The sequence below is a fragment of the Necropsobacter massiliensis genome, assembly GCF_000827595.2.
In the GTDB taxonomy this organism is placed as follows: domain Bacteria; phylum Pseudomonadota; class Gammaproteobacteria; order Enterobacterales; family Pasteurellaceae; genus Necropsobacter; species Necropsobacter massiliensis.
The window spans coordinates 57,672-115,342 of record NZ_LN776183.1 but is presented as its reverse complement, the minus strand read 5'-3'; the positions used below and the strand labels follow the sequence as shown (position 1 = coordinate 115,342).

Genomic DNA, 57,671 nt, shown 5'->3' with positions numbered 1-57,671 from the left:
GATTTTCCGCGCTGACAAAGGCGCGCGCGGCACCTTAATCATCGAAGGAGAGGACAATCCGACGATTTTCAGCGGAAAAATCAAAGACGAAATTTATGAAAAACGCAATCCTGACGCCGATACCGACAGCGGATTCCAACATTAAAAAATAACGAAAAAAACGACCGCACTTTTTCGGTCATCACACTACACAGAAACAAATTTTATGCCAGAAATGAATTATGAAGGCGTCGAGCAAATGCCGATCCGCCATTTTACCGAAAGCGCTTATCTCAATTATTCCATGTATGTAATTATGGATCGTGCGCTGCCGTTTATCGGCGACGGGCTAAAACCCGTTCAGCGTCGCATTATTTATGCCATGTCCGAACTCGGTCTGAACGCCACGGCAAAATATAAAAAATCGGCGCGTACCGTCGGCGATGTATTGGGTAAATTTCATCCGCACGGCGACAGCGCCTGTTATGAAGCCATGGTGTTAATGGCGCAACCTTTTTCCTATCGCTACCCGTTAGTGGACGGGCAAGGCAACTGGGGCGCGCCGGATGATCCGAAATCCTTTGCTGCAATGCGTTATACGGAATCTCGTCTGGCCGGCATTGCCGACCTGCTGCTTGCCGAACTGGGACAAGGCACAGTTAATTATCAGCCGAATTTCGACGGTACGCTGGAAGAACCGCAATATCTGCCGGCACGCCTGCCACACATTCTATTAAACGGTACGACCGGCATTGCCGTCGGTATGGCGACAGATATTCCGCCGCACAATATTAATGAAGTTGCCGCCGCCGCCGTGATGCTACTGGATAATCCGCAAGCCGATCTTGACCAGCTGATGACTGTTCTGCAAGGTCCCGATTATCCGACCGACGCGGAGATTATCTCGTCGAAAGATGAAATTCGGAAAATTTATCAGCAGGGGCGCGGTTCGATCAAAATGCGTGCGGTGTGGAAAAAAGAAGACGGTGAAATTATTATCAGCGCATTGCCGCATCAATCTTCGCCGTCCAAAGTCATCACCCAGATTGCCGATCAAATGACAGCCAAAAAACTGCCAATGGTAGAAGATATTCGCGATGAGGCGGATCACGAAAATCCGGTGCGCATCGTGATTGTACCGCGTTCCAATCGCGTGGACAGCGAAGCGCTGATGGCGCATTTATTCGCGACGACGGATCTGGAAAAAAGTTATCGCGTCAATATGAATATGATCGGTCTAGATAACAAACCGGCGGTAAAAAATCTGCAACAGATTCTAAGCGAATGGCTGAGTTTCCGCCGCACCACCGTGACCCGTCGCCTGCGCCATCGTTTGGATAAAGTGCTGGCGCGACTGCATATTCTACAAGGGTTAATGATTGCATTTCTGAATATTGATGAAGTGATTGCGATTATCCGCAATGAAGACAAACCGAAGCCGGTGCTGATGCAGCGTTTTAATTTGAGCGATGAGCAGGCGGAAGCGATTTTAAACCTGCGTCTGCGCCAGCTGGCAAAACTGGAAGAACATGCACTACAGGCAGAACAGGATAAACTGGAGCAGGAACGCCAAAATCTACAGGCGATTCTGGATTCCGCGCGTCGTTTGAACACATTAATTAAAAAAGAAATCCAACAGGATGCGCAAACCTTTGCCAGCCCGCGCCGCTCACCGTTGGTCGAACGTGGCGAAGCCAAAGCCATTGCCGAAAACGAAATGCTGCCGACCGAACCGGTCACGGTGATTCTGTCGGAAATGGGTTGGGTGCGTTGTGCCAAAGGACATGACATTGATGTGCGCGGACTGAACTATAAAGCGGGCGACAGCTATCTGGCACACGCTTACGGCAAAACTAACCAACCGGCGGTCTTTATCGACAGCAGCGGGCGTAGCTACGCTCTCGACCCACTTTCGCTGCCCTCTGCCCGCTCACAGGGCGAACCGTTGACCGGTAAACTGTCGTTGCCGGTCGGTGCGACGGTAGAACAGGTATTAATGGAAAATGACGCACAGCCTTTGCTCATGGCATCCGATGCAGGTTACGGTTTTATCTGTAAATTTGAAGATTTAATCGCGCGCAACAAAGCGGGCAAAGCCTTAATCTCACTGCCGACCAACGCCAAGGTGCTCGCGCCATTAACCCTGACAAATCCGACCGCACTTTTAGTGGCGCTGACATCGGCGGGGCGTATGCTGATTTTCCCGGTGGCGGATTTGCCGGAATTATCAAAAGGAAAAGGAAACAAAATCATCTCCATTCCGGCGGCAAATGCGAAAAACCGAACCGAATTGCTGGTTCGATTGCTCCTTATCAGTGAAAACGCCAATCTGGTATTCCACGCTGGCAAACGCAAAATCACCTTAAAACCGGCAGACTGGCAGAAATTCCGAGCCGAACGCGGGCGCAAAGGTTCCGCCCTGCCACGCGGTCTGCACAGTGATGCCAGAATTGAGGTGATCGAACCGGAAAATCCACAGTGACAATCAGGCGGACTGTGATTGTCCGCCTGATTATCTTTCCCGTTTTTATTTGTTGTCCATATTGGTCGGATTAATATCGTGAGATTTCAACGCATTCAGGCGTTGTTGTGCCTGTTCAGCGAATTGATCGGGATGTTTTAAGGTTTCGCGATACCAATAAATCGCTTTTTGTTCATTCTTTTTAATGCCTTTGCCTTCTTCATACATGGTAGCGAGGCGAAATTTGGATTCATTATGATCGGTGTTGGCGGCTTTTTCAAACCAGATAAACGCGTTTTTAAAATCCTGTAAATCACGGTAATACAATACGCCGAGAATAAACATTGCAGTCTGATTGCCCGCCTGTGCGGTTTTCTTTAACAGTTTAATGCCATGCGCAATATTCTTTTGTATGCCAAATCCGTCCAGATACAAAAACGCCAGATAATTAATGCCTTTAATATTGCCCTGCTCCGCCGCTTCACTAAACCACCAATAGGCTTTTTCCGCATCCTGCGCCACACCTTTGCCCTGCACATATAAAATGCCCAAATTGGCCTGTGCGTTGGCATCGCCTCTTTCTGCCAGCGGATAAATCAGTTCAAACACTTTCGGCCAGTCGCCGCAGTTCGCCGCCAGCTGCGCCATACTCCGCCGCTGCTGATCGGTAAAACTTTCCGTTGACGACATATCAGCCGTCTCGGCAAGAGCTTCCTGATAATCCGCCGACTGCTGTGCGTGCGCATAAACGCCGATCACGGCAAGCAGCAATAATAACCATCGATATAACTTCATAATTTCTCTACATTAAGTTGCAAACAGTAATATCACTAAAAACCACAAGGATATCACCATTTCAATTAACCCAATCTGCTTCACCGACAATTTGACTTTCGGCAGCGCAACCGCACGCATAAACGGCGGTACAAACGCCAGCGCCAAAGCATATTGCCCTACCACGATAAACCCGAGCACACACAGCAAATGAAACAGAATCGATACTTGCAGATAGCGCGGATTCTTACGTTCGCGCATAACGGACTTGACATACAACGTGGTGCCGAAAAACAACAGCGTCGGATACAGCGCCACCAGCCAGATAGTTGCGTCAAATGCACGTTCCGAAAAATAATACGCGCCCATTCCAGCCAGCGCAAAAATAATAATGCCCGCCACATCATTAACAAATGCGCGCTCGTTTTTTTGTTTAACAAAATAAATATTAATCAGGACGAAAGGCAACATTGCGCCCAGAAAATACAGAATACGCCAATTATAATATAAAGCGGGCAGCGCCAAAATCAGCGCGGCGCCCGCATAAATACCGCTCCATTTGGCATAAAAGGCTAAATTACGTCCCTTAAATAAATTCAGGAACGGATATGTCATCAGATATAACGCAAACCAGCCCGCCAGCAAAAAAATATGCTGCCAAATCGGATGCGATGAAAACATACCGTATAAAAACGGCAACAGTGCCATGACAATGGCGCCATGCTGATTGGAAATTAATAACTTCATCTTGTATAAGTGCGGTTAAAAATAAAAGAATTTTAGTCGTTTTTAATGAAAACGGCTATAATCTTTCCGTGTTAATTTACCCTTTATTATTAAGAGAAACAAAAATGTCAAAAGTTCAACGTTTTTATGCCAACCGGCGCTTATCAGAAATCAGCGTGCATAACGGTGTGGCTTATTTAGCGGGGCAAGTGCCCGAGCATACTGATACCGATGCTTATGCGCAAACGCAGGAAGTGCTGGCGTTAATCGATACGCTATTATCTTCGCTCGGTTCTCATAAAAGCAATATTTTGAATGCGCAGATTTTTCTGGCGGATATGGCGGATTATGCGCAAATGAACCGCGCATGGGACGAATGGGTCGATGCAGACAATCCGCCGAGCCGCGCCACTGTCGAGGCACGGCTTGCCGATCCGAATTGGAAAGTGGAAATCGTTATTCAGGCTGCGGTTTAAGCAATTCCAGCTCAAGCAGCAACGGATGATGATCGGAACTTGAGGTTTGCAATGTTGTCGCTTGAAGGATGTTAAATCCGCGCACAAACACCCAATCCAGCGGATTACCGAAAAAGCGCAGGCGATGATCTGGTGTAAAATTGACCTGCTGTAATTGATACTGCGCCGCCAGTCGGCGAATCAACGCCAAACGCCGATCGTTCCACGAATTAAAATCTCCGGCTAATATAATCGGTCCTTGGTGCTGCGCAATCAGCGCCATCATGTCGGTTAGCTGTCGGTAATAATAGGTCGGATTTAACTCAAAATTCACCAAATGCAGATTTACTGTTAATAAATGCCGCCCGTCCGCCAGCGGAAAACGCATCGCATTGCCGACTTTAGGAATCCGAATCCAAGGTTCGACGGAAGCGCCAGCGCAATAGATCTGCGGAGTAAACCGACTCAGCGAGTTTACGCCCGATTGTTGTCCCAAATAAGCAAATGCAGTGACATAAAGTGCGGTGGAAAATTGCCCAGAAAATAAGCCCGTAATATTCTGCCGCTCAGTCACTTCCTGTAACAAAACGAAATCTTTACCCTGTGCAAACTGCCGCACCGCACGCTGCCAGCCTTGATCCTGTCCTTTATGAATATTCCAAACCAATACCCCGAAAGTATTTTGCTCAATTGGGGCGACTGCGCCTGTAGCTGCGGCACACTGCACATTGTCCTGTAAAGCGATCGGACGATAATTCATTGCAGCGGCGCTGGAAAAGTTGATCTTCGGGGTCGGATAAATCTCAATACTGTAAAACCAATAGGCAACACCTGCCACTATCAGCAGCAACAAGGCAAGAAAAACGGTTTTTATTCTACTCATTTCAATGTATTTTCAGGAATTATGCTTTCTAAATCATAACAGTTTACTTATACTACGCCAATTAATTGCTTGCTGTATTTTTCTATTCACTTCTTTCATCAAGCTTTTTTGACTCGGTTTATTTTTTATTAAGGCTTAGCTATGAGTATCTATACCTATATTTGCTTTCTCTCGGCAATTTCCATTCTTATCGGTTTTATCACCCAAAAAATCAACGATCAAATTCAATATACTATCGCCGTCACCGCCTCCGCCATGGTGGGTTCTTTAGTGCTGCTGATTATGGGCTATTTAAACTGGTTCAATTTGGATGATATCGCCAGAACTGTCATGGAGCGAATTAATTTTAAAAGTTTTCTGTTAGACGGAATTCTCGGCTTTTTGCTGTTTGCCGGTGCATTGGGAATCAAACTGCCGGTGATGAAAAGCCAAAAATGGGAAATCACTATTCTCGCGCTATTTTCCACGTTGGCATCGACTTTTTTGGTCGGCTTCGTGCTGTACGGTATTACCGGGCTAATCGGCTGGCATATTGAATTTATCTATTGTTTGCTGTTCGGCGCGTTAATTTCGCCGACCGACCCGATTGCCGTCCTTGCGATCATTAAAAATCTTAAGGCGCCGAAAAAACTGTCAATGAAAGTGGAAGGCGAGTCCCTATTCAATGACGGCGTAGGGCTGGTGATCTTCACCACAGTTTTTGCGGTGGCTTTCGGCGGGCGAGAACCCAGCGTGGAAGGCATTAGCGAATTATTTCTGATTGAAGCGGTAGGTGGCATTGTATTCGGTTTGGTGCTGGGGCTGGTCGCACATTTTTTGATTTCCGCCACCGATGACGGCAGTCTGGAAATTCTGCTGACGCTCACCATTCCCACCGCCGGCTTTATGCTGGCAAATCTGCTACAGGTTTCAGGCGCACTGGCAATGGTGGTTGCCGGCATTATGATCGGAAACTGGACAAGACACACCGGCTTTTCTACGCAAAGCCAACATTATCTGGATCACTTCTGGGAAATGATCGACCATTTTCTTAACTCGTTACTGTTTCTGCTGATAGGCTCCGCCATGTTGCTGGTCAGCTTTACTACGCAAGGGATTGCGCTAAGCCTTATCGCCATTCCAGTATGTCTGCTCTGCCGCTATCTTAGTGTCTGGATGCCGTTTAAACTGCTGAGTCTGAAAACCACTTACAATCCTTATACGCTGCGCATTCTGACTTGGGGCGGACTGCGCGGTGGACTATCGTTGGCAATGGCGCTGTCGATTCCCGCCGAAAGCCTGTTTATGCCGGAAATCGGTATGAATGTGCGCGATCTGCTGCTGGTGATGACCTATGCGGTGGTGATGTTTTCTATTTTAGTGCAAGGCACTACCATTGAAACCATGGTGAAAAAATCCAAGGAAGTCACCTTGCAGCAACGGGGTTATGTGGATTTACATCATAAAAATCAATAGCGAGTTTCAAATCGACGAAAAAACCTTCCCGTTGCGGAAGGTTTTTTTAGATGACTTTTTAATCGAAAATTGATAGTCGCATCGCGCGGGGCGAGAAAAGCGCTTAAATTCAGACGAAAATGACACCGCACTTTTTACCTTAGCTACTACCTTTTACCTTACGACCAGCTTGGCGTAGCTATCTTAACGGCTGTCTGAGCGACAATGAGACCCGCCTATTACACCGGGCGGATACTGCCGAGATCCAATTGTGCGTCAAATTCTTGCTGTAATAAGCCGAGTTTTGCATCCGCCTGCAAATCCTGTTTCGCCTGCTCACTGAATTCATGATAAACTCGATTGCGGTAATCCTGTGGCGTCAACTTGGTCGAATCATTGTTTTCTTCAATCGTCAAATCAATCTCCGCACCATAAAACTCACTGAGCGCCTTACCCAACATTTGCCGAGTTTTATCTTTATTTAAATGAAAATGCGCAGAAGATAAGCCTAATTTGATTTGCCGGTCCGATTGCTGCACCAGAAAACAGTGCATCGCCATTTCTTTTACCAGCCCACTGACAGCGATATTTTCCACGGTATCCGTCCAACTGTCCTGCTTGCGCGCGGCGGTAACAATCCGATTTTGCAGTTCCGGTGTGCTGTGTTGCAACATGGCACGCTTAATCTCGGAAAGGCGCACCGATTGCTGCTCTTTCGCCATTTCCGGATTAATCCATTCCCAGCGGTAATTCTCGGCAAGATGGGTTATTTCGCTGTCGTTTTCTACTTCATTTTCTACCGTATTTTCCACCGCACTTTGCGCTTGAGGGGTTGGCGATAGGGAAGAATCCGACGCCGAATCGGCATTCTCGCGTTGGGATGTCGTAGGAGGCGCTTTTCTGCCGGTTGGTTCAACCACCGGCAACACCATTGACTGCGCCGGCGGCAACTCGGAGGCTACATTACGGTTTTTTTTTTCGCTTACGCTGTCCGGTGCGCTTGTCGCAGGTTTCGACAGTTGTTCTAATGCCTCTAGCGCATCCGATGTAGCACTGCTGAAAACCTGCGTTGTTCGGCGCGCGGCGGTTTGCGGCTGATATTTGGCTTTAATGTTTTGCGAAAGTACCGGCACATCCAGCAACTGCTGCATTTTCGGTGCGTCTGCCGCTGGGGCAGGCGTTGTTGTATCGGCAGAAGGCGTTTCATTTAACAATTTCGGGTGAAATGCCAGCGCGCGCATTAAAATCATTTCCGCACCGGCACGACGGTTCGGCGCAAACGGCAGCTCTTTGCGTCCGGAAACAATAATCTGATAAAAAAACTGCACATCTTCCGGCGCAATATGTTTAGCTAAAAAACCAAGCGGGCTTTCATCGCGAATCTGCCCTTGCGGTAATAATTGCTGCATCGCGATATGATGCAGCATTTCGGCGACCGCACTGAGTAATTCATCCCAATCGCCGCCTTTATCAGCGACCGACTGAATGCCTTTCATCAAGGCTTCCGCATTGCCTTGTTGCAGCGCGTATAAAATCTCAATCGGTTGATCGTCGCTAAGTAGCCCCAGCATGGTATTGACGATCTCAAGGGTAATATTGCCGTTACTCATGGCAATCGCCTGATCGGTTAAACTCAGACTGTCGCGAATGCTGCCCTGCGCGGCTTTCGCCAGTTTATCCAGCGCTAGTGCCTCAAAAGGAATATTTTCCGCGTGCAAAATGCGCGCCAGATGATGCGCGATTTGCTCCCGCTCTAATGCTTTCAAATGAAACTGAATACAACGGGATAAAATAGTCACCGGCAATTTTTGCGGATCGGTGGTAGCAAGCAGGAATTTGACATACTCCGGTGGCTCTTCCAGCGTTTTCAGCAACGCATTAAAAGAATGGCGGGATAACATATGTACTTCATCGATCAGATACACTTTATAGCGTCCCTGCACCGGTTTATACTGTACATTATCCAGCAGCTCGCGGGTGTCTTCTACTTTGGTGCGCGAGGCGGCGTCAATTTCGATCAAATCGATAAACCGCCCTTCTTCAATCGCTTTACAATGCTCGCACACACCGCAAGGTTCGGCGCTCACGCCGTTGACACAGTTCAGTCCTTTGGCAAACAGGCGCGCAATGGAGGTTTTGCCCACACCACGCGTACCAGAAAATAAATAAGCATGGTGCAGACGGTTTTCTTTCAGACCATTGGACAGTGCGGTCAGAATATGCGCCTGCCCGACAACATCAGCGAAATTTTTCGGTCGCCATTTTCTTGCCAATACCTGATAACTCATTGCCCGTCCTTCCTGTGCAAATTAATGTCCCGGAAAATCCACCAGCGTAAAAGGTTCAACACCCAACTCATGCAGACGTTGCTCGCCGCCGAGATCCGCCAAATTAATCACAAATGCGGCGTGTTTTACTTCACCGTGCAAACGACGAACCAGTTTCACCGTCGCCTCTACCGTGCCACCGGTTGCCAGCAAATCGTCGATAATCAATACGTTATCGCCCGCGACAATGGAATCCGTATGAATTTCCAGCGTATCTTCGCCATATTCCAACTGGTAAGATTGAGAAAGAGTTTCGCGCGGCAATTTGCCCGGTTTGCGAACCAACACAAAAGGCACGTTCAGCGCCAGCGCCACCGGCGCACCAAAAATAAAACCGCGACTTTCGGTGCCGATAACTTTGCTAATACCTTTATCGCGATATTGTGCGACAAGTAAATCAATTGAGGCTTTAAATGCGGCGGGTACTGCCGTCAGTCCGGTAATATCCCGGAAAATAATTCCCTTTTTCGGATAATCGGGAATGGATTTGATCGATGATTTAATCAGTTCTAATGGGTTGTTCATCATATTACCTAAAAAGTGCGGTCGAAAATTTTCGACTTTTTATCTAAAAGAAACCGGCGCAAATAGTATCACAGATTATGTGATTTAACGATAAATATCCTCGCCGTTTTTTCGCGTTTTCAGCAGGCGTAAAATCCACACATATTGTTCCGGCGTCGGCGTAACAAAGCGTTCAATTTCATGGTTCATCGCCCGTGCCGATTGTGCCGGATCATCGCTTAAATTCATCACCGGATGAATTTCCATTTCATATTTTCCGCATGCCGCGTTATAACGTGGAAACATCGGGATGACCACCGCTTTAGCTAATTTCGCCATTTTATTCAGCCCCGGCAATGTGGCTTTATAAGTGGCAAAAAAATCCACATATTCGCTCAGTTCGGCGCCATAATCTTCATCGGGTAAATAGTAGCCCATTTCGCCTTTTTTCACCGTATTGAGAAAGGGTTTAATGCCGTTTTGGCGGGCGTGCATCTTGCCGCCGAAACGCTGGCGGGTGATGGTCCACAGCCAGTCCACCAGCGGATTACGGTGCGGATTATACATAGACGTCATCGGCATGCCATGCGTGTGCAAAATAATGCCGGAGGCATCAATCGCCCAGCTGTGCGGCACCATTAAAATGATATTATGCCCTTCGGCTTTCGCCCGTTTAATATGTTCAAGACCGATAAATTCGCTGCGCGCCTGTAAATGTTTTTTCGAGCGTACGGCAATTTCACCGATTCCCAGCATCACTTGGGCGACAGTCACAAACATGGCGTCAATGACTTGTTCGCGTTTTTCCGCCTGCCAGTGCGGAAAACAATAACGCAGGTTAACCGCGGCACGGTGACGCTGCTTTTTGGCTTTGCGCCCAACAATCCCCCCTAATTTCGCCGCCAATTTATCACGCAGACGATAAGGCACAAACGCCAATACCAGCAGCAGCAATATACCGCACCAAATTCCCCAATATTGCGGCGATAAATAAGACCACGACCAATGCGGTTGGTAGCCTGCGCGCGCGGTTAAGCGTAAATCTTCTTGTTGTTCAGCCATGTTATTTCACTCAAATTACCCGAACCAGCCCTGATCATAGGCCATTTTCGCCGTCATAATAAACGACATAATGACGACCATCGGGCGGATTAATGCTTTGCCTTTGCTTAATACCATTTTGGCGCCGAAATTCGCACCGATGATCTGCCCCAGCATCATAGCCAGCCCTACCTTCCACATAATCTGTCCGCCGAGCAGGAAAAAGATCAATGAAGCCAGATTCGAGGTAAAATTCAGTACCTTAGCATGTGCGGTAGCCTTTGCCAGATTAAAACCTAGCAAGGTAACGAACGCCAGACTCAGTAGCGAACCGGTACCCGGTCCGAAAAAACCGTCGTAAAACCCGATGCCAAGCCCGGCGCTCAAGGCAAACGCGGAATAAGAAATGCGTTTTTGCCGATCTTCGTCGCCAAGTTTCGGTGTAAATAAAAAATACAGCCCGATTGCCAGCACCAAAAACGGAATGACTTTTTTGATCAATGTACTGTCAACCGCCTGAATTAGAATCGTACCAATCACCGCGCCAATGAAGGTCATCAGTAATAAAAACCAGACTTCCTTGAGATTTACGGTCTTTCTGCGCAAAAAATACAAACTGGCGGAAAAAGAACCGCCACAAGCCTGTAATTTATTAGTACCCAATGCCATGGCGGGCGGCATACCGGTCATCAATAAAGCCGGAATGGTAATCAGTCCGCCACCACCGGCGATAGCGTCAATAAAACCGGCGATAAATGCCACGCCGAATAAAAGCATAATGATGTCAATACTGAGTTCCGGCATAACTATTTTCCTGCCAACCATTTATGACTTAATGTTCCCGCCACCATGGCGCCATTCACATTCAGTGCGGTTCGTCCCATATCGATAAGCGGTTCAATGGAAATCAACAATCCCACCAATGCCAACGGCAGATTTAAGGTTGACAACACCACAATCGCCGCGAAAGTCGCACCACCGCCCACACCGGCAATACCGGCGGAAGAAATCGCCACCACCAAAATCAATGTGGCGATATACTGCACACTGAACGGGTCGATGCCGACTGTCGGCGCCACCATCACCGCCAACATTGCCGGATAAATGCCGCCGCAACCGTTTTGTCCAATAGTCGCGCCGAAGGTCGCGGCAAAATTTGCAATCACATTATTGTTACCGAGTTTATTGATTTGAGTTTCAATATTTAACGGGATCGTTGCCGCACTTGAACGGGACGAAAAAGCAAAGCTTAACGTCGGCAACACTTGTTGGTAGTAATGTATCGGGTTGATGCCAGCCAACGCCAGTAAAACGCCATGTACCACAAACATCAATAAAATCGCTGCATAAGACGCAACAATAAAATTACCCAAGCTTAAAATATCCGCCCATTTTGACGTAGCCGCCATTTTAATCATCAACGCAAACACCCCATATGGCGTTAACCGGATGACAAAACGCACCAGACGCATAATCAACTGATTCAAGGTATCAATGCCCTGCCCGATACGTTCGCCCAATGGCGGGTTTTCTTTACGCAAACTGATTGCCGCCACCCCTAAAAAAGCGGCAAAAATCACCGTGCTGATGATGGATGTCGGACTGGCGCCGGTCAGTTCCGCAAAGGGATTTTTCGGAATAAACGAAAGCAACATGGCAGGAATAGTCATCCCGCTGATTTGCTCGACTTTACCGTCCACCCTTGCCTGTGCGGCAAGTTCGCGTTCACCGGCAATCAGCCCTTGTGCGGACACATCAAACCAATACACCATAGCAATCCCGATGGCTGCTGCAATGGCGGTGGTTACTAATAACACGGAAATTACGCTAAAGCTGATTTTGCCGAGCGAACCGGCCTGATTTAAGCGCGTGATGGCGGATAAAATAGAAATAAACACCAACGGCATGACAATCATCTGCAACAAACGCACATAGCCGCCACCGACCAAATTAATCCATTCCAAACTGTCTTTAATGCTCTGCGCCGTGGCAAAAAGCTGCAATAACGCGCCGCCCAGCAAACCTAACACTAAACCTAAAAAAACCGTTTGTCCCAGTTTTTGTGTTTTGTTGTACACCACGCCCAACAAAAACAGGCAGGCAACAAAAATCATCAAATTCAAAATAACCATCCTTCTCCCCCTTCCATGTTAACTCACGGCAATGTTGCCAACTACACAACACTTTTTTAGCCTCAATGCCATGCCGAAATGTTAATGTTACTCCAACCACTCGCTGCGATTCGGTGCGTTCAGCACCTGCTGACATAAAATCGGTTCCGGTGGCAGCACTTTCGGTTTACTCGGCACAACCGAAGGCTTCGGTTCAAACCAAGAATACAACTCATCACCGCAACCGTCACCGGCCGGCACCGGCGCCTGATTTTCACAATAGGCGGCACCTTGCGGACAGCTTAGGCGCACATGAAAATGGGAGTCGTGTCCGAACCACGGGCGGATTTTGCGCAACCAGCCGCGATCGCCGGTCACGGTTTGGCACAATTTCAGTTTAATTGCCGGGTTGACAAAAATTCGACTCACTTGTTTATCTTGCGCTGCCAGTCGAATCAGATTGGTGTGATTCTCATTCCATAAACGCTCATCCACGCGTTGTGCCTTGCGATTAACCACCAGCAATCCCATACCGGCAGGATTCTGTGCGTCTTTTGCGGATAAACTTCCCATACGCAACCAAATATCCGCATCCAGCCCCATTTGATGACTGGCATGCCCGGTCAGAAAACGACCGCCGCCTGGCATTGCAATATCGCCGATTAACATGGTCGGCATGCCCGCCGCTTTGACTTTCTGCCCCAGCCGTTGCAAATAGGCAATCATATCGGGATGACCGTAATAACGGTTTTTCGCCGTACGAATCACCTGATAACCGTCGCCGTTAAACGGCAATGCCTGCGCGCCGATAATGCAGCCGTTGCTATAAGAGCCGACCGGTGTCGCCTCACCAGGAATCGGGCGTTTAACCTGCTGCCAATCCTGCGGCGCCGCTATTGCGGTCGGAAAACAAAAAACTGCGAAAAAAACCACCGCACTTACTACCGCTTTCAAATATGCTTTCATCGACATTGCGCCTTAAATCTGAGTAAATGATCCAGCAATACGATAGCCGTCATTGCCTCGGCAATCGGCACTGCACGAATGCCGACACAGGGGTCATGACGACCTTTCGTCACCACTTCCACCGCCTGATTATCCAGATTCACCGAACGTCCCGGAATGGTAATGCTGGAGGTAGGTTTTAATGCGATAGTAGCGATAATCGGTTGTCCCGAACTGATGCCGCCGAGAATGCCGCCCGCATGATTGGAACAAAATCCCGCCGGCGTCATTTCATCCCGATGCTCCGTACCGCGTTGCTCAACTACGGCGAAACCATCGCCGATTTCAACGGCTTTGACCGCATTGATACCCATTAATGCGTGAGCAAGATCCGCGTCCAAGCGGTCGAATACCGGTTCGCCTAATCCGACCGGCACATTTTCCGCCACCACCGTCAGTTTCGCACCGACGGAATTACCTTGTTTTTTCAGCGCGCGAATCAATTCGTCAAATTTTTCCACCGCACTTGGATCCGGGCAAAAAAACGGATTGGCGTTCACCTGCGCCCAATCAATCGCGGCAATATTTTCTACGGTGCGCGAGTCGATCTTCAGCGAACCAATCTGCGACAAATAACCGCGTACCGCAATACCGAACTGTTCACGCAGATACTTTTTCGCAATCGCTCCGGCAGCCACCCGCATGGCGGTCTCGCGTGCGGACGAACGCCCGCCGCCGCGATAATCGCGCAAGCCGTATTTTTGCTGATAAGTATAATCCGCATGTCCCGGGCGAAAACGATCTTTGATTTCGCCGTAATCCTGCGAGCGCTGATCCGCATTGCGGATCAGCATACCGATACTGGTGCCGGTGGTTTTGCCCTCAAACACACCAGATAAAATCTGTACGGTATCATCCTCACGCCGCGCAGTAGTGTAACGGGAGGTACCCGGCTTACGACGATCCAAATCCGGCTGAATATCCTGTTCCGATAACGCCAATCCCGGCGGAACGCCGTCAACGATACAGCCTAACGCAATACCGTGCGACTCACCGAAAGTCGTGACGCGAAACACTTGTCCTATACTGTTGCCTGCCATGTTTGCTTCCTTAATTTTTTATTACACCCGGTTTTTCCGATGCCACCTGAACTTCCTCGCTAGTTGACGGATTTTTAATAAATACATCCAGCTGGTTAAAGGCGATATCAATATTATTTTCTGCAAATAACTGATCGATACGGCGGTTCAGATAATCTATTGTGCGAGTTCTGTCACCGATTTTACCCACATAAACGCGCAACTCGTGATCCAGCGTGCTGGCGCCGAAAGATAAGAAGTATGCCATCGGTTCAGGATCTTTCAACACACGATCACATTCATTTGCCGCCTGTAGCAATAATTTTCTGACCAGTTCCAGATCGGAGCCGTAAGCCACCCCGACATTAACCAGTACGCGGGTCATGGAGTCGGTCAACGCCCAGTTGACGATGCGCTCGGTGACAAAGGCTTTATTCGGTACAATCACTTCTTTTTTATCAAAGTCAATCAAGGTGGTGGAACGAATACGGATTTTCGACACAGTACCGGAATAGCTGCCGATGGTCACCACATCACCGATACGCACCGGACGTTCAAACAAAATAATGATACCGGACACGAAATTGGCGAAAATTTCCTGTAAACCGAAACCGAGACCGACGGACAAGGCGGCAAACAGCCATTGCAGCTTCGACCACGATATTCCCAGCGTCGCAAAGGCGCTGCCGGCACCAATCGCAATAATAAAATAGATCAGCAATGTAGTGATTGTATAAGGCGTGCCCTGCGAAAAACTGAAACGGGAAAAAATCAACACTTCCAGTAGCCCTGAAATATTACGCACTAAAGCATAAGTGGCAATTAATATCACCGTCGCCAGCAGCAGGTTCAATAAAGTAATGGACTCCATCACCGTGCCGGAATCCGTCACCACGCTTTGCTGCCACAGGGTAACGCCTTCCAAATAATAAGCGACTGCGATTAAATCCGACCAAACCCAATACAACAGCCCGAATAAGCCGACCCACAGCAACAAATCGGTTACCCGCCCGACCTGCGCCTTCACTTGCGAAATCGCCATGACTTCTTCCGGCTGAACATCTAAATTAACTTCGCCGTCATCGGTTTCGGCTTTTTGCGCCTGTAGCTGCTCACGTTTTTCCTGAATGCGGCGATACGCCAAACGACGAGCAGAAACTGTAAACGCGCGGTAAATCACATCGCGCAGCACCATCCAAACAACGAAAACGAAGTAGGACGACATTAAATGATCCATTAAAATCAACGCGGTATAGTAATATCCCATAATAATCAGGATAATTAAAGCTATCGGCGCAAAAACCAGCAACAGCCGCGCAAATTTAAACAGAAACTCTTGTCCACCGCTTTCTTCCTGACTGCTTTGGTAAGCCCGCACCGCGTAACGCAGGCGCGGTCCGACAATAAACAGTGAAATAATCAGAATTGAAATGGTCAACACTTGCCCGATCACATCATTGGTAATACCGGCATCCAGGCGCGTAAATATCGACGCGTTCAGCCACAATGCACAAATCCATACCGAACGTTTCAGTACGGAAGAAAAAATTTCGACATTTTTCAGCGGCATATTGAAATGGCGGTAAGCCAACCCGTTCGGACGCAACATCGCCAGAATAAAGGCGAAAAATAGCCAATAGCCGGACATCTTCAGCGACCACCACCAGAAATTCCCCGGATTCTCAAAACAAATAAATGTAATCAGAATCAGGGCAGATAAAAATAACAACGTACTTGGCAGACACAGAATCAATGTCCAGAAAATTGCCTCCGGCGTATAGCGCTGACTGTCTCCGGTCAACGTATTGATTTTGCTGTTAATATAGCTTAACCGCTGCTTAATTTTGGTTTTGCGCCAGCGAATAAGTGCGGTTAATAACGATAAAAAAACAATCAATACCGCAGCGGGAAGCAGATTGTCTTTCCAGTTGGAAAAATTGATCAGAGTGCCGATATCCTTAAACTGAAACTGCACCCGCGGTAAAAAGTTCGTCAGCCAGTCTAAATCGATGGGCGAATTACTTTTTACCCAGAAGCTTTGCTGCTGTAGTTTATCCTGCAAGGTATCGCTGATAGCGGTAACCTGCTGCTGATTCAGCTCGATATTAATCGCCAGATTGAGCTGATTGTTCAGCGTTGTAATTGTATCCGACAACAATTTACGCCGTTCTTGTAATATATTGGTCAACTGCGCGCGTTCAGTATCGGTCAGATTCGCGTTATTTTTCTTTTCCAAATCGGCAATATAGCTTTTCGTATCATATAAATTGTCGCGGATCTCAGTCAGATCAAAAATTTTCACCCGCAATTCAGTGATCTGCTTGGCCAATCCACTGATCATTTGATCCTGCGGCAGTAATTGTTTTTGCTTGTTGATAATGCGGGAAAGTACCAGCGTTCCCTGTAAGGCGCTGATCTGCTCGTTAATATTGCGCTCGGTTTGCTGCAAGTTATCCAGCACGCTTTTAATGCGCAGATTATCCTGCGTCATCGTATTTAACTGGGCAGTTTGTTTAACCAGATCCTGACTGATAGCCAGATTGAAATTCTGTTGTTCCGCCAGCAACGGATTAGTGCTGTTATTGCCGTCCTGCTGTAAATGCTCCGCCTGCTGGCGGGTTTCTTGTAGATTTTTTTCGTTAACGATTTCTTGTAACACCGTCTGTTTAGTTTTCAGTTGCTGCTGAACCAGATTTTTTTCTTCTAACTGAATGGTATAGAGTGCGGTCAGCTCATTATTACCCTGTAATAATGCCTGATTATACGCGTTCTGCAACTTGATGAGCGCCGCTTCGGTTTCCAATTTGTTTTTTTCCGTCGGATCAATGGAAGTATTAAACAGCAATTTCTCAATTTCTTGCGAGCGGATCAAATTATTACTTAATACGGTCTGAGCACGATCCGGAGCGGAACGCTGATTAACCAGCTGCCCGTTAATATTGGTTAAATCCGTTTGCACCTGTTGTAAGCTCTGCTGTACCGCGGTTAACTGATTTTGTAGCTCCGTCAGCGATAATTTAGCAAGTTGTGCAACGGTCGGCGCGCTGGTGCTTTTCAGTTTATCCACCGAGGCCTGTGCCGCCGCAGTGGCTTTCGACGCGTTGTTAATCGCCGTATCCAGCGCCTTGTTATCTTCTTTTTGTTTGCTGATTTTACTCAATAAATCCAGCGTATCTTGCAGATTCTGCACCAGCGCTTTATTCGCCGCATCGGTTTGATCTTTTTCTTTTGCCGCCACAAGCTGCTCCTGAACGGCACTTTCGGTCGGCACATCCGCAAAACTGTTATGGCTGAATGCAAGCCACAGCCCGATACATAATAAGCTGAAAAAAATACTACTTCGTTTCATTTTACTTTCCTAATAACTGCGCTAACCGTACTTTCAGCTGCGCGCGAGAAATTTTAATATTACCCTGCTGCCACGGTTCGGATTCCAAAGGCAAATAACGCACAGGCTGCTTAAACTTTTCTAACTTATCCGCCAGCCAAAGTGTTAAATTTTCGACCGCACTTTGACTGAAATTATCCTTAAATTTGATCATTGCCAGCGGACGCTGACCGAACTCGGCATCGTCAAGCGGCAAAATAAACACCTGCTCAACTTCATCATGGGTTAATATAACCCGCTCAATCTCTTCCGGTTGAATATTCTCACCACCGGAGACAAACATATTGTCCAACCGTCCGCTGACCACCAGCTCGTTATTCTGCCACAAACCTTTATCTTTTGTCTGTAACCAGCCTTGCGAATTAACAAGCGGCACGATGTCGCCCTGCCGCCAATAGCCCAGCGCCAGCCCGGCACCGCGCAGCCAGATCTCATCATTGACCAGACAGTACTCCCGCCCCGGCAGCGGCTGCCCGACGCCGTCTGAAGCATCACTAGGTTTGGCAAAAACGGTGGACGCCATTTCGGTCATGCCATAGCCGGAATAGGTACGAATTCCCAACGCCTGCGCACGGCGGGTGAGTTCCATCGGAATCTGGCTGCCGCCCAACAAAATATGGTGGGTGGAAAACGACCGCTCGTCATGTTGCGCCAAATACCCCAGCAAACGCTGTAACTGAGTCGGCACCAGCGATACGTGACTTGCCCGCAAGACGTCGGCATAAAAATCATCCCCGCTCAAATGCAACCGCGCACCGGCATGCAGCCAGCGCCAAACAATACCCTGACCGGACACATGATACAGCGGCAGCGACAATAGCCAGCTGCTGTGCGTATCGAATGCCATTAACTCGCATACGCCGCGCGCATTATCCAGATGCGCCTGCACATTATGCACCACCGCTTTCGGCATGCCGGAGGAACCGGAAGTCAGCGTCATCGTCGCCGGACGTTGAAAATCCGCCACCGGCGCAACAGCCGTACGGTGGTCATCCTGCCCGGCGGGTAAGTAAAGTGCGGTCAAATTCGGCAATGTTTCTGCCGAGGGTGAATAATAAAATTGGATCTGATTATCTTGACACAGCGTCAGCGCTTTTTGTTCCGGAAACGCCGGGTTAATGCCCAGCACCCGCGCGCCGCTTTGAATCGCCGCTAGATACAACAGCAATATGTGAAGATCATTTTTAGCCCATAGCGCGATGCCGCAACCCGGCGTAACGCCCTGTCGCCATAACGCGCAGGCATAGCAGTCGATAACATCCGCCAGTTGTGCCCAGTTAAACGACGCGCCTTGCCCGTCACGTAGCGCCGTTTTATGTCGGAACAATGTTGAATCGGCATATTGTCGCCAAGGAAATAGCATGGAAAATGCACCTAATCTGCAAGATTAATTTGCGGTGAAAAAAGCTCTAACTTCATCAATCAACGCCTCCGGCAGGTGCATCGATTGCATCGCGCTTTCCAGCATTAGCATTTTGCGCCCGCTGTTGGTGTTGGTAATCACCCAGTAAGGCGTATCCGGGATCTGTTTAGGTTTGGTGTGATTGCCCGCCATTAATAATGTCGCCTCATCGCGAGCGAAATAAACGCGAGTTCGTCCCTGCAACGATTCCGTCGCCTGAGCGAAACTTTCGGGATTGGTGCGGTACAGCACGCGCAAAATGGCTAAAAAGCGAATCACCGCCTTGCTTTCCTGCAAAAAGATTTCCGATGCCAGCAGCGCGCGGACTTTCTCGACAATCTGTAAAATCGCCTCATCAGATTGTTTTTTCGGCGCCGGCGCAGTATGTTCCGCTTGATTCGGCGGGGTCACTACAGTATCGCGTTCGTGCACAGGCGTATTTTCGCTCGTCGCCGGTCGGTTAAAAACGCGCTCATTGTTGACCGCACTTTTAGCGGAGGAAAAATTCAGCAAACGGCGCAGAATATCCGAGGCACTTTCGCCAATAGATTGCGTCTGACCGGCAATATATTGATAAAGTTCTTCATCCACTTCGATTATTTTCATTTTTTCTCCCCACTCGCTTGATCTATTTACGCTTTTGCAACATTATAACGACTTATTTACAAATACTCTATGCAAAAATTATGTCGCAGCAAAATTTACTGAATTTCGAATTTAATCAATTAAAACAATCGACTATCAAGCCGACACTAGTTTTTATTCATGGTTTGTTCGGTGATATGAACAATCTGGGCGTGATCGCCCGCGCCTTTGCCGACAACTATCCGATTCTGCGCATTGATTTGCGCAATCATGGACACAGTTTTCACAGCGATGACATGACTTATCCGCTGTTGGCGCAGGATTTACTGACGCTTCTTGAACATCTGCAACTCAATAAAGTGATTTTAATCGGTCATTCCATGGGCGGTAAAACAGCCATGAGCGCGGCGGCATTACGCCCCGACATGGTGGAAAAACTGGTTGTGATTGATATTGCACCGGTGCGCTACAACAATCACGGGCATGATAGCGTATTCGCCGGATTATTCGCGGTAAAACAGGCGTTGGCGCAAACCCGTCAGCAGGCAAAGCCGATTCTGGCGCAGCATATTGCACAGGAAAGCGTTCGCCAGTTTATGCTAAAATCATTCGACGCCCATTCGCCCGACCGTTTTCGCTTTAATCTGACCGCACTTTATGCCAATTATGCCAACTTGATGGACTGGCATGCGGTAAGTGTCAATCAACCGACGTTATTTATTAAAGGCGGTCTATCCGACTATATTTTGCCCCAATATCGCGACGACATTACAGCGCAGTTTCCACACGTCAGCGCATTTACCATCAATGGCAGCGGACACTGGGTACACGCAGAAAAACCGGAGGCGGTCATCCGCGCCATACGGCGCTTCTTATCCTGATTCGGGTTGTGTGAATAGGGTTTAAATCCCCCTTGAATTATGTTATAGTTCGCCCAATCTTAGCGTTGTAGCTTATCATTCTCAATTAGCTGCGTGTTGAATAATTTCAGTAGGTTGGAAAATGGCAAAACAAGATGCCGACTGCATAACTTTAGATCTGTTTGCTAACACGCCGAGAGTGGGACGCCCGCGAACCAATCCACTGAGCCGCGAGCAGCAAATCCGTATTAATAAACGCAATCAGCTTAGACGCGATAAATCTAGCGGCTTAAAGCGGGTCGAGTTGAAATTGCATACCGATTTGGTGCAGAAACTGGAACAGTTGGCGTCCGTTCAGGGAGTGAGTCGTGCGGATCTCATCGTAACGATTTTACAAAATCATTTTAATATTAAGGAAAACAGGTAATAAACATGGCTATCGTTGGTTTATTTTATGGTAGTGATACTGGCAACACCGAAAATGTTGCCAAGATGATTCAAAAACAACTGGGCGCTGAAATCGTCGATATCCGCGATATTGCCAAAAGCACCAAAGAAGATATTGAAGCCTATGATTTTCTGATGATCGGGATTCCGACATGGTATTACGGCGAGGCGCAATGCGACTGGGATGACTTTTTCCCGACGCTGGAAGAAATTGATTTCACCGATAAATTAGTCGCCATTTTCGGTTGCGGCGATCAGGAAGACTACGCCGACTATTTCTGCGACGCAATGGGCACCGTACGCAATATTATTGAGCCGAAAGGCGCAATTATTGTCGGTAACTGGCCGACGGCAGGATACAATTTCGAATCATCACAGGCGTTGATTGACGACAATACCTTTGTCGGTCTGTGTATCGACGAAGATCGCCAGCCCGAATTAACGGCCGAGCGTGTGGAAAAATGGACTAAACAGGTTTACGATGAAATGTGTTTAGCGCAATTGGTTGAATAATCCGCTTAATCTCAAACAAGGGGCATTTTATGTCTGAAGAAAATATCAAATTACTAAAAAAGGCCGGCTTAAAAATCACCGAACCGCGTCTGACAATTTTAGCATTAATGCAAGAGCATGAAATGTCACATTTTTCTGCAGAAGACGTGTATAAAATGCTGCTGGAACGCGGCGAAGACATCGGTCTTGCCACGGTATATCGCGTATTGAACCAGTTCGACGAAGCGAATATTCTGACGCGTCACAATTTTGAAGGAAATAAATCCGTATTTGAGCTGGCACCGACCGAACACCATGACCACATTATTTGTGTGGATTGCGGTAAAGTGTTTGAATTCAATGATGAAATTATTGAAAAACGGCAACGTGAAATCAGCGCCGAACACGGCATTAAATTAAAAACCCACAGCCTGTATTTATACGGCAAATGCAGTGATATTGAACATTGCGACGAAAACAATAAAAAATGATTAAATACAAAGGACGCCGACGCGTCCTTTGATTTTATTGGCACTGTGCCGTTTATTGCGGTTTAAATGTCGCCATATAATTACAACTAACATCCTTATTCAAGTAAAAATTGCCGCTTAACGGATTATAGTGATAACCTGTCATATCACAGCATTCCAGTGCCTGCGCATCGGTCCATGCCAATAATTCCGCCGAACGGATAAATTTAGCATAATCATGGGTGCCTTGCGGCAGCATTTTCAGAATGTACTCCGCGCCCACCACAACCAACATTCGGGCTTTAAAGGTACGATTGATGGTGGATAAAAACAATATGCCATCCGGTTTCAATAAATGTTTACAACTGCCGATTACCGAGGCGGGTTGCGGCACATGTTCCAGCATTTCCATGCAGGTGATCACATCAAATTTCTCTGCGCCAAGTGCGGTCTGTTTTTGCCGAAAATCTTCCACTGTGGTTTGCTGATAATCAATCTGTAAACCGTTTTCCCGGCTATGTTGTCGGGCAACCGCTAACGGCGCCGCCGACATATCGATTCCCGTCACCTGTGCGCCTTGCTCTGCCATACTTTCGGACAAAATCCCGCCGCCGCAGCCCACATCCAACACCCGTTTGCCAAACAACCCGTTTGCCTGCCGCAAAATATAGTCCAAACGCAGCGGATTCAGGCGGTGAATCGGTTTAAAATCCCCTTGCGGATCCCACCAGCTGTCCGCCATTTTTTCAAATTTGTCCAATTCCTGCGGATCAAGATTCTGCATCGTTAACCTTCTGATAATTAAAATAGAAATAATGCGGTATTATTCCTCAAGTGCGGTAAAAATTCACTATAAAATTTGCGGAACATTAGAGGAACAATAGAAATTATGCTATAATTCCGCCAGTTTTTTACCATATTAGGAAGACCTGAATGACTGATTTAGTCCCAAACGTTACGCCTGTCAGTATCGAAGAAGAATTAAAATCTTCATATCTTGATTATGCGATGTCCGTGATTGTCGGACGTGCCTTACCCGACGTACGAGACGGCTTAAAGCCCGTACACCGCCGCGTGCTGTTCTCCATGGATCAAAGCGGTATCACGCATAACAAAGCCTATGTCAAATCCGCACGCGTAGTGGGTGATGTGATCGGTAAATATCACCCGCACGGCGACAGCGCAGTATATGATACTATCGTGCGTATGGCGCAGCCTTTCTCGCTGCGCTACATGTTGGTGGACGGGCAGGGCAACTTCGGCTCGGTGGACGGCGATGCGCCGGCGGCGATGCGTTATACCGAAGTGCGGATGCAAAAAATCACCCAGGAATTACTTACCGATTTAGACAAAGAAACCGTGGATTTCTCGCCGAACTATGACGGCAAAGAAATGATCCCCGATGTTCTGCCAACCAAAATCCCCGCCTTATTGGTGAATGGTTCATCCGGTATCGCGGTCGGAATGGCAACCAATATTCCGCCGCATAATTTAGGTGAAGTGCTGGACGGCTGTCTGGCATATCTCGACAACGAAGAGATCAGTATCGATGAGTTGATGCAATACATTCCCGGTCCGGACTTCCCTACTGCGGCACTGATCAACGGTCGTAAAGGTATTGAGGAAGCCTATAAAACCGGGCGCGGCAAGGTTTATGTGCGGGCCAAAGCTGAAATTGAAACCAACGACAAAGGTCGCGAAACCATTATCGTGACCGAAATTCCTTATCAGGTCAATAAAGCCAGATTAGTGGAAAAAATCGCCGAACTGGTGCGGGATAAAAAAATCGAGGGTATCAGCAATGTGCTGGATGTCTCCAACAAGGAAGGCTTTCGCATTGAGATCGAAGTAAAACGCGATGCCGTCGGTGAAGTGGTATTGAATCATCTCTATGCGCTGACCCAAATGCAGGTGACCTTCGGAATTAATATGGTGGCGCTGGATCACGGTCAACCGAAACTGTTTAATCTGAAACAGATTATCAGCGCTTTCGTGAAACATCGTCGCGAAGTGATAACCCGTCGCACCGTCTTCGAACTGCGCAAAGCCCGTGAGCGCGCACATATTTTGGAAGGGCTGGCAATCGCCTTAGCCAATATTGACCCGGTGATCGAACTTATTCGCGCCTCCAAAACCGCCGATGAAGCGCGCGAAGGATTACTCTCGCGCAGCTGGGATTTAGGCAATGTGCGGGCGATGTTGGATGCCGCTGGAGAAAATGCCTCCCGCCCGGAAGACCTTGACGAACAGTTTGGTGTCAGAGACGGTCAATACTATCTTTCCGAAGAACAGGCGCGCGCCATTTTAGACTTGCGCCTACAACGCCTAACCGGTCTGGAACATGAGAAAATCGTCAACGAATATCAAGATATTCTGCATGAAATCAGCGAACTGTTACGTATTCTGAACAGCAGCGAACGCTTAAAAGAAGTACTGCGCGAAGAGCTGGAACGGGTAAAACAGGAATTTAACGATCCACGCCGCACCGAAATTACCGCGGCGTCTGGCGATATTAATTTGGAAGATCTGATCGCGCAGGAAGATGTGGTCGTCACCCTGTCGCACGAAGGTTATGTAAAATATCAGCCGTTAACCGACTACGAAGCACAGCGTCGCGGTGGTAAAGGCAAATCGGCGACCAAAATGAAAGAAGAGGATTTCATCGAGCGCCTGCTGGTTGCCAATACCCATGACACAATCCTATGTTTCTCCAGCCGCGGTCGCTTATACTGGCTGAAAGTCTATCAACTGCCGCAAGCCAGCCGCGGTGCGCGCGGTCGTCCGATAGTCAATATCCTGCCGCTGGAAGACAATGAGCGCATCACCGCAATTCTGCCGGTTTCCGCTTACGAAGAAAATCAATTCGTGGTCATGGCGACCGCCGGCGGTATCGTCAAGAAAACTGCGTTGACCGAATTCAGCCGCCCGCGTTCAAATGGGATTATTGCACTGAATCTACGTGACGAAGACGAACTGATCGGGGTAGATATTACCGACGGCAGTAATGAAATCATGCTGTTCTCCTCACAAGGGCGCGTAGTGCGCTTCGACGAAAACGCAGTGCGCGCGATGGGGCGTTCGGCAACGGGTGTCCGCGGTATAAAACTGGCCTTAAGCAATGAGCCGTCGGAGGAAGAAAGTGCGGTCGAAAATGACGAGATTTCCGAGGATAACGGCGACGAGCGTTTGGATTTGAATATCGATAAAGTCGTTTCGTTAGTCGTACCGAAAAATGGCGGCGCAATTTTAACCGCAACCCAAAACGGTTACGGAAAACGTACTAATCTGGAAGAATACCCTGCCAAATCGCGCAACACCAAAGGCGTGATTTCCATTAAAGTCAGCGAGCGCAACGGTAAAGTAGTCGCCGCTACACAGGTAGAAGAAAACGATCAGATTATGCTGATTACCGATGCCGGCACCCTAGTCAGAACCCGTGTCAGTGAAGTCAGCGTGGTCGGGCGTAATACGCAGGGCGTGCGCCTTATTCGTACCGTCGAAAACGAACAGCTGGTCAGCTTAGAACGGGTCTGCGATGTCGATGACGACGAAGAATCGGTGCCAGAAAGTGCGGTCGAAAATTCGCAAGAATAACGCGCTCAAAAAATTCGACTGCTCTCAATGAGCACTTAATAATCCGGTTAATATATTAATCGGATTATTTTTTTATGATACAACAACGGCTCTTCCGAATGACTTCCTATCGTTCTTAATGCTATAGCTTGACCGATTTTATTGATAAAAAAAGATTTTTCTCTTGGGTTCGAATGCTAAACAGAAAAATACGATAAATTTTAACCGCACTTGCAAATAATTACACCTAAATAAGGTAACAGTGGCGTCGTCGCGTCTGCCATCATCGGGCGGTGACAATTTAGCAATCACGTTGAGTCGGGCTTAGTATTTAAGGCGTGTTTACTCTCCGAAAGCTCTAACAACAAAAAACCACTGATAAATTCAACTGATTACCGTCAAATTTATCAGTGGTAAAAGAAATATATTAAAAATAACGTTTACCGTTGTGTTTCGACCGCTTCAAGGGCGCGTAGGGCGTAGGTGTAAGCGGCGCCGGCATTTAGAGAGATCGCGGTGGCCAATGCGCCGGCGATTTCGCTTTCCGTTGCGCCGGCTTTGGCTGCTGCAGCGGCATGTACGCTGATACAACTTTCACAGCGTGTGGTAATCGCGACTGCCAGTGCAATCAGCTCTCTGGTTTTGGCATCCAATGCTTCCGCCGCGGCTGCCTGTTCGAGGCTGCCGTAAGCCTGTAGCATTTTAGGGTGATTTTTACCCAATTCACCGAACGCTTTTTTAACCAATGCGGTATGTTGTTGCCAATCTTTAAACATAAATTTTCTCCTGTTGTATAAAAAACGATGTTATTATTATGCAAATTCAGCGGTAAATCTCGTCAAATCGTATCAATTCATCGTCAAATATTATGGATATTCTTGAACAACTCATTTCATTGGCACAGATTTCAGGGCATTTGGATATTCAATGCCGTTTACAAGGCAGCTGGTATCTACGGCATGAACCGAAAACCGCATGCGGTATTGCGCACATCGTTACGCAAGGCAGCGGTTATCTGCAAATCGACGGTCAACAGCAACCGCACTTCGTGAAAAGCGGTGATGTGATTTTCTTCCCGCGTTCAATCGGACATACTCTCACTGATCAGCCGAATACGACGGCGCGTAAAATTATTCCGCAAACCGGTCGTAACGGCGCGTTTATCCTCAAACACTGCGGCGAGACCAGTGCGGATTTTAGCCTCTTCTGCGCCCGTTTTGAATATGAGCGGCAAGCGGAATTAATCAGCAATTTGCCGGAATATATTTTTCTGCATATTGATGCGCAACATATATTAACGCCGATCATTCAGCTATTACACAACGAAGCCGCCCGCCCTGCGATGGGCGCGACATTGGTGACAAATGCGCTTTCCGTTGTGTTGCTGGTTTCGATCCTGCGCGCCTATTTGCAGCAGCATAATGTGACGCTGAGCGGCACGCTGAACGGCTGGCAAGACCGACGCTTGCAGCGTTTAATTCAAGCGATATTGGCACACCCCGAACAAGACTGGTCCGTTGAACGCATGAGCACTATCGCCAATCTGTCACGGGCGCAGCTGATGCGCGTGTTCAAGCAACAAATGGCTATCAGCCCGCATGCCTTTGTACACAAAATCCGTTTACAAAATGCGGCGTTGTTACTCAAACGGAGTAATGAATCCATTCTGTCAATTGCGCTTACCAGTGGGTTTCAATCCGAAACTCACTTCGGTAAAGCGTTTAAAAAATATTATGGCTTAACGCCGGGACATTATCGAAAATTGAAAAAATAATAGCGCACTTTAAAAAAACCAGCTGTCATGTATAGCCGTATGATTATTTGGTTTTCTTTCTTATTTTTCAGCTAAATAGCTTTCGTTTAAACGGGCTTTCAATCATCACCGCCGCATCATTTTGTGCCAGGAATGGCGCGCTAAGCCGCGCATACCCCGATTTCAGTAAATACGCTGAACATAATAGTTGATATAATTAGTCAGTTATTTGATATAGCACCTGTTGAAATTTAGCAATGATAATGAATAAGGAGTGATCTATGGGACAATATAAAAAACTCTGGTACACCTTAGTCGCCGTATTGATCGGGGCGTTCTCGATTCTGGGCTACTACGGGTTTGAAATCTACCGCGAGGCGCCGCCTATTCCGGAAAAATATGTTACGGAAAACGGCGAAACACTATTTACCAAAGCCGATATTTTACACGGTCAAACCGCATGGCAAACCACCGGTGGTATGCAGCTCGGTTCGGTCTGGGGGCACGGCGCTTATCAAGCTCCGGACTGGACAGCCGATTGGCTACACCGCGAATTAGTCAATTGGCTGGATATCGTAGCAAATAAAGAATTTGGTAAACCCTTTGCCGATTTAAGCGAAGATCAGCAAACCTTGCTGAAAGCCCATTTAGTCAAAGAATATCGCAAGAGTAAAGTGGATGAAAACGGCGAAGTCGTGATTTCTGCCGACCGTTTACAGGCGCTCAACCAAACCGCACAATATTATATTAATTTATATGGCGACGAACCGACTTTGCACGATACGCGTGAAAATTTCGCCATGAAAGAAAACACCCTGCCGAATCTGCAAGACCGTCAGGATCTGGCGCGTTTCTTCTTCTGGACGGCATGGACCGCATCCGCCGAACGTCCAAACACTGATGCCACCTACACAAACAACTGGCCGCACGAACCGTTGATTAATAACGTACCGACCGCGGAAAACATTATCTGGTCTATCGCCAGCGTGGTGTTCCTGATTGCCGGTATCGGTGCAATGGTTTGGATTTGGTCGTTCAAACGACGTGAAGACGAAAAAGATCCGACACCGCCAAGCGTCGATCCGCTCAGTAAAATTGCGCTGACGCCTTCACAACAAGCCTTAAGTAAATATTTGTTTACCGTATTGGCATTATTTATCGCACAAATCAGCTTCGGCGCGATTTTGGCGCACTATACCGTGGAAGGACAGGAATTTTACGGTCTCAATATTTCCGAATGGTTCCCGTATTCATTGATCAGAACTTGGCATATTCAAGCCGCACTGTTCTGGATTGCGATGGCATTTCTGGCCGGCGGACTATTCCTCGCCCCGATTATTAACGGCGGTAAAGATCCGAAATTCCAGAAACTAGGGGTCGATGTATTATTCTGGGCGCTGGTTGTGCTGGTTATCGGTTCTTTTAGCGGCAGCTTCCTTGCCATTTCCCACATGCTCCCACAAAAGCTCAGCTTCCTGTTCGGTCATCAAGGTTACGAATACATTGACTTGGGGCGTTTCTGGCAAGCGGTCAAATTCGCCGGTATCCTGTTCTGGCTGGTATTAATGCTGCGCGGCACCATTAACGCATTCAGACAACCGGGCGATAAAAACCTGCTGGCATTATTCTTTGCCTCCGTCATTGCGATTGGTTTGTTCTACGGCCCGGCACTGTTCTACGGCGAACATACGCATTTATCCGTCATGGAATACTGGCGCTGGTGGGTGGTGCATTTATGGGTGGAAGGCTTCTTTGAAGTTTTCTCCGTCGCGGCGCTGGCCTTTATTTTCGTCAACCTCGGGCTGGTTTCGCAACGCACGGCGACGGTGTCCACCATCGCCGCCGCCGCAATTTTCTTAATCGGCGGTATTCCGGGCACTTTCCACCACATTTATTTCTCTGGCGCAACAACACCGATTATTGCCGTCGGCGCTTCATTCTCCGCACTGGAAGTGGTGCCGTTAGTCCTGCTCGGTTATGAGGCTTGGGAACATTGGTCCATGCAAAACAAAGCGCCGTGGATGAAACGTCTACAATGGCCAATTTACTGTTTTGTGGCGGTCGCCTTTTGGAATATGTTGGGTGCCGGCGTCTTCGGGTTCTTAATCAATCCACCGATTTCGCTGTACTACATTCAGGGGCTAAACACCACACCGGTGCATGCTCACGCCGCGTTATTCGGGGTGTACGGTTTTCTGGCGCTCGGTTTTTCGTTCCTTATCGCGCGCTATCTACGCCCGAATGCAGCATTTAACGATCGCTTAATGAAATTCGGCTTCTGGGGATTAAATCTGGGGCTAGTTTTAATGATCTTCACCAGCTTGTTGCCAATCGGCTTAGTCCAAGCGTTCGCCAGCATGAAAGAAGGTCTATGGTATGCCCGCAGCGAAGCATTTATGCAGCAACCGCTGTTTGAAACGCTGCGCTGGGTGCGTATGATCGGCGATATGATTTTTATCCTCGGTGGTTTAGCCTTCTTCTGGCAAATGATCTTGTTAATTTTTAATAAACATTCTGCTCGATAAGCACACTGAACCCGCCTCGGTTTAAATTAAACGGGGCGGGTTTAGGCTCAAAGTGCGGTCAAATTTTAGCGTATTTTTGATGCGCAAACACACCAAAAAACGCCCCAACCTTTCGTTGCGCTGGCAACACTGTGATAAAAAACACTGAAAAAATTGACCGCACTTTTTGTGCATAAGCGCACACACAGAAACGGTGCCATTGTCCAATGTGATGAAAAACGTTCGGTTCAGTTTAATGCATGTGGTCAGACAAGTTAATGGCGGTTGTTGTTTAATTTTGTGATCTTTCCCACAGTCTATTAAAAAATTTGCCGCTTTCTTGGATTAACCGTTTGCAAAGGGAAAACATTTACATTATTGTTACATTCTTATTATAACCATGTAATATTAATAACAACAAAAAGAGGTAAGACCCATGATTATTTCATCAGCCAACGACTATCGTGAAGCCGCACGCCGTCGCGTGCCGCCGTTTATGTTTCACTATGCTGATGGCGGTTCCTATGCGGAACAAACCTTAAAACGCAATGTGACCGATCTGGAAAATATCGCGCTCAGACAACGCGTATTAAAGGATATGTCGCAACTGAATACCGAAATTGAGCTGTTCGGCGAAAAACTGTCCATGCCCGCCGTGCTGGCGCCGGTAGGTGCGCTCGGTATGTATGCGCGCCGTGGTGAAGTGCAAGCCGCCAAAGGCGCTGCCAACAGAAATATTCCGTTTACCCTTTCCACTGTGTCAATCTGCCCGATCGAAGAAGTGGCGCCGGCGATTAACCGTCCAATGTGGTTTCAGCTGTATGTGCTGAAAGACCGAGGATTTATGCGTAATGCCCTTGAACGCGCCAAAGCGGCGGGCTGTTCTACGCTGGTGTTCACCGTCGATATGCCGACCCCGGGCGCCCGTTATCGTGATATGCACTCCGGCATGAGCGGTCCGTACAAAGAAATTCGCCGTGTTATTCAAGGCGCAACACATCCGTTCTGGGCATGGGATGTGGGCATTAAAGGCAAACCGCATACACTGGGCAATGTTTCCCAATATATGGGTAAACAAATCGGCTTGGATGATTACATCGGCTGGCTGACGGAAAACTTTGACCCGTCTATTTCATGGAAAGATTTGGAATGGATTCGTGAATTCTGGGACGGTCCGATGATCATCAAAGGTATTTTGGATCCGAAAGACGCTAAAGACGCCGTACTGTTCGGCGCAGACGGCATCGTTGTGTCAAATCACGGCGGTCGTCAGTTGGACGGTGTATTGTCCAGCGCGCGCGCTCTTCCTCCGATTGCGGAAGCGGTGAAAGGTGAGATCAAAATTTTAGCCGATTCCGGTGTCCGCAACGGTCTGGATATCGTCAGAATGATCGCGCTCGGGGCAGATGCCTGCATGCTCGGACGCTCTTACGTTTACGCGCTCGGTGCCGCCGGTCAAGCCGGCGTGGAAAATATGCTGGATATTTTCCAAAAAGAAATGCGCGTCGCCATGACGCTGACCAGCAATCAAAACATCAGTGATATTACGGCCGACGCCCTCGTGGACTTAAGCAAACTGTAATCTTACCGCAGTATAACGTAACGGCGTATGTAGCAGCATACGCCGTTTTGTTTTTAGACGAAAAACGCGCTTAATTTTACCCGCACTTTCTTTAACGTCGATATTATTGTATTAATTTTAAACAAATTGATGTTTTTTTACTTTAATGTTAAAGAAATATTGTGATTGTCGTCATATTTTTTAACAAAGATTCTACATAAAATTCAAAAACCCAATAGAATAAAACTCCATTTAATTTAATCTATTTATTGATGTCGCATGGAGTCTCTGTATGGCGCTTTTTTTAAGTATCTTTCCGATCATTCTGTTGATTTATTTAATGGTTAAACGCAATGCGTTACCCTCTTACGTGGCACTGCCTTGGATTGCCGCGGTCGTGTTTATCATTCAGCTTGTTTTCTTCGGTACCGATATTACTATCGTCAGTGCAAATATCGCTTCGGCGCTGATTGCGGTACAAACACCGATTACCGTTATTTTCGGCGCCATTTTGTTTAACCGTTTTTCCGAAATCTCCGGTGCGACGGATATTCTGCGTAAATGGTTGGGCAATATTAATCCGAACCCTGTTGCACAGATTATGATCATCGGCTGGGCATTCGCCTTTATGATCGAAGGCGCCAGCGGCTTTGGTACGCCGGCGGCGATTGCCGCACCGATTTTAGTGGGCTTGGGCTTCCCGGCGTTGAAAGTGGCGATGCTGGCATTGGTGATGAACTCCGTACCGGTGTCTTTCGGCGCGGTAGGCACGCCGACGTGGTTCGGCTTTGGACCGCTCAACCTGACTGAAAGCCAAATTCTTGAGATCGGCTCAATGTCCGCATTAATCCACAGTATCGCCGCTCTCGTTATTCCGCTGATGGCGCTGCGTTTTATCGTCAGCGGCAAAGAAATCCGTCAGAACCTGATATTTATTTACTTATCAGTATTTGCCTGCGTTATCCCCTATTTTCTGTTGGCGCAGATCAATTATGAATTTCCGGCATTGGTGGGCGGCGCGATCGGCTTGCTGGTCTCCATTTTTCTGGCTAACCGCGGCGTCGGGTTGGCAAAAACCGAAAATACCTTGGACGGCAATGCAGTCAGTGTCGGACAGGTGGTTAAAGCGCTATTTCCGACCGGTTTATTAATCGCGATCCTGATCGTTACCCGTTTGCAGCAGCTGCCGTTTAAAGCAATAATGAATGATGCCACATCGTTATTCAGCGTACAGCTCGGTTCGCTTGGCACTTTTGACATCAGCCGCGGCTTAATTTTCAGTTTGCAGAATATTTTCGCCACCTCAATCAATGCAAGCTATAAGCTGCTTTATGTGCCGGCACTGATCCCGTTTGTGATCACCGTGTTGATCGCCATTCCGGTGTTCGCGGTCAACGGCGCCAAAACCAAAGATATTTTTGTCGGCAGTTTCAAACAAAGCAAAAATCCGTTTTTCGCGCTGGTCGGGGCATTAATTATGGTGAATTTGATGTTAGTCGGCGGTGATCATTCCATGGTAAAAATCATCGGTAAAAGTTTTGCCGAAGCGACCGGCGAATACTGGACGGTTTTCGCCTCCTATCTGGGCGCTGTCGGCGCATTCTTCTCCGGCTCAAATACGGTATCCAACCTCACCTTCGGCAGCGTTCAGCTTTCTACCGCGGAACTCACCGGCTTATCGGCAACCCTGGTACTCGCGCTGCAATCCGTCGGCGGCGCCATGGGAAATATGGTGTGTATCAACAATATCGTCGCCGTTAGTTCGGTGCTGAATATGAATAATACGGAAGGTGCAATCATCAAACGCACGGTAGTACCGATGATTGTTTACGGCATTATCGCCGCGCTCAGCGCAATGGTCGTCATACCGCTGTTCTATCAGCTGTAATACTTCACGGGCGGTGCGTTATCCGCCCGTTAATTCATTGCATCCTAATTGTTGTGCGGCAGAATAATTCATAAAAACGATCCATTATTTGACCGCACTTTGATTACCGCTTTACTCCATTTCAGCACGCCAATACGTGCTTTGCCTATTTGATTTTTTGTGATGTTTAGCACAAAAAATCAACCAATTCCGATACTATTCGGCAAAATGTGTGCGACACCAATCAATTCCGTTCAGAATTTAGCCTGAGTGTGAGTTTCATCACAAAATAAAATTACTCCTATTTCAGTACTTGAATTTTTTCAGTTCTCTGACTATGCTTTGTTAGCTTTTATTGAGAATAATTATTATTTACATTATTAACAAAGGGAAATAAACATGGTCTTCAGAAACACCGAAAACTACCGAAAACTGATACTAACTGCCTTGCTTGTGGCGGTCAATACCACAAGTCACGCCCAAAAAGGCTCAGATCAGTTGGACGTCATTGAAGTCAAAAGCAGCAGCGAACAGCAAGACGAACAACGCAAAGACGAAGTCTATTTGCGCAATATTACCAATATGTATGCCGATAAAGAAACCGTCGAGCGGTATAAAGGCGCAACACCGGCGGATTTGTTTCAGGGGTTTAACGGCGTTTACAGCGGTGATGCGCGCAACAGCGGTGCGGTGGATCCGAATATCCGCGGCATTCAAGGCGAAGGGCGAATTCCGGTTACCATCGACGGTACAGAGCAGGCAATCACCACTTGGCGCGGCTATAACGGCGCCAATAACCGCAACTATCTTGATCCGAACCTAATCGCCGGTATTACCGTGGAAAAAGGACCGGATATCGCCTCCGGGAATGCTTCGGGTATCGGCGGCGCAATTAAAATGCGCACCATTGATGTGGACGATATTCTCAAGCCGGGACAACGGGTCGGCGCCGAATTAAAACTGGAAGCCAGCAATAATTCGGTGAAAGAACGTATTCCTGATTTCGATAACGGTAAGGATTGCCGTGAAACCGGACAATGTATTTTAGGTTTTTTCTCACCGCATGCGCTCATCAAACCGAAAACCAAAGGTTCGTGGGGGCATGACAATGCTATGCGTCTGGCAGTGGGGCTCAGAGAAGATAAATTTGATTTACTGGCTGCCTACAGCTATCGCAGCAAAGGCAACTATTTAGCGGGCAAAGGCGGCGCACATAATTACGAAGGAGACATTGATATCAAAGGCTCGGATATTTCCATTAAGCAAATGGAACCGAATCTGCCCTTTGCCGCCACCATATACCGCCCGCATACGGAAGTACCGAATACGTCCAGTCTGATGGAATCTTACTTGCTGAAAACCACAGTGCGACCGACTAAAACACAGCAAATCAAGCTGGGCTATCGCCATACTAAAACCACTTACGGCGAAATTATGCCTTCTCGTCTGGATTTCCGTAGCTTTCACGGGTTTATTCCGCAATGGCCGCTTTCCACTGTTAAGCAATCCGCATTGAATTTTGATTATGCCTACAATCCGGAGGATAACGACTGGCTCGATTTAAAACTGGGCTTGTGGTACACCCGCACCGATAGCCTGACCAACACCTCGGGCGGTAATCCACGCGAAATTAATGATCCGAAAGCCATATTACAGGATCCGGCATTTTACCAATGGTTTGCCATGACAAGCAGCTGCGTACAAGAACGGCAGGACTGGACAAGCGCGAATTCCGGCAGAGATGTGCTGATTGTCGATTACGCCTGTCTGCACCGCAACGGCGATCCGATTGTGCGACAACATCCGAATACGGGCAAATATACATTGGTCAACAGCGCACAAATGCAGGCGCATAACACTCGCCGCGGGGTGAATTTAAGCAATGTGATGAAGCTGACCGATAAACTGGATCTCACCTTTTCCGGCGCGCTGCAACGCGAACATTTAACCAGTTCTAACCCGGGCAAATCAAACCGTAACGACGGTTTTACCACCTACGAAGCCCCGCCGCGTCTCGGACGCCGGCAGGAATGGGACATCGCGCTCAATTTTCATTACCGACCAACCGACTGGCTGGCATTGACCGCCGGCGGACGTTACAACGAATACTGGTCTTATGATGATTATCTGGCGGAACTCCTGAATTCCGGTGAGCTTTCAACAGATACGATTACTGTAGGACAAGAAATTAACTACGATAGAGTACTCTCCAAAAAAGAATGGGATACTTATCTTAAAGCCAATGCAGATTTTCATAATTTAAACTCATCGGAAGAAAAACGAAACGAGGCATTACATACATTATTAAAAATGAATTGTTTTGGTCACTGCGAAAACGGTATCGTTAGTGAGAATAAAGCAATATCATGGCGTTATCATTCTGATGGACGCCTACACCGAGAAGACAATCCGTTTTATAACGGTACATTGAAAAACGAACTGGTCAAAAACCCCAAAACCGGCAAAACAGAATATAAATATCAAAAGAGAATAACAGGTCCAATTGAAGAAAAACTAAAAAAAGAAGAACTGTTGAAATCAGTGAAAAAACAACGCGGTCATGCCTTTTCTCCGGCATTTTCCGCCACCGCGTTTTTAACCGACCATTCCCGCGTTTATCTCCGCTATGTGCAATATGCCCGCATGCCGAGCATCTTTGAAACCACTATCGGTTTTTCTGCTAGCCCGGGAACTTCAGCACGCTTTAAAGATGCCAAACTGAAACCGGAAAAGGCACGCAATATCGAACTGGGCTACGCATACGATTTCGGTCACTGGTTCGCCACCCCCACCAAAGCGGATATTAAACTCAGTTACTACCACAATGTTACTAAAAACGTGATCGATCGGGATACCGAGTTCCGTTTCATACAGCTGGATAAACGCAAGTTGGAAGGTATTGAATTGCAGGCTCGTTATGACAACGGCGACTACTTTGCCGATCTGGGGTTTGAATATCATTTAAAAAATAAAGTTTGTGATGCCAATACCGCAGTAGAACTTGATCCTGTTGAATTACGCTTACCGAAATGTATGACCGGCGGTTTCCCGATGGGCTATCTGCGTACCCAGCTGCAACCGAAATATTCGATCAGCGCCAATATCGGCGGCCGTTTCTTTGAACGCAAACTGGAAATCGGCAGCCGCTGGCTGTACCACAGCAAGGCGGTGAATAAAGATGAACAACGGATCTATGAACAGGGACTTGATAAAAATAATACGTTCTGGAACTGGAATCGCCCGATGTCATGGCAGCCGGTACTGGTGGTGGATGCTTACATCCGCTATGCCTTTTCGCCAGATTTAAGTATTGAACTGACCGGCACCAATTTAACTGATCGCTATTATCTGGATCCGATGACCCGTTCCATGATTCCGGCACCGGGCAGAACCTTTAAACTAGGTCTAACGGCGAAATTTTAAGCAATGGAACGGCATAATTCCGTTGTTTAAAAAAGACAGCAAAACACTCGCTTGACCCGAATTTTGCTGTCTTGCAGCGCATACATCATGATGTATGCAATGATTACAATGAGGAAAGCCCTCACAAAATTAGGAGATTTTATATGAAAAAATCCATTTTAGCCACCGCACTTTGCCTATCTTGCGCAATAACACTCAGCGCCAATGCCAACATTAGCTCCGGCATATCCAATAACAATGCTGTGTTGAGCGTAAAAAACCCTTCTGCTAAACACGACGGCTGGTTCCATTCCGATCCCGGCGGATTACCTGGTGTTGAAGTGCAAGGCGTCACCTCCAAAGTTACCAGCTTTCAATCACTGACCAAGGTTGCTAATAACGTGCTGGTGCCGAAATCACTGGGTGGGCAGGATAAAAACGGTGTTGTGGTGTTAAACATGAACAACATTCCAAGTTGGGTGCCGGGTTTCCACGGCAAATTAGGCAACTTTGCGTTTAAAAAAGTCGGCACGCAGGAATTATACTACGGTGAATGGCTGGGCAACGGCGCCAATGCCAAGCAGGATCGGGTGGTATATTATGCCGGTAACAACCAAACACAAAACATGCCGACCGGCGGAAAAGCCGTGTATAGCGTGCAGGGCATTAATCAGCACGGCAAGTTGGGGGCTGAAATGCTAAAAGGCGAGCTGACCGCCGATTTCGGCAAAAAACAAGTTAACGGCTCAATGAGCAAAACCGGCTTAACGGTGAGCATCAATGATGCGAAGATCAGCGGTAATGCGTTCTCAGGCGCTGCAGTTGCGAATAAAACCGTAGCAGGTACCACACAAGGTCATTTCTTCGGTAATAATGCGGCGGCGTTAGCCGGTTATGCGAAATTCGCCGGACATAACCAATACGACACCGCATTCGGCGGCACGAAAAAATAATAATATTCGGGGGAACGCGCTCCCCCCTTTTTGTTTCAATTAGTTATAACAGCAGATTTATGGTTTCTTTTTATGTTAATCGCCGTCACATAACAGGCACAATGTTTCGCATCCTGCCGCCGTTATTGATAACCGCTTGTACGGCAACCTTGACCGTGGCACAAACACCCAATAATCATGATGCCGTTCAGCTTTGGCAGCAGCACAGTCGGATAAGCCGGCAACAAGAACAAGAAAGCCGAGTGGACGAACAAACAATTGATGCACCGGCAACTGAAAATGAACTCAATTTCGACGGTCAATCAGTCATTATTGAGCATAATGCCGAAGCGGTCGGGCAGGCGCTATTTTTCGCCTTAAACCGGCAGTTATGGACTGAGGCGGAAAAACTCCTTATGCACTATCAAACGTTCAAGGCCCATCACCCCGAATTGGTTTTATTTGCTGAAGCTACACTGGCGCGCCAAAAAGGCGACATGGAGACGGCGGAACAACGCTATCGTCAACTGCTACAGGCAGATCCGAGCTTTATCCGCGCTCAGTTGGATCTGGCACGCGTGCTGTTTGAAAACAAAAAAAGCCGAGAATCCACCGCACTTTTTAACCAACTGGCGAGATTGCCGCTGCCGGATAGCGTTCGGTACAATATCGACGACTACCGTCAGGCACTGGCACAACGGCAAAAATGGCAGCTGGCTTTTAGCTTAGGGTACCAGTACGCCACCAATATTAATCAGTCCTCCGAACGCAGTTTTTGCACACTGAACCAAGGCGATCACTGTTTCGCTCGCTTTACCTCGCCACCTGCCGCCGATGCGCAGGGTTGGCGCTATGAGGTCAGCGCACAGAAACAGACGGCATTATCCGGTCATCACGGCATGTACTTTTATCTGAACAGCTACGGTCATTTTTATCCGCATGCCGGAGAATATGCCGAAGACAGCAGCAAAGTTTATTTTGGCTATCGTTATCAGAACATGAAAACCGAACTGACCCTTACGCCCTTGTTTGAATATAATCGCCTAGGCAACCGCACTTATTCGCGGGCGTGGGGCGTACAAGGCACACTGAACCGCCGGATTGGTACGCAACATTGGCTGAATGTACAAATGGAACAAAAAAGACTGCAATATTCACCGCACTATAACGCACTGCACATGGCGGATCTCAGTGCGCTCTATACGACCTTGTATTACACCGTTGCCGAACAAACAACCTTGTTCGGCGGGCTTGACGGACAGTATCGGCGCACCGCAGACAAGGCTGATGATTATTATCTGTACGGGCTACGCGCGGGCATCAACCGGCAATTTGGGTTCGGACTGGATGCGACTCTGCTGGCGTTATTGCGCCGTTATGACTACCGCGGCTTCAATGGAGCGTTAAACCAAACTCGACGGGATAATCAACAGGTTTATCTGGTCATATTGAAAATGCCGACATGGCAGTTTTACGGCATGACGCCGAGCCTATGGTTGAAACATTCCGACAACCGGAGCAATGTGGACTGGCTGTATTCCTATAAACAGAATGAAATTCAACTAAATGTCGAGTGGCAATTTTAACCGCACTTGATATGGCTCAAGCACGGAATATCTGGCACGAGAAGAGCGGCGCAAACAGAATTTATCGGCGCCTGCCGGCGAATAAGATGACATTGGCATTAACTTTTCAGCGCCTCGACAATTTTTTCTGCCAGCGCCGCAGAAATACCGGGTACGGAGGCTATTTCATCCACTGTGGCGTTTTTTACGCCTTGCATGCCGCCCAAATATTTCAGCAATGCCTGCCGGCGTTTGGCGCCTACACCGGCGATATTTTCCAGATTGCTGTGCGTAAAGGCTTTCTGTCGTTTATTACGATGACCGCCAATCGCATGGTTATGGCTCTCGTCGCGAATATGCTGAATCAGATGCAGCGCCAAACTGTCCGGCGGCAAATGCAATTCTCTGCCTTGTTGGCTGATAATCAGAGTTTCCAGCCCCGCTTTACGGTCCACCCCTTTGGCAACGCCGATCAGCAACGGTCGGTTTTTATCCCATGCCACATTCAGTTGCTGAAACACCTGCAACGCTCGCCCAAGTTGCCCTTTACCGCCGTCAATAAAAATAATATCGGGAATTTTATCTTCTTCCAGCGCGCGATCATAGCGCTTCAACAATGCCTGTTCCATTGCCGCATAATCATCCCCGCCGGTAATGCCGCTGATATTAAAACGGCGGTAATCGGGTTTTAACGGACCGTCCTGATTAAATACCACGCAGGAGGCTATCGTTTGTGCGCCCATGGTATGACTAATATCAAAACATTCCATGCGCTTAATCGGCGCAATAGCCAACACCTTTTGCAACTCGGCATAACGTTCGCGCATTAATGAAGATTGTTTCAGTTGCGTGACCAGCGCTGCCTTGGCATTCATTTGCGCCAGCTGCAAATATTTACTCTTATTGCCCTTTGCACGGTCTTGAATCAGCACCCGACGTCCTGCCTGCTCGGTTAGTAAGGTTTCTAGTTCGGTTTTCTGGGTCAGTGTATGGTCCACAATAATACTGTTTGGAATGCTGCGCCCTTGATGTGCTTGCAAATAAAACTGTCCGACAAAGGTTTCCGTCAATTCGGACAGATCCGTATCGGCAGGCACTTTCGGAAAATAGCTGCGGTTACCCAGCACTTTGCCCTGTCGAATAAACAATACCTGCACGCAAGCCACACCGAGCCGATAAGCGATAGAAATAATATCAATATCATCCAGCCGTTCGTTAGTAACGAATTGTTTTTCCGTCACCGCACGCACTGCCTGAATCTGGTCACGATAACGCGCCGCCTGTTCAAAATCCAGCCGGGCGCTTGCCTGTTCCATTTTGGCGATCAGATGATCCAACACTTGCTGATCTTTGCCTTGCAAAAATAAACGAGCAAAATTCACCTGCTGGTTATATTCTTCATCGCTGACATAGCCAGCAACACAAGGCGCGCTACAACGCCCGATCTGATACTGCAAACAAGGGCGGGAACGATTGCGGTAAACGGAATTTTCACATTGGCGCACCGGAAATAATTTCTGCAATAACGATAAGGTTTCACGCACAGCCCCCGCATCCGGATACGGACCGAAATATTCCCCTTGAATTTTCTTTGCCCCACGGTAGGCGGTAATACGCGGATGGCGTTCTTTGGTCAGCAGAATATAGGGATAAGATTTATCATCGCGCAACAGCACGTTATAGCGCGGCTGAAATGTCTTGATGTAATTATGCTCAAGCAACAGCGCCTCGGTTTCTGATGAGGTAATGGTCGTTTCAATGCGACGGATTGCTGCCACCAGCGCTTCGGTTTTGCGGCTAGATAGATTGGTGCGAAAATAACTGGCAAGGCGCTTTTTCAGATCTTTTGCTTTGCCCACATAAATAACCCGATCTTTATCGTCATACATACGATATACGCCGGGGTCATGGGTAACATTAGCAAGAAAGGCTTTCGCATCAAACATCATCAGCTGTACATTAAAAATGCCCCAAAATTGACCGCACTTTTTCTAGATCTTCTGCGGTATCCACACCGACTGCCGGCACCGCTTTGGCCGCTTCCACATGAATTTTTTCACCGTACCACAGCACCCGCAGCTGTTCCAAACTTTCGATTTGTTCCAGCGCGCTTGGTTGCCATTGCACATAACGACGAATAAAACCGGCGCGATAAGCATAAATGCCGATATGGCGTAAATAATGGTCTGCCAAGCTAAGTTGCTCGACCGTCAGCTTACCTTGTTGCAATAAGGCGAACTGATCGCGCTCCCATGGGATAACCGCGCGAGAAAAATACAGCACATAGCCGTCTTTATCGGTCAGCACTTTCACCACATTCGGATTAAACAGCTCTTCCGCCTGTTCGATTTTGACCGCCAGCGTTGCCATATTTACCCGATATTGCGCCAGATTTTCCGCCACCTGACGCACAATCAGCGGCGGAATCAGCGGTTCATCCCCTTGAATATTGACGATAATTTCATCATCGGCGATATTGAATCGCTGCACCACTTCCGCCAGTCGTTCGGTACCGGAGTTATGTTTTTCCGAGGTCATACAAACTTCACCGCCGAACTGCCGCACCGCCTGCGCTACCTGTTCATTGTCGGTAGCCACAATCACCCGTTCGGCACCTGACTGGCAGGCTTTTTCCCATACATGCTGAATCATCGGTTTGCCGGCAATATCCGCCAGCGGCTTGCCCGGTAAACGGCTGGATGCGAAACGGGCCGGAATAATAACAGTAAATTTAAGCATCGGCAGACTCCCGTGTCGGCTCCGTTAATGCTTGCGCCTGCTCTGCCAATAACACCGGAATGCCGTGCGCAATCGGATAACATACCTTATCAAAATTGCAGATAAGCCGTTCGTGTTCCTTGTCGTATTTCAATCTGCCCTGACACATCGGACAGGCAACAATTTCCAATAGTCTAGCGTTCACCTTTTACTCCTGTCATAATGTTGTCGATAAAAAATGCCGCCGCTTCATCATTGATTTCCGCTTCCACCGGCACATACCACCAGTTCTCTTGTGCAAAAGCACGACATTTTACCGCGTCTTTTTCGGTCATCAAGAGCAGTCGTTTTTTATCGAATTTTTCAAACTGCGCGGGTTCAAAGCGCTGATGATCCTGAAACGCACAACATTCGGCAAGCTCGAACCCGAATTTTTGCAACATGCTAAAAAAGCGCGCTGGATTGCCGATTCCGGCAATGGCATTAATCGCCTCCCCGCGCAATTCACTTAATGCGCGAGATTTGCCGTTAAATAAATTAACCGCATATTTCGGCACCAGCCGCATTACCGCTTGTGCATACGGATGGGGCGCTCCATTGGCAATAATCAAATCTACAGACGCCAAACGCCGCGCCGACTCACGCAACGGTCCCGCCGGCAGCACAAAACCGTTGCCCAGACCGCGTTCGGCATCGATCACCACAATCTCGAAATCACGCTGTAATTGATAACGCTGCAATCCGTCATCGCTGACGATTAGATCACAGTCCGCATGGCGCAATAATAACTCTACGGCCTGTTTCCGATCAGGTGCAATACATACCGGCACGCCGGTACGTTGCGCAATCAGCAGCGGTTCATCGCCGGCTTGAACCGGGTCGTCATTTGCCGTCACCAAGCGTGGATACAGCGGTGAACGACTGCCATAACCGCGCGAAATCACGCCGACGTTCAGCCCTTGCCGCTGTAACTGTTGCACCAGCCAAATCACAACCGGTGTTTTGCCGTTGCCGCCGACAGACAGATTCCCCACAATGACAACCGGCACCGGCGCACGATAGGTGGGCAAAATACCGCGTTGCAGCAAACTGCGGCGCAGTTGAGAAATCAACCAAAACAGCGCAGAAAACGGCGCCAACAGCCATTTCAACAACAGCGCCAAGCCTCCGGAAGCATACCAAAAATTCATGACCGCACTTTCCCGTTAATAAGCCCGTTAATGAGCAAATTGCATACTATGTAACTGTTTATAAACGCCGTCTAACCCCAGCAGTTCGGCATGATTGCCGCGCTCTTTGATTTCGCCGTGTTCAATCACCAAAATTTCATCGGCTTTTTCAATGGTGGACAGACGGTGTGCAATCACCAATACGGTACGGTCTTTCTGCAATTCTTCCAGCGCAGCTTGGATCGCACGTTCCGATTCCGTATCCAACGCCGAGGTGGCCTCGTCCAAAATCAGCACCGGAGAATCACGCAACAGCGCCCGCGCAATCGCCAAACGTTGACGCTGACCGCCGGACAGGCTAGCGCCATTTTCCCCAATCACCGTATCTAAACCGTTTTCCAGCTGTTCAATAAATTCCATGGCGTGCGCCGCTCTTGCCGCGTTGATTATTTCCTCTCGGCTATATTTGTTTGCCGCCGCATAAGCAATATTATTGGCAATCGTATCGTTAAACAGATGTACCTGCTGCGACACGACGGCGCAGTTTTCGCGCAAATTGCGCAGCGTATAATCCTGAATATTCACGCCGTCTAAAGTAATTTCGCCTTGTTCAATGTCATAAAAACGCGTAACCAAATTCGCTATCGTAGATTTGCCGGAACCGGAACGCCCCACCAGCGCAACCGTTTTGCCATGCGGAATATCAAAGGAAATATCGTTCAGCGCCCGACTTTCCCGCCCTTCATAACTGAAAGTTACATGTTTAAAACTGATGTCGCCCTTGGCTTTTTCGATACTGTAACGCCCGTTATCTTTTTCAGTTTCCATATCCAAAATGGCGAACAATGTCTGGCAAGCCGCCATGCCGCGCTGAAACTGCGCATTCACATTGGTCAGCGATTTTAGCGGGCGCATCATCGCCAGCATAGAGGAAAACACCACGGTAAACGAGCCGGCGGTCAGATTCTGGCTCATAATTTCCGGCAAGGTCGCCAAATACAGCACAGCGGAAAGCGCAAAAGAGGCGATAATCTGCACAATAGGATCGGAAATGGCATCCGCCATCATCACTTTCATGCCCTTACGACGCATATCGTTGCTGACGTGGTTAAAGCGCTCTTCCTCCAGATTCTGCCCGCCAAAAGACAACACCACTTTATGCCCTTTCAACATTTGCTCCGCGGTTGAGGTCAGTTCGCCCATGGAATTTTGCATATTTTTCCCTAGATTGCGGAAGATTTTCGACACCATCCGAATCAGCACCGCAATAATCGGCCCGATAATAAACAGCACCAGCGATAGTTGCCAGCTGGTATAAATCATCACCCCAAGCAAAGAAATAATATAGGCGCCTTCACGCACAATGGTTACCAACGAACCGGAAGAGGAATTCGCCACCTGTTCGCTGTCATAAGTAATGCGTGACAATAGCTTACCGGCGGAATTTTTGTCGAAAAACGCCACCGGCATATACATTAAGTGACGGAATAAGCGGCGGCGCATAGTCATCACCACTTTACCAGACACCCATGCAAGGCTGTAAGTTGAAACGAAGCTGGTAACCCCGCGCACAATAATCAGCAATACAACCACCAGCGCCATCATTCTCAAAAACGAAACATCCGCTTTACCGAAACCATCATCCAACAATGGTTTCAGCATCTGAATCAGCGCGGCGTCGGTGAGCGCGTTAAATACCAAGGTAATCGCCGCGGCGATTAAACCAGCTTTAAACGGCGCAATAATCGGCCACAAACGCTTAAAGGTTTGCGCGGTAGAAAGGTCTTTATCCTGCATAGTTCATCGTCTTAAATAGAAAAAAATCGCGTCATTGTACCTTTATTTTCCATACAAGCCAATTAATCCGCGATACCAAGGCACGAAATCCGTTCTGGCCGGGCGAATTTTAAGGTGTGCAGGATAAAACGCTAGTTCTATCTGTCCGGAAACTGCTGTATTATAGACCGCACTTTGTTGAGCGTGCAGTCTGGCCATTACATCGGGATGGGGAAATCCCCACGGATTGTGGCGTCCGCTTGAAATCAGCGCAATTTTCGGACGGGTCTGCGTAAGCAAAGTCTGACCGGTAGAAGTTTTACTACCGTGATGCCCAACCTGCAACACATCAATGTGTGCCAACGTCGTCACAAACCGGTTTTCCGTCGCAATATCCGCATCGCCGGTCAACAAGAGCCGATAGCGCCCGTCTTCAACCAGCAAGACACAGGAATCCGGATTATCCGCTCGCTCAACCGGCGCCGGTGGCCATAAGGCGCGGATTGTCAGCCCCCGCCACTGCCATTGACGTCCGCGATAACAAAAAGTGCGGTGGATTTCGCCGTAGTTTTTGTGTGATGGACTCACCAGTTCCGACTTAGGATAATGCTGCAAAATATCAGCTGCACCGCCGGCATGGTCGTTATCGTCGTGACTTAAAATCAATTTTTCAATTTGAATGCCCTGACGTTGCAAATAAGGAATAATCTCTGTTTTCGCCATACTGCCGCCACGCCAACCCGCGCCGGTATCATACAATATGGCGTGCTTATCTTTAACCAGCAATGTCGCCAACCCTTGCCCCACATCCAGGGTTTGCACATGCCACAACGGTCGGTTAATGCGCGCCTGTACATAACATAACAAACAGCAAAATGCGACGACCAGACTGCCGATCATAGCGTTTCGCAGCAAAGTCGGCGGTGCAATCGCCCGCTCGTTTAACTGAAAAGGAAAGCGGGAACGCGGCAAGACAAATGGCATGGTCTCGGCAGATTTCTGCCGCCATCGCGCCAGCCCGTACAGCGCACCGCCGAACAGCATACTTAAAAGTGCGGTGAAAATTAACCTATTTTGGTCAGACACGGCAAGCCAATGATTCTGCAACGGACTGATCCAATCGGTGATAAGCTGCGCCAGCTCATTTGCCGCCCACCACGTATTCCATGCGCCTCGACTGATCACCGCAAACAGTACTAACGGCACCAGCAACAAACTGAATAACGGCACGGCAATCAAATTGGCGGCAAAACCGCTCAGTGAGATAGCATTAAATTGCAACAGCAGTATCGGACTGAACAACCATAGCAAACCGAACTGTAAATGCAGCAGATTGATGACATAGCGCATCTTGCGTAACGGTGAATGCTCCAATGAGCGCCCGCGCCATTGCAGCAAGGCAAGCGGTATAAATTGATACCACACGATCAGCGCCGCCACCGCGCCGACCGACAGCCAGAAACTAGCGGACAGCAGCATCAGCGGATCGGCAATCAGCAACAGCGCCAGCACCCGCAACAGCATTTGCCACGCCGTGCAATACACCCGCTGAAAACGAAATAAGCCAATGACCACCAGCGCGCTCAGCGCGCGGAAAGTCGGAATACTCAAGCCCGCCAGCTCGGCATATCCCCATGCCATCGCCAGTCCGCCCAACAGCGGCAGGAACGGACCGATATGTCGGGTCGGTAACATTATCTGCATAATGCGAACCAGACCGAAGCCCATCAGCATTGCCAATCCGATATGCAAGCCGGAAATCGCGATTAAATGCGCCGTATTGGTGCGCTGGTAAATTTGCCAATGCCTCGCATCCAACCACGCCCGTTCACCGAATCCAAGCGCCAACAGCAAGCCCTGTGCAGACAATCCTTCGGTCTGTTGCAAAGCTTGTTGCAGCCATCGTTGACGCAAAGAAAATTCATCCGCAATTTTGACCGCACTTTTTACCGTCGCATAGGCGCTTATTCCCTTGGCAAAATACCATTGCTGGCGGTCAAAACCGCCATCATTCAAACGTGAAGAAAGCACACGCAAATGCAGCTCGCCTTTCCAACGCTCACCGAGATTCGCCGGGTGTGTGTGCTGCCAACGCAGATAAATTCGTTGTTCGGGCAGATCATCGCGCAGCCGCGCCGTTGCCACCAGCGTCTGATACTCGTGATGACGCACGATCTCCGTAATGCGAAACTCCGTATTTATCCGTTTCGGCAAGTCGGTAATCCGTTCTGCCTGCTGCAACAACGTAGCGGCGGGATAATGAAAATACGCCAGACATAATGTCAGCAGAAACCACGCCGTAGCAAAGTGGGCCAGTTTGACACGATGGCACACAATTGCGGTAAGTAACACCGCCAATCCGCCCGCCGAAATCATCGTCGCACCGGTTAAACTCAGCAAATAAGCGCGCGGTATCCAGCATAAACTGAACGCGGCAAGCAAAATGAGGGCAACGATAACATCTAAATTCAGGCGACAATATTTCATAACGACAAACGGGCAGTATTTTGCGTTACTATGAAAAATTGATGATAATACGCCAACGCCTCAGAATTATTTTCACGACACGGCTCGCAAAAATCACCTTTATTGCGCTAAAAACCGCCTGAATGTTTCCATTCAGGCGGTGTTAAGCGATGCGAACAGGGAAAAAATCAGAGATCCAGACACAGGTATTTCAATTCTAAAAACTCGTCAATCCCATAGCGGGAACCTTCGCGCCCCAGACCGGATTCTTTGATGCCGCCAAAGGGAGCGACTTCATTGCTGATAATCCCCTCGTTGATCCCCACGATTCCGTATTCCAACGCTTCCGATACGCGCCAAATACGCGCAATATTTTGCGTAAACAGATAGGATGCCAATCCGAATTCCGTATCGTTTGCCATACGCACCGCTTCATCTTCCGTTTCAAATTTAAATATTGGTGCCAACGGCGCAAAGGTTTCTTCCCGCGCCACAAGCATATCCTGTGTCACATTACGCAATATCGTCGGCTGAAAAAAGGTACCACCCAACGCATCGAGTTGTCCGCCCCGCACCAGCTGCGCCCCTTTTTGCAGAGCGTCACGGATATGTTCCTGCACTTTTTGGACCGCACTTTGGCTAATCAGCGGTCCCATTGTCACCCCTTGCGTATTCGCTTCGCCCAGTTTGATTTGGCTGACTTTTGCAGCGAATTTCGCTAAAAAGGCGTCGTAAATCCCCGATTGCACATAAATGCGGTTAGTACAGACACAGGTTTGACCGCTGTTGCGAAATTTCGAGACGAACACGCCGTCCACCGCTTTATCCAAATCTGCATCATCAAATACGATAGCGGGTGCGTTACCGCCCAATTCCAGCGCAAGTTTTTTTACCGTCGAGGCGGACTGCGCCATTAACAACTTGCCCACCCGAGTCGAGCCGGTAAAGGTCACTTTGCGCACGATCGGGCTTTCTGTCAGCACCTTTCCCACCGCGACCGAATCGGTGGAAGTGATCACGTTCAGCAAGCCTGCCGGCAGACCGGCGCGGGTCGCCAGTTCCGCCAACGCCAGTGCGGATAATGGCGTTTCCGACGCCGGCTTTAAGACCACCGCACAGCCTGCCGCCAGTGCCGGTGCGGCTTTACGCGTAATCATCGCATTCGGAAAATTCCACGGCGTAATCGCCGCCACGACACCGATAGGCTGTTTAAGCACCAGCAAACGATGGTCGGGTTTATCAGAAGGCAGAATGTCGCCGCAAATACGTTTCGCCTCTTCGGCAAACCACTCGATAAAACTGGCACCGTATGCAATTTCACCGAGGCTCTCCGCGATCGGCTTGCCCTGCTCCAGACTTAAAATCTGCGCCAGTTCGTCTTTGTGCCGAAGCACAAGCTCATACCAACGGCGCAATACCGCGGCACGGGCTTTCGGCAACACCTTTTTCCACTGCTGCTGCGCATTTGCTGCGGCACAAATGGCGGCTTCGGTTTCTTCCGCACCGAGATCGGCAACCCGACATATTTCCCGCCCGTTTGCCGGATTAGTTACGGCAAAGGTGTTGCCGTTGTTCGCCGCAATATATTCGCCGTTAATATAAGCATGGGTTTTGATAAGAGAAAAATCCTGCATACCGCCTCCGTTTCGATTAAAAATTCGTTTTCCGTTTCCGCCAATGAAGCTGCCTATGCGCACGCGCTTCATGCGGTTTACCATCACATTGCGCGACAATAGCCTAAGTGTACGCCCGATGAGTTCAAATGCAAAAAGTGCGGTCGATGTTGAGCGAGTTTTTTATTTAAAAACTTTCCGATTTTTGACCGCACTTTTATGCAACATTTTATTCATCTTAATATACATCAACAGGTTTTGCACCTTGCCGACAATTCGTCTTAGCCGAATTCCGTCGCAAAATCGATACCCGTTTGCAGCGCAGGACAGGTTTAGCCGCCCCTTTAGCGACAAACGCGAACGCTGATTATTTGAACGTGTGGCTAAAAGCTAAAACGATAAACCCCAATCAGCAAATTGTTTTTTTCAATTTTGTCGCGAATATCGCAAAATAAAAAAATTATTCGTGCAAATCAGAATTTCTACGCGAAATTTATTTGCTAATTGCTTCAAGTTCTGTTATTTATATCGCCCTTGAAAAAGCCCGTTGCACTTTAATCGGCTTTTTCATGCAGACCATGAGAATGCTTATCGCCCGAACGCGGTTTGAATAACAAGTTAAATGGATGAAGTTTATCTAGGAGATACAAATGACTAACGCTTCTTTAAGTTTACTAGCCTTAGCCGGTGTAGAGCCGTATCAATTAAAAGAAGGCGAAGAATATATGAATGAAGAGCAACTGCTTCATTTCAGAAAAATCCTACAGGCTTGGCATGATCAAATTCGTGAAGAAACCTCTCGCACCGTTGCCCATATGCGAGATGAAGCATCGAATTTTCCGGATCCGGCGGACAGAGCAACTCAGGAAGAGGAATTCAGTCTGGAGCTGCGCGCCCGTGATCGTGAACGCAAGCTCATGAAAAAAATTGAGAATACCCTGAAGAAACTGGATACCGGCGATTTCGGTTATTGCGATTCATGCGGGGTAGAAATCGGCATCCGCCGTTTGGAAGCGCGTCCGACCGCGGATCTGTGCATTGATTGCAAAACGCTGGCGGAAATCCGTGAAAAACAAATGGTCGGTTAAACGGCATCGAATGAGGGCGGAACACCGCCCTCAAATAACGCTATAAAGGATAACTCGGCGGTATGAGGCTTATGCCTACCGCACTTTAATTAAACTGCCCGTGTTTTTCTAAGGGGTGAACTATTTTAAATTTAATTAAGAATCTGTTTAAAAAGACAACGCATCGCACCGTCCCTGAAGTCAATCTGAAACAAACGACAGATTCCAAGTCAAAATCACAAACCGAATCCTCCACGCAACGCGCCGAACCGACGTTCGTGGCGTCAGCGCGCCTTTCCCGTAATGCGAAATCTGCCGCACAGGCACATCGTTATAATAAACATGTGGTAAAAGCCTCACAATACGGCATTAATCCGCGTATGATCAGTAAAAACGCGCTGAACGTGGTGGAAAAATTACATCGTCACGGTTACGAGGCTTATATCGTCGGCGGTTGTCTGCGCGATTTACTGCTCGGCAAACACCCAAAAGATTTCGATGTGGCAACCAATGCCTTGCCGGAACAGATTCAGGCAGTGTTTCAACGCCAATGCCGGCTGGTAGGACGGCGTTTTCGGCTCGCTCATGTGATGTTCGGGCGCGATATTATTGAAGTGGCGACGTTTCGTGCCAATCACAGCGACAGCCACAATGAACGGCAGGCAAAACAAAGCGAACAAGGCATGTTGTTGCGCGATAATGTGTACGGCAGCATAGAACAGGATGCCCAACGGCGGGATTTTACCGTCAATGCGTTGTATTATAATCCACAAGACAATACCCTGCGCGATTATTTTAACGGACTGGAGGATCTGAAAGCCGGCAAATTACGTTTAATCGGCGATCCGGCGGTACGTTATCAGGAAGATCCGGTGCGAATGCTGCGTTCAATTCGCTTTATGGCAAAACTGGACATGTTTCTGGAAAAACCGAGCGAAGCGCCTATCCGTCGGCTAGCGGGACTGCTGCAAAACATTCCGCCCGCCCGCTTATTTGACGAAAGCCTGAAATTACTACAAACAGGATATGGTGTAAAAACTTATCAGCTGCTGCGCAAATACGGGCTTTTCGAACAATTGTTCCCGGCCCTGATGCCCTATTTTACCGAGCAAGGCGACAGCCATGCCGAACGTATGATTCTCACCGCGCTGACTTCAACAGACGAGCGGGTTGCCGATAAGCTGCGCATTAATCCAGCATTTCTGTTTGCCGCGTTTTTCTGGTACCCATTGCGTGAAAAAGTGGATATGCTGAAAAACGAAGGCGGATTGAACAATCACGATGCTTACGCCTTGGCCGGCAACGATATTCTGGGTTTATTCTGTCGTGCCCTTGCCGCACCGCGCCGACATACCACGGTGATTCGAGATATTTGGTTTTTGCAGCTGCAACTGTTAAAACGCACAGGCAATGCGCCGCTTAAAGTGATGGAACATCCGAAATTCCGCGCCGCTTTTGATTTGTTGGTCATGCGTGCGGAAATCGAGGGCGGCGAAACGGTGGAGCTTGCTGCGTGGTGGCATGAGTTTCAGCTGAGCAACGGCGAACAGCGCTCCACCTTAGTGCAGGAGCAGCAGCGCTTAAATCCGAAACCGAAGAAAAAATTCTACCGCGCCAGAAAGCGGCGCAAAGCTAAACCGATATCCGAATGAAAACCGTTTACATCGCCTTAGGCAGCAATTTAAATAATCCGATGCAGCAACTGAATACCGCCTTAACCGCCATGGCGGCGTTGCCCGATTCTAAGCTAAGCGCGGTAAGTTCCTTTTACCGCAGCAGCCCGCTGGGTCCGCAGGATCAGCCTGATTACGTCAACGCCGTCGCCGCCCTGCAAACAATCCTTGCGCCGCTGGATTTATTAGATCAGCTACAACGGATCGAAAACCAGCAAGGCAGAGTGCGTTTACGTCATTGGGGGGAAAGAACGCTGGATCTGGATATTTTGCTGTACGCCGATGAAATCATCCAGCATGCGCGTTTGACTGTGCCCCATTATGATATGAAAAAGCGCGAATTCGTGCTGATTCCGTTATATGAAATCGCACCGCATTTGGTGCTGCCGACGGGAGAAAAACTGGCGGATTTACAGCGCTCTTTTGCCAATCATCAAATGAAAATTATCAAAAAATGACCGCACTTCGGTCATTTTTATTCTGCCTACACTTGGTCTTGGTTTCGCTTTCCATTTCGTGATGCTAGCATCTCACGCGGTTTCCAGTCCTGAGCGGATCCGTGGTTCAAAAAAATCGTAATCCACCAAAAAAGCGTCGTGACCATAATCAGAAGGAAATTCATGATAATTCAGATTAACGCCATGTTGCTCTAATAAAGCCTTACTTTTGCGTAAATCCACGATCTTAAACAGCTGATCATTAGTGACCGCTACCAGCGTATAACGGGCTTTGATACGCGAAAGTGCGGTTTTAATATCCGCATATCCCACTGCCGGATCATATAAATCCAGCGCACGCAGTAAATGCAGATAAGTGTTGGCGTCGAAGCGGTCGAGAAATTTCTTGCCTTGATAGCTCAAATAAGATTCAACCTGAAAATAATCGCCCCAGAATTCACCTTCCGCTTTAGTCGCCCGCCCGAAAGCTTTGGCAAGCTGAATATCCGTGCGGTAGGTCAGCATACCGAGCATACGCGCGATAGACAGACCTTTCAACGGCGGTTCGCCGTCATAATAATCACCCTGATTAAAATTCGGATCATTGATTACCGCTTGCCGCATCACGTGATTAAAGCCGATGGCTTCCGCGCTGAAATAAAGGGAAGAACACAGATTAATCACATTGCTGACAAAATCCGGGTAATCGATCGCCCACTGGGTCGCCTGCATGCCACCGAATGAACCGCCGATCACCGCATGCAGATGAGAAATGTTCAGCTGCTCCAACAAGGCTTTTTGAACTTTGACTAAATCCTGCACTACGATATGCGGGAATCGGCTACCGTAAGGTTTTTGTGTGGCGGGATTCAATGAAGCGGGACCGGTAGAACCTTTGCAACCGCCCAGCACATTGGAACAAATAAAATAATAACGCTCAGTATCCAGCGCAAGCCCGGCTCCCATAAAATTCTGCCACCAGCCGGTTTGGGATTTATCCGCAAAATAAGGTTCGGCATCGCCGGTCAACGCGTGACAAATCAAAACCGCATTATTTCTATCTGCATTTAATGTTCCGTATGTCTGATAAGCAATGTCAATTTGCTCCAGCTGCCCGCCCAAGGTTAAAGTGAGAGGCTGTTCGGTAAAAAGTCTTACTTTTTGTACTGTCATTGCCTATTCCGTAAACGATCCACTCCGGCAGCTCCATGCGCCGGTTCCTGCTGCATAAACTACCGCTACCGCCGGATGTTGTCAAGAAATTTTAGACGTCTAAACTTCTAGACGTTTTAGCCTTCGACAATCTCATCGTTGCTCGATTTAAAACTTGAATTTATCACTATTTTTCATTATTTTGACAGGCAATCAAATTGCGATAAAATCAGCGCATGACTAAACAAACACGGATACCTATGTTGCACAGTGAACGCGTTAAGACATGGTTACGCAAATGCCTGCGTTATTGCATGTCTGCGCTGTTTCTCTGTATTTTTGTGCTGATTTTGATTGATCAGGCAATTGGCTTTTATGTACGTCAGGGCATTTATACCGATATTGCCAGTATACCGAACCGCCCTTATGGATTGTTGCTGGGAACAGCAAAATATTTTGCTAAAAACACCCCAAATCTGTTTTATTCCAACCGCTTACTGGCTGCCGATGAACTGTTCAAAGCAAAGAAAGTCGATTATCTGCTGCTTAGCGGCGACAACCGCACGCTGGAATATAATGAACCGCGCACGATGTATAAGGATCTGAGAAAAATGGGCGTTCCGGAAGCATTTATGTATATGGATTATGCCGGCTTTCGCACACTGGATTCTGTGATCCGCGCCGATCAGGTCTTTAAAGCCCATTCCATCACGATTATTACCCAGAAATTTCACTGCGAACGCGCGCTGTTTATCGCCAAATATCACAATATCGATGCAATCTGCTTTGCAGCGGAATATCCGTCGGGCTACACTTTCGTGCGCATCCGCGAATTTTTCGCCCGGCTGCAAGCGGTATGGGATCTTTTAATCGAAAAAGAACCGCACTTTCTGGGTAAACCCGAACCGCTGCCGCCGCCAGTAACAATTCCGCTCAATTAGCTTATTGGTAATGATGATACACAATATCGCGTAAAATCACGGTTTGCTGTGTGTCCGCTTTTTTATGATGTAATTTATGCAATACCAGATTTAATAAAGATTGCACGATTTGCTGATGATCCTGTACGGCGCAGACCACCGGATTTTCCAGCACTTCCAGCATATCGTGATCACCGAAAGTCGCAATCACCAGCTGTTTTGGAATGGCTTTTTTCTGCTGTAACAGAACCTGAAAAACGCCCTGTAGCAAGGTTAATGAGGTGACAAACAATGCGTCCGGCAGCGGATTTTGCGCCAGCCAACGGGCAAATGTGTCAGCCGCTGCCGCTTTGTGAAACTGCGCGGCATACAGCAGCTCAACGGTTGTGTCGGCCTTTTCATGTAATGCTTTACGAAAACCCCGCTCACGTTCTTGACTGGTCGGCAGCTCCGGCAACGCGCCGAAAAATAAAATGCGCCGATATTGCGGTTGTCGCAACAAATGTTGCGCCAAACGGTAAGCATCATGCTCATCGTCAGTTAATACGTTGATTACGCCGTCAGAGGCAATCCGCCGATCAAAACCGAAAACCGGGATGTGACTGTTCTGATAAAAAGGGGTGTTTGTCGGTAACGCGGTAGATACAATCAGCGCATCCACCTGCCGCTGAAACAAATGCTTGGCGCAGTCAATTTCATTTTCCGGGTGATCATTGGTGCAGGCAATCAAGAGTTGATAACCTTTTTCACGGAATTTATTCTCTAACTGATTGGCGATTTTGGCATAACTGATATTCTCAAAATCAGGAATAATCAAACCGATTGTGTTACTTTTCCCTGCACGCAATCCTGCCGCCATCGCATTAGGTTTGAACTGATGTTTTTTAATTAACGCCTGAACTTTTTCAATGGTTTTATCACTGACTCGATACTGTTTCGCCTTGCCGTTAACCACATAACTTACCGTTGTACGCGAAACACCAGCAAGTTTTGCAAGCTCGTCTAATTTCACATTAACTCCTTTCAAATGTCTGAAATAGCTAAAACGATTATAGCACTGATAATTTTACCCGTTCAAAGTTCAAAACGGCATAATTTGATCTTGCTCGCAAAAAATAAGTGCGGCGGATTTAAAACATCGCTAAATCCGACCGCACTTAATCAAAAGTCGCTGATTTTACTTACAATATGCTTTTTAACGCTGCGCCGATTTCTGCCAGACTACGCACCGTTTTGACGCCCGCCGCTTCCAATGCGGCAATTTTTTCCTCCGCCGTTCCTTTACCGCCGCTGATAATCGCGCCGGCATGCCCCATTCGTTTGCCTTTCGGCGCGGTAATGCCGGCAATATAACCAACCACCGGTTTGCTAATATGGGATTGAATAAACGCCGCCGCTTCTTCTTCCGCCGAACCGCCGATTTCGCCTATCATCACAATAGCATCGGTTTCCGGATCCTGCTGGAACAGCGTTAATATATCAATAAAATTCGAGCCCGGAATTGGATCACCGCCAATGCCCACGCAGGTTGACTGTCCAAGCCCTTCGTCGGTAATTTGCTTGACCGCTTCATAAGTCAAGGTACCAGAGCGCGACACGATACCGACGCGCCCCTTACGGTGAATATTGCCCGGCATAATGCCGATTTTGCACTCCTCCGGTGTAATCACCCCCGGACAGTTTGGTCCGATCATCACTACATCGTCGCATTGGTTCAGTTTCTGCTTAATCTGTAGCATATCCAGCGTCGGAATGCCCTCGGTAATACAAACGATCAATTGCAGTCCGGCGTCAATGGCTTCAAGCACGGCATCTTTGCAAAACGGTGCCGGCACATAAATCACCGTTGCCGTCGCACCGGTGCGTTCTACCGCTTCACGCACAGTGTTAAATACCGGTAGCCCCAAATGAGTCGTGCCGCCTTTACCCGGTGAAACACCACCCACCAACTGCGTACCGTAGGCAAGCGCCTGTTCGGAATGGAATGTCCCCTGTCCGCCGGTAAATCCCTGACAAATCACTTTCGTATCTTTATTAATCAAAATTGACATTGTTACACTCCCGCCGCCGCATTCACTACTTGCAGCGCAGCATCCTGTAAACTTTGCGCCGCCATAATATTTAATCCGCTTTTTGCCAAAATCTCACGTCCCAGTCCGGCATTGGTGCCTTCCAGACGCACAACCACCGGCACGCCGACGCCCACTTCGTTGACTGCGGCTATCACGCCTTCGGCAATCAAATCACAGCGCACAATGCCGCCGAAAATATTGACTAAAATGGCTTTTACCGACCGGTCGCTTAAAATGATCTTAAAGGCTTCGGCTACCCGTTCTTTGGTCGCACCGCCGCCCACATCCAGGAAATTCGCTGGTTCGCCCCCGTGCAGCTTAACAATATCCATAGTGCCCATCGCCAGCCCGGCGCCGTTCACCATGCAGCCGATATTGCCTTTTAACGCCACATAATTCAGGTTCCATTCTTCCGCCGCCGCTTCTCGCGGGTCTTCCTGAGTTAAATCACGCATCGCCAGCAAATCCGGATGACGGAACAACGCATTGCCGTCCACCGCAATTTTTGCATCTAAACAATGCAGTTCGCCGCTTTGCAGGATCACCAACGGATTGATTTCCAGCAACGCCAAATCCTTTTCGCTAAATAAACGCCCCAATTGACAGAACATGTGGGTAAATTGTTTGATTTGCGCCCCGTTCAATCCCAGTTTAAACGCCAGTTCCCGCCCTTGATACGGCATTGCGCCGACCAACGGATCGATTAAGATTTTATGTACCAAGTGCGGTGTTTTTGCCGCCACTTCTTCAATATCGACACCGCCTTCCGTTGACGCCATAAACACAATGCGCTGTGAACTGCGATCCACTACCGCACTTAAATACAGCTCTTTTTCAATCGCTACCGCAGGTTCAAGATAAATGCTGTTGACCGGTTGTCCCTCGGTATCAGTTTGGAACGTCACCAAACGTTTGCCCAAAAACCTCTCAAAAAACGACCGCACTTCCTGTTCGGATTTCAATAGCTGCACACCGCCCGCTTTGCCGCGACCGCCGGCATGTACCTGACATTTCGCCACCCACGGCGCAGCGCCTAATTTTTCGATTGCCTCCAGCGCCTGCGCTGTATTTTCGCAGATATAACCTTC

Annotated in this window: 46 protein-coding genes (2 of these 46 cut by a window edge); 20 read left to right on the top strand and 26 right to left on the bottom strand. The window is 48.2% G+C overall.

Annotated elements, in window-relative coordinates:
• Positions 1 to 145 carry the 3' end of a multicopper oxidase domain-containing protein gene (locus tag BN3349_RS04445; RefSeq protein ID WP_040976173.1) on the top strand. The gene continues 953 nt to the left of window position 1, outside the view, so only the last 145 of its 1,098 coding nucleotides appear in the window; its start codon lies beyond the left edge, outside the window; the stop codon is at positions 143 to 145.
• 60 nt (positions 146 to 205) lie between these two features.
• Entirely contained in the window at positions 206 to 2,461 is a 2,256-nt protein-coding gene (gene parC / locus BN3349_RS04440) for a DNA topoisomerase IV subunit A (RefSeq protein ID WP_040976172.1), read from the top strand.
• Positions 2,462 to 2,506: 45 nt separating this feature from the next.
• Here the strand turns inward: parC and BN3349_RS04435 are convergent, their stop codons facing one another.
• Positions 2,507 to 3,235, bottom strand: coding sequence for a tetratricopeptide repeat protein (locus BN3349_RS04435; protein ID WP_052461928.1), 729 nt, complete (start codon positions 3,233 to 3,235; stop codon positions 2,507 to 2,509).
• A gap of 12 nt (positions 3,236 to 3,247) precedes the next feature.
• A complete protein-coding gene (locus BN3349_RS04430; protein ID WP_040976171.1) occupies positions 3,248 to 3,961 on the bottom strand; it encodes a YwiC-like family protein in 714 nt (237 codons plus the stop codon).
• A 104-nt stretch (positions 3,962 to 4,065) separates the two neighbouring features.
• On the opposite strand from BN3349_RS04430, the gene BN3349_RS04425 reads away from it, so the two are divergent.
• Complete coding sequence (locus BN3349_RS04425) at positions 4,066 to 4,416, top strand: RidA family protein (RefSeq protein ID WP_040976170.1); 351 nt, start codon at positions 4,066 to 4,068, stop codon at positions 4,414 to 4,416.
• Here BN3349_RS04425 and BN3349_RS04420 read toward each other — a convergent pair.
• Positions 4,397 to 5,278 (bottom strand): endonuclease/exonuclease/phosphatase family protein, encoded by an 882-nt coding sequence (locus BN3349_RS04420; RefSeq protein ID WP_040976169.1) that lies wholly within the window; start codon positions 5,276 to 5,278, stop codon positions 4,397 to 4,399. The two genes, BN3349_RS04425 and BN3349_RS04420, sit on opposite strands and share 20 nt — an antisense overlap.
• 141 nt (positions 5,279 to 5,419) lie before the next feature.
• Here BN3349_RS04420 and BN3349_RS04415 point away from each other — a divergent pair, with 141 nt between their 5' ends.
• A complete protein-coding gene (locus BN3349_RS04415) occupies positions 5,420 to 6,733 on the top strand; it encodes a cation:proton antiporter (RefSeq protein ID WP_040976168.1) in 1,314 nt (437 codons plus the stop codon).
• A 218-nt stretch (positions 6,734 to 6,951) separates the two neighbouring features.
• Here the strand turns inward: BN3349_RS04415 and dnaX are convergent, their stop codons facing one another.
• From dnaX to seqA, 10 genes are all read right to left on the bottom strand, one after another.
• Positions 6,952 to 9,000 (bottom strand): DNA polymerase III subunit gamma/tau, encoded by a 2,049-nt coding sequence (gene dnaX / locus BN3349_RS04410; protein WP_040976167.1) that lies wholly within the window; start codon positions 8,998 to 9,000, stop codon positions 6,952 to 6,954.
• Between the two features lie 21 nt (positions 9,001 to 9,021).
• Complete coding sequence (gene apt / locus BN3349_RS04405) at positions 9,022 to 9,564, bottom strand: adenine phosphoribosyltransferase (RefSeq protein ID WP_040976166.1); 543 nt, start codon at positions 9,562 to 9,564, stop codon at positions 9,022 to 9,024.
• Between the two features lie 84 nt (positions 9,565 to 9,648).
• On the bottom strand, positions 9,649 to 10,605 hold the full coding sequence (lpxM, locus tag BN3349_RS04400) for a lauroyl-Kdo(2)-lipid IV(A) myristoyltransferase (RefSeq protein ID WP_040976165.1): 957 nt from the start codon (positions 10,603 to 10,605) through the stop codon (positions 9,649 to 9,651).
• Positions 10,606 to 10,620: 15 nt separating this feature from the next.
• A complete protein-coding gene (locus BN3349_RS04395) occupies positions 10,621 to 11,388 on the bottom strand; it encodes a TSUP family transporter (RefSeq protein ID WP_040976164.1) in 768 nt (255 codons plus the stop codon).
• A 2-nt stretch (positions 11,389 to 11,390) separates the two neighbouring features.
• Positions 11,391 to 12,716, bottom strand: a complete 1,326-nt coding sequence (locus BN3349_RS04390; protein ID WP_040976163.1) for a cation:dicarboxylate symporter family transporter — start codon at positions 12,714 to 12,716, stop codon at positions 11,391 to 11,393.
• 87 nt (positions 12,717 to 12,803) lie between these two features.
• Complete coding sequence (mepA, locus tag BN3349_RS04385) at positions 12,804 to 13,661, bottom strand: penicillin-insensitive murein endopeptidase (RefSeq protein ID WP_040976162.1); 858 nt, start codon at positions 13,659 to 13,661, stop codon at positions 12,804 to 12,806.
• Positions 13,658 to 14,740, bottom strand: a complete 1,083-nt coding sequence (gene aroC / locus BN3349_RS04380; RefSeq protein WP_040976161.1) for a chorismate synthase — start codon at positions 14,738 to 14,740, stop codon at positions 13,658 to 13,660. Before aroC ends, mepA begins: the two co-directional genes overlap by 4 nt.
• Before the next feature lie 10 nt (positions 14,741 to 14,750).
• On the bottom strand, positions 14,751 to 18,068 hold the full coding sequence (gene mscK / locus BN3349_RS04375) for a mechanosensitive channel MscK (RefSeq protein WP_040976160.1): 3,318 nt from the start codon (positions 18,066 to 18,068) through the stop codon (positions 14,751 to 14,753).
• A 1-nt stretch (position 18,069) separates the two neighbouring features.
• Positions 18,070 to 19,470 carry an o-succinylbenzoate--CoA ligase gene (gene menE, locus BN3349_RS04370; RefSeq protein WP_040976159.1) on the bottom strand — a complete coding sequence of 467 codons (1,401 nt, stop codon included), beginning with the start codon at positions 19,468 to 19,470 and terminating at the stop codon, positions 18,070 to 18,072.
• Positions 19,471 to 19,494: 24 nt separating this feature from the next.
• Positions 19,495 to 20,115 (bottom strand): replication initiation negative regulator SeqA, encoded by a 621-nt coding sequence (seqA, locus tag BN3349_RS04365; RefSeq protein ID WP_040976158.1) that lies wholly within the window; start codon positions 20,113 to 20,115, stop codon positions 19,495 to 19,497.
• An 80-nt stretch (positions 20,116 to 20,195) separates the two neighbouring features.
• On the opposite strand from seqA, the gene BN3349_RS04360 reads away from it, so the two are divergent.
• From BN3349_RS04360 to fur, 4 genes are all read left to right on the top strand, one after another.
• Positions 20,196 to 20,975: an alpha/beta fold hydrolase gene (locus tag BN3349_RS04360; protein ID WP_040976157.1), complete on the top strand. Its 780-nt coding sequence runs from the start codon at positions 20,196 to 20,198 to the stop codon at positions 20,973 to 20,975.
• Positions 20,976 to 21,096: 121 nt separating this feature from the next.
• Positions 21,097 to 21,381: a LexA regulated protein gene (ybfE, locus tag BN3349_RS04355; RefSeq protein WP_040976156.1), complete on the top strand. Its 285-nt coding sequence runs from the start codon at positions 21,097 to 21,099 to the stop codon at positions 21,379 to 21,381.
• A 5-nt stretch (positions 21,382 to 21,386) separates the two neighbouring features.
• Positions 21,387 to 21,914, top strand: coding sequence for a flavodoxin FldA (fldA, locus tag BN3349_RS04350; protein ID WP_040976155.1), 528 nt, complete (start codon positions 21,387 to 21,389; stop codon positions 21,912 to 21,914).
• A 29-nt stretch (positions 21,915 to 21,943) separates the two neighbouring features.
• Positions 21,944 to 22,384, top strand: a complete 441-nt coding sequence (gene fur / locus BN3349_RS04345; protein WP_032108759.1) for a ferric iron uptake transcriptional regulator — start codon at positions 21,944 to 21,946, stop codon at positions 22,382 to 22,384.
• Positions 22,385 to 22,436: 52 nt separating this feature from the next.
• Here the strand turns inward: fur and ubiG are convergent, their stop codons facing one another.
• Positions 22,437 to 23,147: a bifunctional 2-polyprenyl-6-hydroxyphenol methylase/3-demethylubiquinol 3-O-methyltransferase UbiG gene (gene ubiG / locus BN3349_RS04340; protein WP_040976154.1), complete on the bottom strand. Its 711-nt coding sequence runs from the start codon at positions 23,145 to 23,147 to the stop codon at positions 22,437 to 22,439.
• Between the two features lie 149 nt (positions 23,148 to 23,296).
• Here ubiG and gyrA point away from each other — a divergent pair, with 149 nt between their 5' ends.
• Complete coding sequence (gene gyrA, locus BN3349_RS04335) at positions 23,297 to 25,957, top strand: DNA topoisomerase (ATP-hydrolyzing) subunit A (RefSeq protein WP_040976153.1); 2,661 nt, start codon at positions 23,297 to 23,299, stop codon at positions 25,955 to 25,957.
• Positions 25,958 to 26,376: 419 nt separating this feature from the next.
• Here gyrA and BN3349_RS04330 read toward each other — a convergent pair whose 3' ends face one another.
• On the bottom strand, positions 26,377 to 26,712 hold the full coding sequence (locus tag BN3349_RS04330; protein ID WP_032108756.1) for a carboxymuconolactone decarboxylase family protein: 336 nt from the start codon (positions 26,710 to 26,712) through the stop codon (positions 26,377 to 26,379).
• Between the two features lie 92 nt (positions 26,713 to 26,804).
• Here BN3349_RS04330 and BN3349_RS04325 point away from each other — a divergent pair, with 92 nt between their 5' ends.
• The 7 genes from BN3349_RS04325 (at position 26,805) to BN3349_RS04295 (ending at position 39,541) form a co-directional block, all read left to right on the top strand.
• Positions 26,805 to 27,710, top strand: a complete 906-nt coding sequence (locus tag BN3349_RS04325) for a cupin domain-containing protein (protein ID WP_040976152.1) — start codon at positions 26,805 to 26,807, stop codon at positions 27,708 to 27,710.
• 260 nt (positions 27,711 to 27,970) lie between these two features.
• Positions 27,971 to 30,214: a nitric-oxide reductase large subunit gene (locus tag BN3349_RS04320; protein ID WP_040976151.1), complete on the top strand. Its 2,244-nt coding sequence runs from the start codon at positions 27,971 to 27,973 to the stop codon at positions 30,212 to 30,214.
• Positions 30,215 to 30,629: 415 nt separating this feature from the next.
• Positions 30,630 to 31,775 (top strand): FMN-dependent L-lactate dehydrogenase LldD, encoded by a 1,146-nt coding sequence (lldD, locus tag BN3349_RS04315; protein ID WP_040976150.1) that lies wholly within the window; start codon positions 30,630 to 30,632, stop codon positions 31,773 to 31,775.
• A 271-nt stretch (positions 31,776 to 32,046) separates the two neighbouring features.
• Positions 32,047 to 33,642, top strand: a complete 1,596-nt coding sequence (locus BN3349_RS04310) for an L-lactate permease (protein ID WP_040976149.1) — start codon at positions 32,047 to 32,049, stop codon at positions 33,640 to 33,642.
• Positions 33,643 to 34,020: 378 nt separating this feature from the next.
• Entirely contained in the window at positions 34,021 to 37,044 is a 3,024-nt protein-coding gene (locus BN3349_RS04305; protein ID WP_040976148.1) for a TonB-dependent receptor domain-containing protein, read from the top strand.
• A 143-nt stretch (positions 37,045 to 37,187) separates the two neighbouring features.
• Positions 37,188 to 37,976 (top strand): Slam-dependent surface lipoprotein, encoded by a 789-nt coding sequence (locus BN3349_RS04300; RefSeq protein ID WP_040976147.1) that lies wholly within the window; start codon positions 37,188 to 37,190, stop codon positions 37,974 to 37,976.
• Between the two features lie 101 nt (positions 37,977 to 38,077).
• Entirely contained in the window at positions 38,078 to 39,541 is a 1,464-nt protein-coding gene (locus BN3349_RS04295; protein ID WP_048736289.1) for a surface lipoprotein assembly modifier, read from the top strand.
• A 98-nt stretch (positions 39,542 to 39,639) separates the two neighbouring features.
• Here the strand turns inward: BN3349_RS04295 and uvrC are convergent, their stop codons facing one another.
• The 7 genes from uvrC to BN3349_RS04260 all read right to left on the bottom strand — a co-directional run bounded on the left by uvrC (position 39,640) and on the right by BN3349_RS04260 (position 49,283).
• Complete coding sequence (gene uvrC, locus BN3349_RS04290; RefSeq protein ID WP_040976487.1) at positions 39,640 to 41,466, bottom strand: excinuclease ABC subunit UvrC; 1,827 nt, start codon at positions 41,464 to 41,466, stop codon at positions 39,640 to 39,642.
• A gap of 13 nt (positions 41,467 to 41,479) precedes the next feature.
• The gene (gene kdsB / locus BN3349_RS04285) at positions 41,480 to 42,259 is read right to left on the bottom strand and encodes a 3-deoxy-manno-octulosonate cytidylyltransferase (RefSeq protein ID WP_040976146.1); all 780 of its coding nucleotides are present in this window, start codon (positions 42,257 to 42,259) and stop codon (positions 41,480 to 41,482) included.
• Complete coding sequence (locus BN3349_RS04280) at positions 42,252 to 42,443, bottom strand: Trm112 family protein (protein WP_040976145.1); 192 nt, start codon at positions 42,441 to 42,443, stop codon at positions 42,252 to 42,254. Before BN3349_RS04280 ends, kdsB begins: the two co-directional genes overlap by 8 nt.
• Positions 42,433 to 43,428: a tetraacyldisaccharide 4'-kinase gene (gene lpxK / locus BN3349_RS04275; RefSeq protein ID WP_040976144.1), complete on the bottom strand. Its 996-nt coding sequence runs from the start codon at positions 43,426 to 43,428 to the stop codon at positions 42,433 to 42,435. The genes BN3349_RS04280 and lpxK overlap by 11 nt, the downstream gene beginning before the upstream one ends.
• Before the next feature lie 27 nt (positions 43,429 to 43,455).
• Entirely contained in the window at positions 43,456 to 45,204 is a 1,749-nt protein-coding gene (gene msbA / locus BN3349_RS04270) for a lipid A ABC transporter ATP-binding protein/permease MsbA (protein WP_040976143.1), read from the bottom strand.
• A gap of 42 nt (positions 45,205 to 45,246) precedes the next feature.
• Complete coding sequence (locus tag BN3349_RS04265; protein WP_040976142.1) at positions 45,247 to 47,670, bottom strand: DNA internalization-related competence protein ComEC/Rec2; 2,424 nt, start codon at positions 47,668 to 47,670, stop codon at positions 45,247 to 45,249.
• 167 nt (positions 47,671 to 47,837) lie between these two features.
• The gene (locus tag BN3349_RS04260; protein WP_040976486.1) at positions 47,838 to 49,283 is read right to left on the bottom strand and encodes an NAD-dependent succinate-semialdehyde dehydrogenase; all 1,446 of its coding nucleotides are present in this window, start codon (positions 49,281 to 49,283) and stop codon (positions 47,838 to 47,840) included.
• Positions 49,284 to 49,912: 629 nt separating this feature from the next.
• On the opposite strand from BN3349_RS04260, the gene dksA reads away from it, so the two are divergent.
• The 3 genes from dksA (at position 49,913) to folK (ending at position 52,460) form a co-directional block, all read left to right on the top strand.
• Entirely contained in the window at positions 49,913 to 50,350 is a 438-nt protein-coding gene (gene dksA, locus BN3349_RS04255) for an RNA polymerase-binding protein DksA (RefSeq protein ID WP_032092946.1), read from the top strand.
• Positions 50,351 to 50,607: 257 nt separating this feature from the next.
• Positions 50,608 to 51,981 (top strand): polynucleotide adenylyltransferase PcnB, encoded by a 1,374-nt coding sequence (gene pcnB / locus BN3349_RS04250; protein WP_245853739.1) that lies wholly within the window; start codon positions 50,608 to 50,610, stop codon positions 51,979 to 51,981.
• The gene (gene folK, locus BN3349_RS04245; protein ID WP_040976140.1) at positions 51,978 to 52,460 is read left to right on the top strand and encodes a 2-amino-4-hydroxy-6-hydroxymethyldihydropteridine diphosphokinase; all 483 of its coding nucleotides are present in this window, start codon (positions 51,978 to 51,980) and stop codon (positions 52,458 to 52,460) included. Before pcnB ends, folK begins: the two co-directional genes overlap by 4 nt.
• A gap of 72 nt (positions 52,461 to 52,532) precedes the next feature.
• Here folK and metX read toward each other — a convergent pair whose 3' ends face one another.
• Complete coding sequence (metX, locus tag BN3349_RS04240) at positions 52,533 to 53,612, bottom strand: homoserine O-acetyltransferase MetX (RefSeq protein WP_040976139.1); 1,080 nt, start codon at positions 53,610 to 53,612, stop codon at positions 52,533 to 52,535.
• A gap of 293 nt (positions 53,613 to 53,905) precedes the next feature.
• Here metX and BN3349_RS04235 point away from each other — a divergent pair, with 293 nt between their 5' ends.
• Positions 53,906 to 54,532 (top strand): SanA/YdcF family protein, encoded by a 627-nt coding sequence (locus BN3349_RS04235; protein ID WP_370738132.1) that lies wholly within the window; start codon positions 53,906 to 53,908, stop codon positions 54,530 to 54,532.
• 1 nt (position 54,533) lies between these two features.
• On the opposite strand, the gene cra is transcribed toward BN3349_RS04235, so the two are convergent.
• The 3 genes from cra to sucC all read right to left on the bottom strand — a co-directional run.
• Positions 54,534 to 55,523: a catabolite repressor/activator gene (gene cra / locus BN3349_RS04230; RefSeq protein WP_040976137.1), complete on the bottom strand. Its 990-nt coding sequence runs from the start codon at positions 55,521 to 55,523 to the stop codon at positions 54,534 to 54,536.
• A gap of 169 nt (positions 55,524 to 55,692) precedes the next feature.
• Positions 55,693 to 56,562: a succinate--CoA ligase subunit alpha gene (gene sucD / locus BN3349_RS04225; protein ID WP_040976136.1), complete on the bottom strand. Its 870-nt coding sequence runs from the start codon at positions 56,560 to 56,562 to the stop codon at positions 55,693 to 55,695.
• A 2-nt stretch (positions 56,563 to 56,564) separates the two neighbouring features.
• Positions 56,565 to 57,671, bottom strand: the 3' portion of a protein-coding gene (gene sucC / locus BN3349_RS04220; protein WP_040976135.1) for an ADP-forming succinate--CoA ligase subunit beta. The gene runs 60 nt beyond the window's last position; the window shows 1,107 of its 1,167 coding nt (coding positions 61-1,167); its start codon lies beyond the right edge, outside the window; its stop codon occupies positions 56,565 to 56,567.

Bases quoted from the DNA above. Each gene is read 5' to 3' on its own strand.
- parC (WP_040976172.1), top strand. From the start codon at position 206: ATGCCAGAAATGAATTATGAAGGCGTCGAGCAAATGCCGATCCGCCAT.
- BN3349_RS04435 (WP_052461928.1), bottom strand. From the start codon at position 3,235: ATGAAGTTATATCGATGGTTATTATTGCTGCTTGCCGTGATCGGCGTT.
- BN3349_RS04430 (WP_040976171.1), bottom strand. From the start codon at position 3,961: ATGAAGTTATTAATTTCCAATCAGCATGGCGCCATTGTCATGGCACTG.
- BN3349_RS04425 (WP_040976170.1), top strand. From the start codon at position 4,066: ATGTCAAAAGTTCAACGTTTTTATGCCAACCGGCGCTTATCAGAAATC.
- BN3349_RS04420 (WP_040976169.1), bottom strand. From the start codon at position 5,278: ATGAGTAGAATAAAAACCGTTTTTCTTGCCTTGTTGCTGCTGATAGTG.
- BN3349_RS04415 (WP_040976168.1), top strand. From the start codon at position 5,420: ATGAGTATCTATACCTATATTTGCTTTCTCTCGGCAATTTCCATTCTT.
- dnaX (WP_040976167.1), bottom strand. From the start codon at position 9,000: ATGAGTTATCAGGTATTGGCAAGAAAATGGCGACCGAAAAATTTCGCT.
- apt (WP_040976166.1), bottom strand. From the start codon at position 9,564: ATGAACAACCCATTAGAACTGATTAAATCATCGATCAAATCCATTCCC.
- lpxM (WP_040976165.1), bottom strand. From the start codon at position 10,605: ATGGCTGAACAACAAGAAGATTTACGCTTAACCGCGCGCGCAGGCTAC.
- BN3349_RS04395 (WP_040976164.1), bottom strand. From the start codon at position 11,388: ATGCCGGAACTCAGTATTGACATCATTATGCTTTTATTCGGCGTGGCA.
- BN3349_RS04390 (WP_040976163.1), bottom strand. From the start codon at position 12,716: ATGGTTATTTTGAATTTGATGATTTTTGTTGCCTGCCTGTTTTTGTTG.
- mepA (WP_040976162.1), bottom strand. From the start codon at position 13,661: ATGAAAGCATATTTGAAAGCGGTAGTAAGTGCGGTGGTTTTTTTCGCA.
- aroC (WP_040976161.1), bottom strand. From the start codon at position 14,740: ATGGCAGGCAACAGTATAGGACAAGTGTTTCGCGTCACGACTTTCGGT.
- mscK (WP_040976160.1), bottom strand. From the start codon at position 18,068: ATGAAACGAAGTAGTATTTTTTTCAGCTTATTATGTATCGGGCTGTGG.
- menE (WP_040976159.1), bottom strand. From the start codon at position 19,470: ATGCTATTTCCTTGGCGACAATATGCCGATTCAACATTGTTCCGACAT.
- seqA (WP_040976158.1), bottom strand. From the start codon at position 20,115: ATGAAAATAATCGAAGTGGATGAAGAACTTTATCAATATATTGCCGGT.
- BN3349_RS04360 (WP_040976157.1), top strand. From the start codon at position 20,196: ATGTCGCAGCAAAATTTACTGAATTTCGAATTTAATCAATTAAAACAA.
- ybfE (WP_040976156.1), top strand. From the start codon at position 21,097: ATGGCAAAACAAGATGCCGACTGCATAACTTTAGATCTGTTTGCTAAC.
- fldA (WP_040976155.1), top strand. From the start codon at position 21,387: ATGGCTATCGTTGGTTTATTTTATGGTAGTGATACTGGCAACACCGAA.
- fur (WP_032108759.1), top strand. From the start codon at position 21,944: ATGTCTGAAGAAAATATCAAATTACTAAAAAAGGCCGGCTTAAAAATC.
- ubiG (WP_040976154.1), bottom strand. From the start codon at position 23,147: ATGCAGAATCTTGATCCGCAGGAATTGGACAAATTTGAAAAAATGGCG.
- gyrA (WP_040976153.1), top strand. From the start codon at position 23,297: ATGACTGATTTAGTCCCAAACGTTACGCCTGTCAGTATCGAAGAAGAA.
- BN3349_RS04330 (WP_032108756.1), bottom strand. From the start codon at position 26,712: ATGTTTAAAGATTGGCAACAACATACCGCATTGGTTAAAAAAGCGTTC.
- BN3349_RS04325 (WP_040976152.1), top strand. From the start codon at position 26,805: ATGGATATTCTTGAACAACTCATTTCATTGGCACAGATTTCAGGGCAT.
- BN3349_RS04320 (WP_040976151.1), top strand. From the start codon at position 27,971: ATGGGACAATATAAAAAACTCTGGTACACCTTAGTCGCCGTATTGATC.
- lldD (WP_040976150.1), top strand. From the start codon at position 30,630: ATGATTATTTCATCAGCCAACGACTATCGTGAAGCCGCACGCCGTCGC.
- BN3349_RS04310 (WP_040976149.1), top strand. From the start codon at position 32,047: ATGGCGCTTTTTTTAAGTATCTTTCCGATCATTCTGTTGATTTATTTA.
- BN3349_RS04305 (WP_040976148.1), top strand. From the start codon at position 34,021: ATGGTCTTCAGAAACACCGAAAACTACCGAAAACTGATACTAACTGCC.
- BN3349_RS04300 (WP_040976147.1), top strand. From the start codon at position 37,188: ATGAAAAAATCCATTTTAGCCACCGCACTTTGCCTATCTTGCGCAATA.
- BN3349_RS04295 (WP_048736289.1), top strand. From the start codon at position 38,078: ATGTTTCGCATCCTGCCGCCGTTATTGATAACCGCTTGTACGGCAACC.
- uvrC (WP_040976487.1), bottom strand. From the start codon at position 41,466: ATGTTTGATGCGAAAGCCTTTCTTGCTAATGTTACCCATGACCCCGGC.
- kdsB (WP_040976146.1), bottom strand. From the start codon at position 42,259: ATGCTTAAATTTACTGTTATTATTCCGGCCCGTTTCGCATCCAGCCGT.
- lpxK (WP_040976144.1), bottom strand. From the start codon at position 43,428: ATGAATTTTTGGTATGCTTCCGGAGGCTTGGCGCTGTTGTTGAAATGG.
- msbA (WP_040976143.1), bottom strand. From the start codon at position 45,204: ATGCAGGATAAAGACCTTTCTACCGCGCAAACCTTTAAGCGTTTGTGG.
- BN3349_RS04265 (WP_040976142.1), bottom strand. From the start codon at position 47,670: ATGAAATATTGTCGCCTGAATTTAGATGTTATCGTTGCCCTCATTTTG.
- BN3349_RS04260 (WP_040976486.1), bottom strand. From the start codon at position 49,283: ATGCAGGATTTTTCTCTTATCAAAACCCATGCTTATATTAACGGCGAA.
- dksA (WP_032092946.1), top strand. From the start codon at position 49,913: ATGACTAACGCTTCTTTAAGTTTACTAGCCTTAGCCGGTGTAGAGCCG.
- folK (WP_040976140.1), top strand. From the start codon at position 51,978: ATGAAAACCGTTTACATCGCCTTAGGCAGCAATTTAAATAATCCGATG.
- metX (WP_040976139.1), bottom strand. From the start codon at position 53,612: ATGACAGTACAAAAAGTAAGACTTTTTACCGAACAGCCTCTCACTTTA.
- BN3349_RS04235 (WP_370738132.1), top strand. From the start codon at position 53,906: ATGTCTGCGCTGTTTCTCTGTATTTTTGTGCTGATTTTGATTGATCAG.
- sucD (WP_040976136.1), bottom strand. From the start codon at position 56,562: ATGTCAATTTTGATTAATAAAGATACGAAAGTGATTTGTCAGGGATTT.